Annotated in this window: 58 protein-coding genes, 1 tRNA gene, 2 pseudogenes and 1 riboswitch (2 of these 62 running past the window's edge); of the genes and pseudogenes, 12 read left to right on the plus strand and 49 right to left on the minus strand. The window is 71.5% G+C overall.

The features are described from left to right. From uvrA to ACFFBG_RS04650, 6 genes are all read right to left on the minus strand, one after another. On the minus strand, positions 1-2,458 hold the 5' portion of the coding sequence (uvrA, locus tag ACFFBG_RS04625; protein WP_375476039.1) for an excinuclease ABC subunit UvrA. 446 nt of this gene lie to the left of the window's left edge; the window shows 2,458 of its 2,904 coding nt (coding positions 1-2,458); the start codon lies at positions 2,456-2,458; its stop codon lies beyond the left edge, outside the window. 71 nt (positions 2,459-2,529) lie between these two features. Further along, a complete protein-coding gene (locus tag ACFFBG_RS04630) occupies positions 2,530-2,904 on the minus strand; it encodes a type II toxin-antitoxin system death-on-curing family toxin (protein ID WP_375476041.1) in 375 nt (124 codons plus the stop codon). Positions 2,905-2,917: 13 nt separating this feature from the next. Further along, positions 2,918-3,115, minus strand: coding sequence for a CopG family transcriptional regulator (locus ACFFBG_RS04635; RefSeq protein ID WP_375476269.1), 198 nt, complete (start codon positions 3,113-3,115; stop codon positions 2,918-2,920). A gap of 58 nt (positions 3,116-3,173) precedes the next feature. Next, on the minus strand, positions 3,174-3,851 hold the full coding sequence (locus tag ACFFBG_RS04640) for a uracil-DNA glycosylase (protein ID WP_375476043.1): 678 nt from the start codon (positions 3,849-3,851) through the stop codon (positions 3,174-3,176). Between the two features lie 133 nt (positions 3,852-3,984). Beyond that, entirely contained in the window at positions 3,985-5,742 is a 1,758-nt protein-coding gene (locus tag ACFFBG_RS04645) for a proline--tRNA ligase (RefSeq protein WP_375476045.1), read from the minus strand. Between the two features lie 9 nt (positions 5,743-5,751). Beyond that, a complete protein-coding gene (locus ACFFBG_RS04650) occupies positions 5,752-6,255 on the minus strand; it encodes a GNAT family N-acetyltransferase (RefSeq protein ID WP_375476047.1) in 504 nt (167 codons plus the stop codon). Between the two features lie 117 nt (positions 6,256-6,372). Here ACFFBG_RS04650 and ACFFBG_RS04655 point away from each other — a divergent pair, with 117 nt between their 5' ends. Both ACFFBG_RS04655 and ACFFBG_RS04660 read left to right on the plus strand, forming a co-directional pair. Next, positions 6,373-7,251, plus strand: a complete 879-nt coding sequence (locus tag ACFFBG_RS04655) for a serine protein kinase RIO (RefSeq protein WP_375476049.1) — start codon at positions 6,373-6,375, stop codon at positions 7,249-7,251. An 18-nt stretch (positions 7,252-7,269) separates the two neighbouring features. Continuing rightward, positions 7,270-8,631 carry a mycothione reductase gene (locus tag ACFFBG_RS04660; RefSeq protein ID WP_375476051.1) on the plus strand — a complete coding sequence of 454 codons (1,362 nt, stop codon included), beginning with the start codon at positions 7,270-7,272 and terminating at the stop codon, positions 8,629-8,631. Between the two features lie 43 nt (positions 8,632-8,674). Here ACFFBG_RS04660 and ACFFBG_RS04665 read toward each other — a convergent pair whose 3' ends face one another. Further along, on the minus strand, positions 8,675-10,018 hold the full coding sequence (locus tag ACFFBG_RS04665) for a DUF222 domain-containing protein (RefSeq protein WP_375476271.1): 1,344 nt from the start codon (positions 10,016-10,018) through the stop codon (positions 8,675-8,677). A 102-nt stretch (positions 10,019-10,120) separates the two neighbouring features. Between ACFFBG_RS04665 and ACFFBG_RS04670 the strand changes: the two genes are divergently transcribed. Next, complete coding sequence (locus ACFFBG_RS04670; RefSeq protein WP_375476053.1) at positions 10,121-10,786, plus strand: MBL fold metallo-hydrolase; 666 nt, start codon at positions 10,121-10,123, stop codon at positions 10,784-10,786. 51 nt (positions 10,787-10,837) lie between these two features. On the opposite strand, the pseudogene ACFFBG_RS04675 reads toward ACFFBG_RS04670, so the two are convergent. From ACFFBG_RS04675 to ACFFBG_RS04690, 4 genes and pseudogenes are all read right to left on the minus strand, one after another. Beyond that, a pseudogene (locus tag ACFFBG_RS04675) lies at positions 10,838-11,029 on the minus strand (VOC family protein); the annotation flags it as partial. A gap of 51 nt (positions 11,030-11,080) precedes the next feature. After that, on the minus strand, positions 11,081-13,012 hold the full coding sequence (locus ACFFBG_RS04680; protein WP_375476055.1) for a Na+/H+ antiporter NhaA: 1,932 nt from the start codon (positions 13,010-13,012) through the stop codon (positions 11,081-11,083). Then, positions 13,009-13,500 carry a GNAT family N-acetyltransferase gene (locus ACFFBG_RS04685; protein WP_375476057.1) on the minus strand — a complete coding sequence of 164 codons (492 nt, stop codon included), beginning with the start codon at positions 13,498-13,500 and terminating at the stop codon, positions 13,009-13,011. Before ACFFBG_RS04685 ends, ACFFBG_RS04680 begins: the two co-directional genes overlap by 4 nt. A gap of 63 nt (positions 13,501-13,563) precedes the next feature. Beyond that, a complete protein-coding gene (locus tag ACFFBG_RS04690; RefSeq protein ID WP_375476059.1) occupies positions 13,564-14,370 on the minus strand; it encodes a hypothetical protein in 807 nt (268 codons plus the stop codon). A 237-nt stretch (positions 14,371-14,607) separates the two neighbouring features. Here ACFFBG_RS04690 and ACFFBG_RS04695 point away from each other — a divergent pair, with 237 nt between their 5' ends. Continuing rightward, complete coding sequence (locus tag ACFFBG_RS04695; protein WP_375476061.1) at positions 14,608-14,955, plus strand: RNA polymerase-binding protein RbpA; 348 nt, start codon at positions 14,608-14,610, stop codon at positions 14,953-14,955. 65 nt (positions 14,956-15,020) lie between these two features. Here the strand turns inward: ACFFBG_RS04695 and ACFFBG_RS04700 are convergent, their stop codons facing one another. The 3 genes from ACFFBG_RS04700 to ACFFBG_RS04710 form a co-directional block, all read right to left on the minus strand. Continuing rightward, positions 15,021-15,749: a polyprenol monophosphomannose synthase gene (locus tag ACFFBG_RS04700; RefSeq protein WP_375476273.1), complete on the minus strand. Its 729-nt coding sequence runs from the start codon at positions 15,747-15,749 to the stop codon at positions 15,021-15,023. 26 nt (positions 15,750-15,775) lie between these two features. Continuing rightward, a complete protein-coding gene (gene lnt / locus ACFFBG_RS04705; protein ID WP_375476063.1) occupies positions 15,776-17,410 on the minus strand; it encodes an apolipoprotein N-acyltransferase in 1,635 nt (544 codons plus the stop codon). A gap of 140 nt (positions 17,411-17,550) precedes the next feature. Continuing rightward, the gene (locus tag ACFFBG_RS04710) at positions 17,551-19,140 is read right to left on the minus strand and encodes an amidohydrolase (RefSeq protein ID WP_375476065.1); all 1,590 of its coding nucleotides are present in this window, start codon (positions 19,138-19,140) and stop codon (positions 17,551-17,553) included. 119 nt (positions 19,141-19,259) lie between these two features. Here ACFFBG_RS04710 and ACFFBG_RS04715 point away from each other — a divergent pair, with 119 nt between their 5' ends. Continuing rightward, positions 19,260-20,285 (plus strand): LacI family DNA-binding transcriptional regulator, encoded by a 1,026-nt coding sequence (locus tag ACFFBG_RS04715; protein ID WP_375476067.1) that lies wholly within the window; start codon positions 19,260-19,262, stop codon positions 20,283-20,285. Positions 20,286-20,303: 18 nt separating this feature from the next. Continuing rightward, a complete protein-coding gene (locus tag ACFFBG_RS04720) occupies positions 20,304-21,197 on the plus strand; it encodes a 5'-3' exonuclease H3TH domain-containing protein (RefSeq protein WP_375476275.1) in 894 nt (297 codons plus the stop codon). A 27-nt stretch (positions 21,198-21,224) separates the two neighbouring features. Here the strand turns inward: ACFFBG_RS04720 and ACFFBG_RS04725 are convergent, their stop codons facing one another. From ACFFBG_RS04725 to pafA, 7 genes are all read right to left on the minus strand, one after another. Further along, positions 21,225-22,226, minus strand: coding sequence for a hypothetical protein (locus tag ACFFBG_RS04725; protein WP_375476069.1), 1,002 nt, complete (start codon positions 22,224-22,226; stop codon positions 21,225-21,227). A gap of 142 nt (positions 22,227-22,368) precedes the next feature. Beyond that, positions 22,369-25,098, minus strand: coding sequence for a DEAD/DEAH box helicase (locus tag ACFFBG_RS04730; RefSeq protein ID WP_375476071.1), 2,730 nt, complete (start codon positions 25,096-25,098; stop codon positions 22,369-22,371). A 47-nt stretch (positions 25,099-25,145) separates the two neighbouring features. Then, complete coding sequence (gene tatC / locus ACFFBG_RS04735) at positions 25,146-26,072, minus strand: twin-arginine translocase subunit TatC (RefSeq protein ID WP_375476073.1); 927 nt, start codon at positions 26,070-26,072, stop codon at positions 25,146-25,148. A gap of 6 nt (positions 26,073-26,078) precedes the next feature. Further along, positions 26,079-26,294: a hypothetical protein gene (locus ACFFBG_RS04740; protein ID WP_375476075.1), complete on the minus strand. Its 216-nt coding sequence runs from the start codon at positions 26,292-26,294 to the stop codon at positions 26,079-26,081. Positions 26,295-26,372: 78 nt separating this feature from the next. Next, positions 26,373-27,353, minus strand: coding sequence for a helix-turn-helix transcriptional regulator (locus ACFFBG_RS04745; RefSeq protein ID WP_375476077.1), 981 nt, complete (start codon positions 27,351-27,353; stop codon positions 26,373-26,375). 7 nt (positions 27,354-27,360) lie between these two features. Continuing rightward, positions 27,361-28,401 carry a helix-turn-helix transcriptional regulator gene (locus ACFFBG_RS04750; protein WP_375476079.1) on the minus strand — a complete coding sequence of 347 codons (1,041 nt, stop codon included), beginning with the start codon at positions 28,399-28,401 and terminating at the stop codon, positions 27,361-27,363. Between the two features lie 29 nt (positions 28,402-28,430). After that, entirely contained in the window at positions 28,431-29,810 is a 1,380-nt protein-coding gene (pafA, locus tag ACFFBG_RS04755) for a Pup--protein ligase (RefSeq protein WP_375476081.1), read from the minus strand. A 115-nt stretch (positions 29,811-29,925) separates the two neighbouring features. Here pafA and ACFFBG_RS04760 point away from each other — a divergent pair, with 115 nt between their 5' ends. Then, the gene (locus ACFFBG_RS04760) at positions 29,926-31,182 is read left to right on the plus strand and encodes an alkane 1-monooxygenase (RefSeq protein ID WP_375476083.1); all 1,257 of its coding nucleotides are present in this window, start codon (positions 29,926-29,928) and stop codon (positions 31,180-31,182) included. Positions 31,183-31,194: 12 nt separating this feature from the next. Then, entirely contained in the window at positions 31,195-31,833 is a 639-nt protein-coding gene (locus ACFFBG_RS04765; RefSeq protein ID WP_375476085.1) for a TetR family transcriptional regulator, read from the plus strand. Between the two features lie 22 nt (positions 31,834-31,855). Here the strand turns inward: ACFFBG_RS04765 and ACFFBG_RS04770 are convergent, their stop codons facing one another. Both ACFFBG_RS04770 and ACFFBG_RS04775 read right to left on the minus strand, forming a co-directional pair. Beyond that, entirely contained in the window at positions 31,856-32,539 is a 684-nt protein-coding gene (locus ACFFBG_RS04770; protein WP_375476087.1) for a zf-HC2 domain-containing protein, read from the minus strand. After that, positions 32,536-33,042, minus strand: a complete 507-nt coding sequence (locus ACFFBG_RS04775; RefSeq protein ID WP_375476089.1) for a sigma-70 family RNA polymerase sigma factor — start codon at positions 33,040-33,042, stop codon at positions 32,536-32,538. Before ACFFBG_RS04775 ends, ACFFBG_RS04770 begins: the two co-directional genes overlap by 4 nt. A gap of 122 nt (positions 33,043-33,164) precedes the next feature. Between ACFFBG_RS04775 and ACFFBG_RS04780 the strand changes: the two genes are divergently transcribed. After that, positions 33,165-33,698: a ubiquinol-cytochrome c reductase iron-sulfur subunit gene (locus ACFFBG_RS04780; RefSeq protein ID WP_375476091.1), complete on the plus strand. Its 534-nt coding sequence runs from the start codon at positions 33,165-33,167 to the stop codon at positions 33,696-33,698. Positions 33,699-33,705: 7 nt separating this feature from the next. On the opposite strand, the gene prcA is transcribed toward ACFFBG_RS04780, so the two are convergent. The 5 genes from prcA to ACFFBG_RS04805 all read right to left on the minus strand — a co-directional run bounded on the left by prcA (position 33,706) and on the right by ACFFBG_RS04805 (position 37,947). Continuing rightward, positions 33,706-34,458, minus strand: coding sequence for a proteasome subunit alpha (prcA, locus tag ACFFBG_RS04785; RefSeq protein WP_375476093.1), 753 nt, complete (start codon positions 34,456-34,458; stop codon positions 33,706-33,708). Positions 34,459-34,495: 37 nt separating this feature from the next. Then, on the minus strand, positions 34,496-35,323 hold the full coding sequence (gene prcB / locus ACFFBG_RS04790; RefSeq protein WP_375476095.1) for a proteasome subunit beta: 828 nt from the start codon (positions 35,321-35,323) through the stop codon (positions 34,496-34,498). 78 nt (positions 35,324-35,401) lie between these two features. Continuing rightward, entirely contained in the window at positions 35,402-35,608 is a 207-nt protein-coding gene (locus ACFFBG_RS04795) for a ubiquitin-like protein Pup (protein WP_375476097.1), read from the minus strand. A gap of 78 nt (positions 35,609-35,686) precedes the next feature. After that, entirely contained in the window at positions 35,687-37,093 is a 1,407-nt protein-coding gene (locus tag ACFFBG_RS04800) for a VWA domain-containing protein (RefSeq protein WP_375476099.1), read from the minus strand. Beyond that, complete coding sequence (locus tag ACFFBG_RS04805) at positions 37,090-37,947, minus strand: AAA family ATPase (RefSeq protein WP_375476101.1); 858 nt, start codon at positions 37,945-37,947, stop codon at positions 37,090-37,092. The genes ACFFBG_RS04800 and ACFFBG_RS04805 overlap by 4 nt, the downstream gene beginning before the upstream one ends. A 25-nt stretch (positions 37,948-37,972) precedes the next feature. Between ACFFBG_RS04805 and ACFFBG_RS04810 the strand changes: the two genes are divergently transcribed. Further along, positions 37,973-38,404, plus strand: a complete 432-nt coding sequence (locus ACFFBG_RS04810; RefSeq protein ID WP_375476103.1) for an SRPBCC family protein — start codon at positions 37,973-37,975, stop codon at positions 38,402-38,404. Between the two features lie 70 nt (positions 38,405-38,474). Here ACFFBG_RS04810 and gcvP read toward each other — a convergent pair whose 3' ends face one another. The 11 genes from gcvP to ACFFBG_RS04865 all read right to left on the minus strand — a co-directional run bounded on the left by gcvP (position 38,475) and on the right by ACFFBG_RS04865 (position 47,820). Next, positions 38,475-41,366: an aminomethyl-transferring glycine dehydrogenase gene (gene gcvP, locus ACFFBG_RS04815; protein ID WP_375476105.1), complete on the minus strand. Its 2,892-nt coding sequence runs from the start codon at positions 41,364-41,366 to the stop codon at positions 38,475-38,477. Positions 41,367-41,459: 93 nt separating this feature from the next. Continuing rightward, positions 41,460-41,558, minus strand: a riboswitch (glycine riboswitch). Then, complete coding sequence (locus ACFFBG_RS04820; protein ID WP_375476107.1) at positions 41,556-42,011, minus strand: VOC family protein; 456 nt, start codon at positions 42,009-42,011, stop codon at positions 41,556-41,558. It overlaps the preceding riboswitch by 3 nt. Positions 42,012-42,066: 55 nt before the next feature. Further along, positions 42,067-42,651 carry a MerR family transcriptional regulator gene (locus ACFFBG_RS04825; protein ID WP_375476109.1) on the minus strand — a complete coding sequence of 195 codons (585 nt, stop codon included), beginning with the start codon at positions 42,649-42,651 and terminating at the stop codon, positions 42,067-42,069. A gap of 170 nt (positions 42,652-42,821) precedes the next feature. Next, positions 42,822-43,292, minus strand: a complete 471-nt coding sequence (locus ACFFBG_RS04830) for a bifunctional nuclease family protein (protein WP_375476111.1) — start codon at positions 43,290-43,292, stop codon at positions 42,822-42,824. A 101-nt stretch (positions 43,293-43,393) separates the two neighbouring features. Then, on the minus strand, positions 43,394-44,164 hold the full coding sequence (locus tag ACFFBG_RS04835; protein ID WP_375476113.1) for a MerR family transcriptional regulator: 771 nt from the start codon (positions 44,162-44,164) through the stop codon (positions 43,394-43,396). A gap of 46 nt (positions 44,165-44,210) precedes the next feature. Then, positions 44,211-44,723, minus strand: coding sequence for an FHA domain-containing protein (locus ACFFBG_RS04840; RefSeq protein ID WP_375476277.1), 513 nt, complete (start codon positions 44,721-44,723; stop codon positions 44,211-44,213). A gap of 127 nt (positions 44,724-44,850) precedes the next feature. Then, entirely contained in the window at positions 44,851-45,237 is a 387-nt protein-coding gene (gene gcvH, locus ACFFBG_RS04845; RefSeq protein WP_375476115.1) for a glycine cleavage system protein GcvH, read from the minus strand. 71 nt (positions 45,238-45,308) lie between these two features. Further along, on the minus strand, positions 45,309-46,031 hold the full coding sequence (locus ACFFBG_RS04850) for a DUF881 domain-containing protein (RefSeq protein WP_375476117.1): 723 nt from the start codon (positions 46,029-46,031) through the stop codon (positions 45,309-45,311). After that, positions 46,028-46,360, minus strand: a complete 333-nt coding sequence (locus tag ACFFBG_RS04855; RefSeq protein WP_375476119.1) for a small basic family protein — start codon at positions 46,358-46,360, stop codon at positions 46,028-46,030. The genes ACFFBG_RS04850 and ACFFBG_RS04855 overlap by 4 nt, the downstream gene beginning before the upstream one ends. Next, entirely contained in the window at positions 46,357-47,208 is an 852-nt protein-coding gene (locus ACFFBG_RS04860) for a DUF881 domain-containing protein (RefSeq protein WP_375476121.1), read from the minus strand. Before ACFFBG_RS04860 ends, ACFFBG_RS04855 begins: the two co-directional genes overlap by 4 nt. Positions 47,209-47,229: 21 nt before the next feature. Beyond that, the gene (locus ACFFBG_RS04865) at positions 47,230-47,820 is read right to left on the minus strand and encodes a CDP-alcohol phosphatidyltransferase family protein (protein WP_375476123.1); all 591 of its coding nucleotides are present in this window, start codon (positions 47,818-47,820) and stop codon (positions 47,230-47,232) included. Between the two features lie 82 nt (positions 47,821-47,902). Between ACFFBG_RS04865 and ACFFBG_RS04870 the strand changes: the two genes are divergently transcribed. Together ACFFBG_RS04870 and ACFFBG_RS04875 are read left to right on the plus strand one after the other, a co-directional pair. Then, positions 47,903-47,976 (plus strand) — tRNA-Pro (locus ACFFBG_RS04870). A 38-nt stretch (positions 47,977-48,014) separates the two neighbouring features. Then, positions 48,015-48,767, plus strand: a complete 753-nt coding sequence (locus ACFFBG_RS04875; protein WP_375476125.1) for a group I intron-associated PD-(D/E)XK endonuclease — start codon at positions 48,015-48,017, stop codon at positions 48,765-48,767. Here the strand turns inward: ACFFBG_RS04875 and der are convergent. From der to ACFFBG_RS04925, 10 genes and pseudogenes are all read right to left on the minus strand, one after another. Beyond that, positions 48,764-50,128, minus strand: coding sequence for a ribosome biogenesis GTPase Der (der, locus tag ACFFBG_RS04880; RefSeq protein WP_375476127.1), 1,365 nt, complete (start codon positions 50,126-50,128; stop codon positions 48,764-48,766). The two genes, ACFFBG_RS04875 and der, sit on opposite strands and share 4 nt — an antisense overlap. Next, positions 50,128-50,802 (minus strand): (d)CMP kinase, encoded by a 675-nt coding sequence (cmk, locus tag ACFFBG_RS04885; protein WP_375476129.1) that lies wholly within the window; start codon positions 50,800-50,802, stop codon positions 50,128-50,130. The genes der and cmk overlap by 1 nt, the downstream gene beginning before the upstream one ends. Positions 50,803-50,811: 9 nt before the next feature. Then, complete coding sequence (gene aroH / locus ACFFBG_RS04890; RefSeq protein ID WP_375476131.1) at positions 50,812-51,174, minus strand: chorismate mutase; 363 nt, start codon at positions 51,172-51,174, stop codon at positions 50,812-50,814. A 14-nt stretch (positions 51,175-51,188) separates the two neighbouring features. Further along, positions 51,189-51,950 (minus strand): pseudouridine synthase, encoded by a 762-nt coding sequence (locus tag ACFFBG_RS04895; RefSeq protein WP_375476133.1) that lies wholly within the window; start codon positions 51,948-51,950, stop codon positions 51,189-51,191. 23 nt (positions 51,951-51,973) lie between these two features. Continuing rightward, on the minus strand, positions 51,974-52,621 hold the full coding sequence (gene scpB, locus ACFFBG_RS04900; RefSeq protein ID WP_375476135.1) for an SMC-Scp complex subunit ScpB: 648 nt from the start codon (positions 52,619-52,621) through the stop codon (positions 51,974-51,976). Next, positions 52,618-53,472, minus strand: coding sequence for a segregation and condensation protein A (locus ACFFBG_RS04905; protein WP_375476137.1), 855 nt, complete (start codon positions 53,470-53,472; stop codon positions 52,618-52,620). Before ACFFBG_RS04905 ends, scpB begins: the two co-directional genes overlap by 4 nt. Next, a complete protein-coding gene (locus ACFFBG_RS04910; RefSeq protein WP_375476139.1) occupies positions 53,469-54,386 on the minus strand; it encodes a ParA family protein in 918 nt (305 codons plus the stop codon). The genes ACFFBG_RS04905 and ACFFBG_RS04910 overlap by 4 nt, the downstream gene beginning before the upstream one ends. Positions 54,387-54,540: 154 nt before the next feature. Continuing rightward, positions 54,541-55,491, minus strand: a pseudogene (gene xerD / locus ACFFBG_RS04915) (site-specific tyrosine recombinase XerD); the annotation flags it as partial. A 58-nt stretch (positions 55,492-55,549) separates the two neighbouring features. After that, a complete protein-coding gene (locus ACFFBG_RS04920; RefSeq protein WP_375476141.1) occupies positions 55,550-56,158 on the minus strand; it encodes an NUDIX domain-containing protein in 609 nt (202 codons plus the stop codon). Between the two features lie 31 nt (positions 56,159-56,189). Continuing rightward, positions 56,190-56,419: the end of a CTP synthase gene (locus ACFFBG_RS04925; protein ID WP_375476143.1), read on the minus strand. It continues 1,576 nt past the right edge of the window; the window shows 230 of its 1,806 coding nt (coding positions 1,577-1,806); its start codon lies beyond the right edge, outside the window; the stop codon is at positions 56,190-56,192.

Below are 56,419 nucleotides of genomic sequence, written 5' to 3' on the forward strand. Positions count from 1 at the left end.
CGACCAGGGTGTCCAGGTGCCGCGCGATTCGGGTGATCGGCGCGAAGAACTCCGCGGCCTCCTCGATCGGCATCTCGAGCACTTCGCTGATCGTCTTGCCCTTGTAATGCACCTCGAGGGTCTCGCGGTTGTACCGCGCGCCCTTGCAGACCTCGCACGGGACGTAGACGTCGGGCAGGAAGTTCATCTCGATCTTGATGGTGCCGTCGCCCGCGCAGTTCTCGCAGCGGCCGCCCTTGACGTTGAAGGAGAACCGGCCCTGCTGGTAGCCGCGGATCTTCGCCTCGGTGGTCTCCGAGAAGAGCTTGCGGATGTGATCGAACACGCCGGTGTACGTCGCCGGGTTCGAGCGAGGGGTGCGGCCGATCGGCGACTGGTCGACGCCGACCACCTTGTCGACCTGCTCGACCCCGCGGACCCGCTTGTGCCGGCCCGGCGGCAGCTTCGCGCCGTTGATCTTGTTGGCGAGCGAGGCGTAGAGGATGTCGTTGACCAGGCTGGACTTGCCCGAGCCGCTCACTCCCGTCACCGCGACGAAGCAGCCGAGCGGGAACGCGACGTCGACGTTCTTCAGGTTGTGCTCGCGGGCGCCCTCGACGACGAGCTCGCGGCCGCGCTGCGGGGGGCGGCGCATGGCCGGCACCTCGATCGAGCGGCGGCCGGACAGGTAGGCCCCGGTGATCGACTCCTCGGACGCGCGCAGATCCTCGAGGGTTCCGCTGACGACCACCCGGCCGCCGTGCTCGCCGGCGTGCGGGCCGATGTCGACGATCCAGTCCGCGGTGCGGATGGTGTCCTCGTCGTGCTCGACGACGATCAGCGTGTTGCCCAGCTTCTTGAGCCGGACGAGCGTCTCGATCAGCCGCTGGTTGTCGCGCTGGTGCAGCCCGATGGACGGCTCGTCCAGCACGTACAGCACGCCGACCAGCCCGGAGCCGATCTGGGTGGCGAGCCGGATGCGCTGCGCCTCGCCGCCGGCGAGCGTCGCCGCTGCCCGGTCCAACGAGAGATAGTGCAGGCCGACGTCGACGAGGAAGCCCAACCGGGCGTTGATCTCCTTGAGCACCCGCTCGCCGATCATCGCGTCGCGGTCGTTCAGCACGAGATCGGCCAGCCACCGCGCGGCGTCGCCGATCGACAGCCCGGACACCTCCGCGATCGAGCGGCCTTCGACGGTGACGGCCAGGATCTCCGGCTTCAGCCGGGTGCCGCGGCATGCGGGACACGGGACCTCGCGCATGAAGCCCTCGTACTTCTCCCGCGACCAGTCGCTCTCCGTCTCCGCGTAGCGCCGCTCGATCCACGGCACAACGCCCTCGTAATTGGCGTAGTACGAGCGGTCGCGGCCGTAGCGGTTGCGGTAGCTGACGTGCACCTGCTCGCCGAGCCCGTGCAGCACCGCCTTCTGCGCCCGGGCCGGCAGCTTCTCCCACGGCGTGCGAACGTCGAAGCCGACCGAGTCGGCGACGCCCTCCAGCAGCCGGAGGAAGTACTCGCTGGTCTGCCCGGTCGCCCACGGCGCGACCGCGCCGTCGCGCAGGCTGAGCTCAGGGTCCGGGACGAGCAGCTCGGGGTCGACCTCTTTGCGGGTGCCGAGGCCGGTGCAGTCGGCGCATGCGCCGAACGGCGAGTTGAACGAGAACGAGCGCGGCTCGAGCTCGTCGATCGCGAGCGGGTGGTCGTTCGGGCACGCGAGCCGCTCGGAGTACCGCCGCTCGCGGTGTGGATCGTCGTCTGGCAGATCGACGAAGTCGAGGATCACCACGCCGCCGGCGAGCCCGAGCGCCGTCTCGATGGAGTCGGTGATCCGCTGCTTGCTGGCCGGTTTGACGGCGAGCCGGTCGACGACCGCCTCGATCGTGTGCTTCTCCTGCTTCTTCAGCTTCGGCGGCTCGGTCAGCGGGTGCACGACGCCGTCGATGCGGACGCGGGCGTAGCCCTTGACCTGCAGATCGCCGAGCAGGTCGACGTACTCGCCCTTGCGCTCGCGGATGACCGGCGCCAGCACTTGGAATCGGGTGCCTTCGGCCATCTCGAGGACCCGGTCGACGATCTGCTGCGGGGTCTGCTTGGCGATCAGCTCGCCGCAGACCGGGCAGTGCGGACGGCCGATACGCGCCCAGAGCAGCCGCAGGTAGTCATACACCTCGGTGATCGTGCCGACCGTGGAGCGCGGGTTCTTCGACGTGGACTTCTGGTCGATCGAGACCGCCGGCGACAGGCCCTCGATGAAGTCGACGTCCGGCTTGTCCATCTGGCCGAGGAACTGCCGGGCGTAGGCCGACAGCGACTCGACGTAGCGGCGCTGGCCTTCCGCGAAGATCGTGTCGAAGGCGAGGCTCGACTTGCCCGAGCCGGACAGTCCGGTGAAGACGATCAGCGAGTCCCGAGGAAGGTCCAGGCTGACGTCCTTGAGGTTGTGCTCGCGGGCGCCGCGCACGATCAGACGGTCGTTCACAAGCTCACTCTCGTTTGTCGATCGGTGACCCGTCGACCCTAATGAAGAGCTACGACATGGTGGGCGTGTCGTCAGCGACGCGGGCGGGTCCAGCCCGCCAGTGCCTCAGCGATTTCGCCGACCTCCGCATTCCCGGTCGCGGTGGCGATGACGAGGTCGTAGGCAGGATCGTCAGGCGCGTCGAGTTCTATCCCGTTTGCCCAGTAGAACGCGCCGGCGGCCAGCCACGCCACGCGCTTGTTTCCGTCGATGAACGCGTGGTTGCGGGCGAGCGAATGCAACAGCGCCGCGGCCTTGGTGTGCAGATCCGAATAGGCGTCCTGGCCGAACACTGTCGTCATCGGGCGTGCGACGGCGGACTCGACGAGCCCCATGTCGCGCGGCCGGGGCTCACCGATGCGCGCAGCGAGATACAGAACGTCTTCGAGCCCGAGGTACCGCGTCACTGGGCTACTTGGTTCATTGAGCAAGTCGGTCGAGCAAACTTTCGTACCGCTGCACCGCGTGGTCGGCCCACTGCGCGACGTCGCCAGCCACCGTCACCCGTTCGACCTGGCTCTCGATCGCGCGGACGACGGCCTCCTGCTTGCTGATGCGCTGCGCGTCCGCGAGGCGTTCCAGCATCGCGTCCTGGTCGTCGGTGAGGCGCAAGGTCATAGCCACGTGATCCACGATACCGCGGTGATACCACCATTATTGCTGCCGACACGTGCGGTCAGCCGAGGCGCCAGTCGACCGGCTCGGCGCCCTGCTCGGCCAGCAGCGCGTTCGCCCGGCTGAACGGCCGGGAGCCGAAGAAGCCATTCGCCGCGGACAGCGGGCTCGGATGCGCCGACTTGATCGCTGGCGTGGACCCGAGCATCGGCTGCAGCGTTTGCGCGTCGCGACCCCAGAGGATCACGACGAGTGGCGCCTCACGGGCGACCAGCGCTCGAATCGCCTGCTCGGTCACCGGCTCCCAGCCCTTGCCGCGGTGCGATGCCGACACCCCGGGCGCGACGGTGAGCACCCGGTTCAACAACAGCACCCCGTGCTCGGCCCACGCGGTCAGGTCGCCGTGCTGGGCCGGCGGAATGCCGAGGTCGTCCTGCAGCTCGCGGTAGATATTCGCCAGGCTGCGCGGGATCGGCCGCACGTGCCGCTCGACGGCGAAGGACAGCCCGATCGGATGGCCGGGCGTCGGGTACGGATCCTGGCCGACGATCAGCACCCGGACCTGATCGAACGGCTGGCTGAAGGCCCGCAATACGTGCTCGCCGGCAGGCAGGTAGGACCGGCCGGCCGCGATCTCGCGGCGCAGGAAGTCGCCCATCTCGGTCACCTGCCCGGCGACCGGCGCCAACGCCTCGGCCCAGCCCGGCTCGACGATCTCGGCGAGCGGACGGCCGGGCACCCGCAGAACCTAGCGCGGCGGCCGCCGGAACACGGCGTGGACCTCCTCGAGCACTCGAAGTCGTGGGTCTCGGCGGCGACCTCCGCCGCGAAGATCGGCGAGCGCCAGGATCCTTAAGGCGCGGTCGTCGGCGTCACCGTGCGCCGCGTATCGCGACCAGCGTCTGATCGCGCGCCTCGGCCACCGGGACGTCCCACCGCTCGCCCGAACGCCGGTCGCGCACCTCGATCGTGCCGTCGGCCAGGCCTTTGCCGACGATCACGATCGTCGGGACGCCGAGCAGTTCCGCGTCCTTGAACTTCACCCCGGGTGAGACACCGCGGCGGTCGTCGTAGAGCACGCGCACGCCGCCGCTCTCGAGCTCGGCGGCGAGGGTCTCGGCGGCGTCGAACACCGTGGCGTCCTTGCCGGTCGCGACGATGTGCACGTCCGCCGGCGCGACCGAGCGCGGCCAGCACAGGCCCTTCTCGTCGAGGGTCTGCTCGGCGATCGCGGCGACCGCGCGGGTCACCCCGACGCCATAGGACCCCATCGTCACGGTGACCGGTTTGCCGTCGGGGCCGAGCGCCTGCAGCCCGAACGCCTCGGTGAACTTCCGGCCCAGCTGGAAGACGTGGCCCAGCTCGATGCCGCGCGCGATCTGCAGCGGCGAGCCGCAGCGCGCGCACCGGTCGCCGTCGCGGATCTCGACCGCGCCGATCTCGCCGTCCGGCGTGAAATCCCGGCCGCGGACGACGTACGCGGCGTGCTTGCCGGCCACGTTCGCGCCGGTGACCCAGGCGCTGCCCTCGACCACGAGCGGATCGACGAGGTAACGCACCTTCGCCTTCGCCAGCGCCTGCGGGCCGATGTAACCCTTGATCAGCGCCGGCTGCGTGGCAAGGTCGTCGGGTCCGGCCTGCTCGACCTCCACCGGCTCCAGCTGGCCGCCGATGCGCTTGAGGTCCACGTCGCGGTCGCCGGGGACCCCGACGACCAGCAGCTCCCAGCCGGCCGCGCCGGGCGCGCGGGTGCGCAGCACGACGTTCTTGAGCGTGTCGGCAGCGGTGGCCCCGCTGAGCTCGCCGCCGAGTTCGCGCAGCCGCGCCACGAGCGTGTCGATCGTCGGCGTGTCCGGGGTGTCGAGCACCTGTTGCGCCGGGTGGGTCTGCGGGTCGGACGGCGCCGGCGCGGCGATCTCGACCGCCTCGGTGTTCGCCGCGTAATCGCAGTTGGTGCACTGGACGAAGGTGTCCTCGCCCGACTCGGCCGGCCCGAGGAACTCCTCCGACGCCGAGCCGCCCATCGCGCCGGACACCGCGAAGACGATCTTGTACGTCATCCCCAGCCGGGTGAAGATCCGCTCGTAGGCGTCGCGATGCGCGCGATAGGAGGTCTCCAGGCCGGCGTCGGACAGGTCGAAGGAGTAGGAGTCCTTCATGATGAACTCGCGGCCGCGCAGGATGCCGGCGCGCGGGCGCGCCTCGTCGCGATACTTCGTCTGGATCTGGTACAGCGCGAGCGGATAGTCCTTGTAGGAGGAGTACTCGCCCTTGACCAGCAGCGTGAACAGCTCCTCGTGGGTGGGTCCGAGCAGGTAGCCCGCGCCCTTGCGGTCGGCGACCTTGAACAGCGTGTCGCCGTAGTCGGCCCACCTGCCGCTCGCCTCGAAGATCTCCCGCGGGATCAGCGCCGGGAAATGCACCTCTTGCGAGCCGATCGCGTTCATCTCCTCGCGCACGATCTTCTCGATGTTGGCGAGGACAGCCAGCCCCAACGGCAGCCATGAGTAGATGCCGGGCGCGAGCCGGCGGACGTAGCCGCCGCGGACCAGCAGCTTGTGGCTCGGCACCTCGGCGTCGGCGGGGTCGTCGCGCAGAGTGCGCAGAAACAGGGTCGACAGTCGGAGCACGAGGTCAGGCTAGTGCGCCGTGTCGCCGGTCAAGTCGAGGTGCATGACGTGCAGTCCGACGTAGCCGTGCGCAGAGCTGCGAAACGCCCCCGGCACCGTCCCGACGATCTGGAAGCCGAGCTGCCGCCACAGCCGGACCGCCGCCGTGTTCGTCTCGACGACCGCGTTGAACTGCACGGCGCGAAAGCCGGCCGCCCGCGCCCACGCGATCATGTCCGTGCCAAGCGTGCGGCCGGCGCCGCGGCCGGCGTGGGCCGGGTCGACCATGAAGCTGGCCGTCGCGACGTGCGAGCCGCGGCCCGGACGGTTCTCGCCCATCGTTGCCGACCCGAGCACGACGTCGCCGTCGACGGCCACGACGGTGCGCCCCGGCGGCTCGCGCATCCACACCAGGCGCGCCTCGTCCGAGGTGAGGCCGTCCGGGTACGCGTACGTCTCCCCCGCCGCCACGATCGCGCGGAAGAACGGGTAGACGCGTGGCCAATCGTCGTCTGTCGTAACGCGGATCTGCACGGCACGGCAGTCTGCCGCCCGCGCCGCGGATAATGAGTTGCGGGGTGTGCGAGCGTCGATGTCGATCAGCCGCTGGCCGCGGCCCCGACGCAGGAGGTGCCCGGATGTCCATCGTCGTTGCCCGGGTGCGCCGCTCGTCCACCCGCCGCTTGCGCTGAGCTCCGCCGCGGGGCTCGTGCCCCTCGTCCAGGAGCTCTTCCAGTGCGTCTGTCCGACGACCCGTACGACGAACCACCGTTCTCCACCTGGGACGGCGCCCAGCACGGGCCCGACCCGAGGCCCGACTGGGTCGTGACCGACCTGGCCGCGCTCGACACCGAACTCGGCGTCCTCAAGACCGGCAAGGAAGCCGACGTCCACCTCGTCGAGCGCGGCCTGCCTGGCGGCCCGAGCTGCCTGCTCGCCGCGAAGCGCTACCGCACCAGCGAGCATCGGATGTTCTCCCGAGACGCCGGCTATCAAGAGGGTCGGCGCACCCGCCGCAGCCGGGACAGCCGGGCGATGGCCCGGCGCACCGAGTACGGCCGCGACCTGCTCGCCGGCAAGTGGGCGGGCGCTGAGTTCGCGGCGCTGACGACGCTGTGGCAGGCGGGCGCGCCGGTCCCCTATCCGGTTCAACTACTCGGTCGCGAGCTGATGCTCGAGTTCATCGGCGACCCGGACGGCGCAGCGGCGCCGCGTCTGGCGCAGTGCCGGCCGGGCCCGGCCGAGCTCGCCGACCTGTTCGAGCAGTGCGTCGACGCGATGCGGCTGCTCGCCCGCGCCGGCTACGCCCACGGCGACCTGTCGCCCTACAACGCGCTGGTGCACCACGGCCGGCTGGTGCTGATCGACGTCCCGCAGATCGTCGACCTGGTCGCCAACCCGCAGGGCCCGGCGTTCCTCGAGCGGGACTGCGCCAACATCTGCAAGTGGTTCGCCGCCCGCGGGCTGCGCAGCCTCGAGTACGACGAGCTGTTCGGCGACCTCATGGCGGAGGCGGTCGCGCGCTGGTGACCCGGTTACAGTCGGTCGGTGGCCCACTACGACCTCGTGATCGTCGGCTCCGGGTCCGGAAATTCGCTGGTCACCCCCGATTTCGACGACTGGCGGATCGCGATCGTCGAGCAGGGCGTCTTCGGCGGCACCTGTCTCAATGTCGGCTGCATACCGACGAAGATGCTCGTCTATCCGGCCGACCTCGCCGATCACCCGCGCGAATGGCAACGCCTGGGGCTGCACGGCGGGCCCCCGGTCGCCGACTGGCCCGCGATCCGCGACCGGATCTTCGGCCGCATCGACGCGATCTCGACCGGCGGGCGCGCCTATCGGGAGTCGGGCACCCCGAACGTCACGCTCTACGAGGCCCATGCAGAGTTCGCCGCGCCGCGCACCCTCGAGCTGTCGACGGGCGAGCGGCTCACCGCCGACCACGTCGTACTCGCGACCGGGTCGCGGGCGGTCGTGCCACCGGAGGTGCTGGACAGCGGCGTGCCGTTTCACACCTCCGACACGGTGATGCGCGTGGATCGCCTGCCGGAACGGCCGATCATCCTCGGCGGCGGCTATATCGCGGCGGAGTTCGCGCACGTGTTCGGCGGTCTCGGGGCGACGCCCACGGTGCTCGCCCGCAACGGGTTGCTGCGTCACCTCGACGACGAGATCACCGCCAGGTTCACCAACCTCGTACGCGACCGGTGGAATCTGCGCACGGGCTGCCGGGTGGCCTCGCTTGCGGGCTCCGACGGCGACCTCCAAGTGACCCTCGACGACGGGACGACCGTCGCCGGCGACCTGCTGCTCGTCGCCACCGGCCGGACGCCGAACGGCGACCGGCTCAACCTCAAGGCCGGCGACGTGGACGCCTATCCCGACGGCCGGATCAAGGTCGACGCGCAGCAGCGGACCTCGGCGGAGGGCGTGTGGGCGCTGGGCGACGCGTCGTCTGACTATCAGCTCAAACACGTGGCGAACCACGAGGAGCGCGTGGTCGCGCACAACCTCGCGCACCCGGAGGATCTGACGGCGAGCGACCATCGGTTCGTCCCGGCGGCGGTGTTCACCTCGCCGCAGCTGGCGTCGGTCGGGCTGACCGAGCGGGTTGCGCGCAAGCTGGACAAGCGTTTCGTGACGACGCTCCAGCACTACGGCGGCACCGCCTACGGCTGGGCGATGGAGGACACCTCGAGCGTGTGCAAGCTGATCGCGGACCCCGCGTCCGGCCGGCTGCTCGGCGCGCACTTGATGGGCGAGCAGGCGGCGACGCTGATCCAGCCGCTCATTCAGGCGATGAGCTTCGGGCTCGGCGTGCGCGAGATGGCGCGGGGCCAGTACTGGATCCACCCGGCGTTGACCGAGGTCGTCGAAAACGCGCTGCTCAGTTTGGATCTCGATTAGCCCATCGGTTCTACGCTCTCGGACGTGCGCGGTCCTGTACGCGTCAGGCAGCGGCGAGCAGCTTGGCGAGGGCACGCTCAAGCGGAGATGGCTTGGCTTCGGTCGATCTTCGCTGCCGGGTTGTGCCGGGTGGGTCTGGTGGTCGGCTCTCGTAAAGATGGCCGGTGGGAGTGGTGATGACGACCAGGTCGCCGGCGCCGCCTGGGCTGGTGGCGGCGTGCCACCCGGGAGCTTCTTTCGCATAGTTGCAGGCCGCACAGGCGCCTTGGCCGTTGTGGACGTTGGTCGGTCCGCCTCGGGCTGATGGCTGGATGTGGTCGGTGTGTCGGATCGGCGCGTCGCACCAGGGAGTGCGGCAGTTGCCGTGGTCGCGGAGCCGCACGAACAGTTGCTGGGCTGTGGTGAACAGCCGTCGCCGGGATTCCATCGCGATCAGTTGGCCGCTGTCGGGCGCGGTGTAGAGGCGGCGGATCCAGCGGGGGGCGCCCTCCGGGTCGAGGGCGAGGTCGCGGGCGATCGGGGCGGGGATCGGTCCGTGGCCGATCAGCACGCCCGGCTCGTCCGCCCCGGCCGCCGGGCCGCGCCCGGCGGAGTCGGTGCGCGGGCGTTCGCCTGGGTGTTCGCCGTCGCCGAAGAGGGTTTGGTCGGTGATGATGAGGTTGATCTCGACGGGCACGGTGTCGGCGGTGGTTTGGCCGGTGACGCGTTCGACGAGGGTGTCGGCCATGACCTGTCCGCGGGTGCGGGGATCGCCTTGGCCGATGAGGGTGTCGGCGGCGCGGGTCAGCGAGGCGTAGGCGGCGACCCCTTGTTTGACGGGCAGCAGCGTGGTCAACCGGGTCATCGTGTCCGGGGCGGGGCGCAGGGTGACCCGCCGCTCGTCCGCGACCGTGCGCAGCCGGTCCACGTAGCCGTGTGGGTCGAGCCGGTAGGCGAGCTTCTTCGCCTCGGCCTCGACCCGCCGGTCGCCCAGCCGGGGCAGGTCGGGGGCGAGCTGGGCGTCGAGTTGGGCGCGGTGCTCGCGGGACAGCCAGCCGGTCTCCCGCGCGATGATCATCGCCCGCCACTCGGTGGTCTGCCCGGCCTGCAGCGCGGCGAAGGTGGCGGGCAGCTCGGCGGTGAGGATCCGCGCCCAGCCGAGCTCGCGTTGGGCGCGGTACGGCGAGACCCGCCGGGCCAACGCCACCTGCGCGGCGACCCCCCGCGACGCCCGCTCGGCCGGCACCCCGTCCGCCAGTTGGGCGGCGCGTTGGGAGTCGGCGAACGCCGCGCTCTCCCGGGCCTGCGCCGCGGCGGCCGCCGCCTTCAACTCCTCCAGCAGGCGGATCCGGTCGACCCGCACCCTGTCGTCCACGGACTGATCCAAAGCCGCGAGCGTCGAGACCAGCCCGGACAGCAGCCTGATAGCCGCGTCGCCATCCGTCTGCTCGAACATACGACCGATTATATCCTCGCTCGGCCGCCTGGGCAACCCATTACGTTGTCTGTCATGAGCGACGCCTACTCCGGGCATGTGCAGGTCGGCGGGCCGATGGATGTGCGGCGCCTGCCAGGCCTGACGATTATCAAGATCGCGGTCGGCCCGATGTCCAACAACGCGTACCTGCTGCGCTGCACCGCCTCGGACGAGGGCCTGCTGATCGACGCGGCGAACGAGCCGGACCGGTTGCGCGAGCTGGTGGACTTCGAGGGCCCGTCGGTGTCGGCGATCTTGACGACCCATCGCCACCCTGACCACTGGCAGGCGCTCGCGGCAACCGCCGACTTTGCCGGCGCGGCGATTTACGCGGGCGACGCCGACGCCGACGAGTTGCCGGTCGCCGTGGACGAGCGGCTCGAGCACGGCGACGAGCTCACCCTCGGTGAGCTGTCGCTGTCGGTGATCGGGCTGCGCGGGCACACGCCCGGCTCGGTTGCGGTGCTCTACCGCGACCCGGACGGCGTGCCGCACCTGTTCACCGGCGACTCGCTGTTCCCCGGCGGGGTGGGCAAGACCGGCTCACCGGAAGACTTCAGTTCGCTGCTGGACGACGTCGAGGCGCGGGTGTTCGCCGAGCTGCCCGACGACACCTGGTTCTATCCCGGCCACGGCGACGACTCGACCCTCGGTGCCGAGCGACCACATCTCGCCGAATGGCGCGCCCGCGGCTGGTAGCGGCGCTGCTCGACGTCGCGGAGGCGAGGCGTGGTGACAGCGGCTGACGAGTCAGCGGACCCGCTGCGCCAGGGACACGATGATCCCCTCGGGGCCGTGCACGTAGGCCATCCGCCAGGCGTGCTCGTACTCGCCAATGGCGCCCACCAGCCCGTAGCCGTCCGCGGCCAGCCCGTCGAGCACCGCCTCGAGGTCGTCGACCTCGAAGGCCACGTTCCGCAGCCCCAGCTCGTTGGCCGAAGCGTCGTATGTGTGACACGGGTCCATCCTCCGGACTCCGTCCCTCCAGCGCTATTAGCCGGCGTCGGCGCGGATCGCGACCCGCGCCCGCGCCTGCTTGACCGCCTGCTTGAGGGTGGGCAGGTCGTACGCGCCGTAGTGCCGCTGCCCATTGATGAAGAACGTCGGGGTGCCGGACACGCCGCTGCGATCGGCTGAGGCGACGTCTGCGGCCACGCGGTCGGCGTGCGCGTGCCCGCTGAGCTCGTCATAGAAGCGGTCGGCGTCGAGACCGAGTTGCTTGGCGTACCCGATCAGGTCCGGCACCTTCAGGTGGTCCTGCTTCGTGAGCAGCAAGTCGTGCATCTCCCAGAACCGGCCCTGCGCAGCGGCCGCCTCCGCCGCCTCGGCCGCCAGCTGCGCCTGCGGGTGGACGTCGGCGAGCGGAAGATGTCGCCACACATAGCGCAGGTCGGTGTCGGCGAGCAGGTCGCGAAGCACCGGCTCCGCCTGGCCGCAGTACGGGCACTGCAGATCGCCGTATTCGACCAGGGTGACGGACGCGCGCGCCGGCCCGCGCACATGATCGCGTTCCGGGTCGACGTCGTCGCACAGATCAGTCAGCTGGTCGGCGTCGCCGAGTAGAGCGCGCGCCCGTCGCGTCGCGGGCAGCCGGCGGGTGATCGCGAACACCGCCCAGGTCACCGCCGCGGCGAGCACGCCGGCGGTGAGCACGCCGAGCTTCGCCTCGGCCAGCTCCTGCCCGTGCAGGGTGAGGTCGGCGACGACAAAGGACACGGTGAAGCCGATCCCGGCGATCGTGCCGCTGCCGGCCACTGCGGCCCACCCGACGTCCGCGCGCAGCCGTCCGCCGCTCAGCCGCTCGACCAGCCAGGTGCCGCCGACGACGGCGACCGGCTTGCCGACCACGTAACCGACGACGATGCCGAGCGTGATCGGCGCGGTGTACGCGTGCGCCAGGAACGACCCGCTGAGCACGATGCCGGCGTTGGCGAGCCCGAACAGCGGCACGATGACGTAGCTCGTCCACGGCAGGTAGAGATTCTGCAGGCGCGCGTTCGGCGACAGCGTCGACGTCAGACCGGCGGTGGCGGTGCGCGCGAGCTCGGCGGTCGGTTGCTCGCGGAACAGCCGAAACAACCCGGTCGCCCGTTCGAGGTCCGCGCGCATCGGCGTGTAATCCGAGGTCATCAGGCCGAGCACCAGGCCGAGGACGATCGGGTCGACGCCGCTGCCGAGCAGCGCGCACCACGCAACCACGCCCACGCCGAAGTAGCCGAAGCCGAAGCGGATGTGGAGCGCCATCAACACCGCGACGGCGGCCAACCCCAGCAGCGCCACGAGCAGCGGCCACATCCGCACGTGGCCGCTATAGACGAAGGTGACGACCACCAGCGCGGCGACGTCGTCGACCACGAACACGGTGAGCAGGAAGACGCGCACCCGCTCCGGCAGGGATCGGCCCACCAGCGCGAGCAGGCCGAGCGCGAGCGCGGTGTCGGTGGACATCGCGACGGCCCACCCGCGCGAACCGTCGCCGCCGTGGGTGATCGCCAGGTAAATGCCGGCCGGCAGCGCCATGCCGGCGAGTCCGGCTGTGGCCGGCAGCACGAAGCGGCGACGTTCGCGCAGGTCGCCGAGATCGAACTCGCGCCGCGCCGCCAAACCGACGACGAGGAAGAAGAACGTCATCAAACCGCTGTTCACCCAGGTCTGCGCGTCGCGGACGATCGACCAGTGGCCCAGCCGCAGCGACAGCACGCTGTGCCAGACGGAGTCGTAGGACGTCGCCGAGATGTTGCACCACACCAGCGCTGCGACGATGGCGGCGAGCAGCACGCCCGCGCTGCCGGATTCGGTGCGCAGGAAGCTGCGCAGCGGCGCGCTCACGGCGCGCGTCCACTGCGTTGTCGAGCCACGCAGCGTTGTCGAGCCGCGCAGCGTTGTCGCGCCGCGCAGCGTGTCCGGCGGCAGGTCGCCACTCATGCGCCGAGCCGGCGCAGCGCGTCCCCGTCGAGCCGCCAACCGGTCCAGCCTGGCCGCGGCGCGCCGCCGAGTTGGCGGTAGAAGCCCTGCGGGCCGCGTCGGCCGGGGTGGTCCTCGAGCGCGTCGAGCACTTCCCAGTCGAGGCGGCGGTAATCGCGTTCGACGCAAAGCTGCGCGAGCGAACGCACGAGCTCACGCCCGTGGCCGCCCTGCCGGGCGCCGGCGTCAACCACGAGGTCGACGAGATGGATGCCGGGCCGGCCGGTCCAAGTCGAGAAGGTGAGGTGCCAGACGGCGACGCCGACCACCGCGCCGTCGTCCGGATCCTCGGCGACGTGCCCGAACACCACGGGTTGGTCGGCAAAGAGTGCGCGGCGCAGGTCTTCCTCGGTGCCGAGCATCGCTGCGGGCTCGAACTCGTAGTCGGCGAGGTCGTGCAGCAGTCTGAGGACGACTGGCAAGTCGGCGGGGCGGACGGGGCGGACCACGCCCGAACCGTAGCCGGGCGGCCTACCGAACGGTCACGAGGCGCACTCAGTTCTTTTACCCGGTCAGCGGATTGTCAGCAGCTTGACACGGTGCTTCACGATGCTCTCTCCGCTGCCCTTGCTTGACTGGACTGCCGGAATCGTCAAGACGATGTAGCGGCCCTTCCCACCGGTGAACCGGTAGTAGGCGCTGTCGTGCCCGCTGAGCTCGCCGAACGGGTCGATATCGACGATATCGAGCCCGTCGAGCGCGGCATCCGACGGATTGGCGACGAACTCCGCAAGCTCGGCGTCCGTGGTGTGCGAGCCGATCTTGATGCCGAGCAGCGCCTGCGGCCGGCCGTCGAAGTTGCGAAGCTTGAGCCACGACCGGCGGTGGGCGGTGGCCGGGCCGTGCAGGCGGTTGTGCTTGTCGACGGTGACCAGCTGCGCCGCAGGCAGCTTGGCGTTGCGCGTCGCGCCGGCGACGTGGACGCGCGTCAGGTCCTTCGCCGAATAGTGCTCGCGCTCTGCGTCGGCCAGGAAGTAGGTGCCGCGGCGCAGGCGCACGAAGGTGTCCGCGTGGCCGAGCACCACTTGCAGCTTGAACTGCTTGAGCAGCCGGTCGCTGCCGCCGTTGAGGTCTTTGCGCAGCGCCGCCTGCCCGGCGTGGCCGCGCGCCCGGAAGATCCCGACGACCTCGGAGCCGGTGTTTTTCAGATGAACGAAGCCAGGCGCCAGGCTCGCAGGAGCGACCACTCGGTGCTTGCTCGTCCCGTGCACCCTGACGGTCGGCCGCGCGCCGGTCGCCGCGTCGGCGGCGACAGCAGTGCTGCTGAGCACCGCGGCGCAGACTGCGGCCACGGAGACGAGCTTGATCGAATTGCGCACGGAGGACCCACCCAGGACGTCGCGGAAATTAAGTGAAATCTAGGTTAAACATGACACTCCTGTCCAGCCGAATCGCCGACTGGCCAGCAGACACTCGGCGCGCAAGCGGCACGCTGACACGCCACTGAGCACATCCCACGCCGACGTCGTTACCTCATGCACCATGTGGGAACGCTTGTCAAGTACGAATCGTTGACCAGTTGCCACAGCAAACCTAGAGACCGGGAGGTGCCCACCATGGCAGATCGCACACTGCGGGGCAGTCGGCTCGGCGCGGTCAGTTACGAGACGGAATACGGGGCCGAGCCTGCTCCGCGCAACATCGCGGCATACCGCTGCGACCGCGGGCACGAGTTCAGCGTTCCGTTCGCCGAAGAGGCGGAGATCCCGACCACCTGGGAGTGCCGCCTCGACGGCACGACTGCCCAGTTGGTCGACGGCCCGGCGCCTGAGGCCAAAAAGACCAAGGCGCCGCGCACGCACTGGGACATGCTCATGGAGCGTCGCACGATCGCCGACCTCGAAGAGGTGTTGGCCGAACGGCTCGACGTGTTGCGCGCCCGGCGCGGTCAGAAGTCGGCGTAATCGCGTCCGCGTCACACGAGCGTCTGCGACGGCCGTCCGGGATTCCCGGACGGCCGTCGCCGCGTTCAAGCGCGGCGCGCTCGCACCGCCGAACGCAGCTGCTCGACGCGATGCGCGCCGCCCCACTGGGTGATCCGCCACAGCGCCTCGCGCACGATCGCACCGCTCATCTTCGACTCGCCGTGCTCGCGCTCGACGAAGGTGATCGGCACCTCGATGACCGTGAAACCAGCCGCGCCGGACCGCCGGGCCAGGTCGACCTGGAAGCAATACCCCTCGGACACGACCGCGGCGTAGTCGATCTTCTCGAGCACCTCGCGGCGGAACGCGCGATACCCGCCGGTGGCGTCGCGCAGATGCAGGCCCAGGGCCACGCGGGTGTAGAGATTGCCCCCGCGGGACAGCCACTCGCGCTGCTTGGCCCAGTTGACGACCGCGCCGCCCGGGACGTAGCGCGAGCCGAGCACGAGGTCGGCGCGCTCGAGGCCGTGCAAGAGCCGTGGCAGCTGCTCGGGCAGATGCGAACCGTCGGCGTCCATCTCGACGAACACGCGATAATCGCCGCGTAGCCCCCAGTCGAAGCCGGCGATGTAGGCCGCGCCCAACCCAGCCTTCTCGGTGCGGTGCAGGACGTGGACGCGCTCGTCGGCTTCGGCCATCGCGTCGGCCAGCTCGCCCGTGCCGTCCGGACTGCCGTCGTCGACGACGAGCACGTGCGCGGCCGGGGCCGCCGCGAGGACCCGCGACACGATCGACTCGACGTTGTCGCGCTCCTGATAGGTCGGAATGACCACGAGCACCCCGGCGTCGTCGAGCCCGCTCACTGGTGCACCATCTCCCCGGACATCGCCGTTCCCGCGGTCGACGGCGGGAACGCTGGTTCGCCCTCGCCGCGACGCCGCCGTCGAGCTTGCCACGCGACCGTCGCGATGCCGAGCACCGACAGTCCGGCGAGGACGTACTCCGGCCACGGACCGAGGCGGGTCGCGAGCGTCTGCGCCGTCCGCAGCGGGACCTCCTCGTCGAGGATCGCCGGGGCGAACAGCGGGCCGGACTCGGTGCGGACCCGGCCGTCCGGGCCGATGACCGCGGACTTTCCGGTTGTCGCGACCTGCAGCACCGCGCGCCCCGTCTCGACCGCGCGCAGCTGGCTCATCGCCAGTTGCTGGTAGGTCTCGGCCGTGTGCCCGAAGGTGGCGTTGTTAGTCTGCACGACCAGCAGCTGCGCGCCGGCCGAGACGGATGAGCGGATGAGATCGTCGTAGGCGACCTCGAAACAGATGACGTCGCCGATCGGCGCCACACCCTGGCCAGCGCCGCCGCGCAGCAGCCCGTCGCCGTGTCCGGCGACCATGTCCTGGGTCACCAGTTTGGCGTCCGAGCTGACCGCCTCGGCAATTCCGCGCAGCGGGATGTACTCGGCAAAGGGCACCGGATGCCGCTTGACGTACTCCGCGCCCGGGCCGGTGGTCGGCGACCAGAGGATGCCGACGTTGCGCCGGTGCGTCGGGCCGGGACCGTTCAGGATCGCGCCGACGAGCACCGGCACGCCGACCGACCGTACCGCCCGCTCGATCTTGGCGTAGGCCTCCGGGCTGTCGAAGGGATCCACATCGGAGGCGTTCTCCGGCCACAGCACGAGGCTCGGACGGGCGATCGTGCCGGCTTTGACTTGCGCGGCGAGCTTGAGCGTCTCGGCGACGTGGTTGTCGAGCACCTGCTCGGCGCGGCTTTCGAACTTCAGCGCGAGGTCGGGCAGGCCGCCCTGCACCAGCGCGACGGTCTCGGTCCGGCCGTCCCGGTCCGGCGCCGGCATCAGCGGCCACGCGAGCAGGAGACCCAGCAGCGGCGCCAACGCGAACACCGCGACACCGGGCGCCAGGCGCCGCCGCCGGTCGGCGCCCCGGCCCGGTTCCCACGCGCAGCGCACGGCCGCCGCGAGCCCGCCGCCGGCCACTGCGACGACGAATGACACCAGCGGCGCCCCGCCGACGGCGGCGAACCAGCGCAGCGGCGAGTCGGCCTGGCTGAACGCCAACCGTCCCCAGGGGAACCCGCCGAACGGCAGCCGGTCGCGCAGCGCCTCTTGGAGCACCCACGCCGCGCCGACCCAGAACGGGCCGCCGGGCAACCTCGTGAGCACAGTGAGCACCGCGCCGAGCAAGGCGAAGAAGGTGGCGAAGGCGACGGCGAGAATTAGCCACGGCGCCGGCCCGACATAGATGCCGGTCCAGCTGAGCAACGGGACGAGAAACGCGGCGCCGTAGAGGAAGCCGAGCCACGCCGCGGTTCGCGCGCGCCGGCCGTCGACCGCCAGCGACAAGGCGGCGACGCTGACCGCGGCCATCGGCCACCAGCCGAACCGCGGGAAGGCGAGCACGCCGAACAACCCGCCGCCGATCGCCGCCACCGCCGCCCAGCGCCGGGGAAAGGCGGGCGCGCGGCGCGGATGCATCCGACCAGTATCGCCGAGGGTGCGCTACCCGGGGCCGGACTCTCAGGCCGGGCGGCGGCGGTCCTTGTCAGCCGTCGAGTCAGCCGTCGAGTCAGCCGTCGAGTCAGCCGTCGAGTCAGCCGTCGTTGTCAGCGGTCGAGTCAACCGTCGAGCAGGCCGCGGTCGTGGATCGGCGTCCCGCGCAGCACCGTCGCCAGGCAGGTGGGCAGTTCGACGCCGGGCGCGACGTCCGGGAGGCCGGGCACCGCCGCCCGTGGATCGGTGCTCCACCGCGCGACCCGCTCGTCCGGGGCGTCCACCGCGAGCTCGCCGGCAGCCCACACGGCGAAGGTGGCCGGCGCGCCGGGCGCCAACATGCCCTCGCCGTCGATGCCGGCGGCACGCCAGCCGGCGCGAGTGTGCGCGGCGAACGCGGCCCGCGGGCTGATCGCCGCGGCCGGATCCGAGGGGTGGGCCGCCGAGCGCACCGTGGCCCAGGGCCCGAGTTCGGTGACCGGCGAGTCCGAGCCGAACGCGAGCGGGACGCCGGCCGCGGCCAGCTCGGCGAACCGGTTCAACCCGCCAGCGCGCTCCGCGCCCAGCCGCTGCGCGTACAGGCCGGCCGGCCCGCCCCACAGCGTGTCGAACGCCGGCTGCATCGACGCCATCAGGCCGGCCGCGGCCAGCCGCCCTGGATCGCGGACGAACTCGACGTGCTCGAGCCGCGACCCGGCCCCGGCAGGGCGGCCCAGGCGTTCGGCGGCGAGCTCGAACGCCGCCAGCGCCTGGTCGACCGCGGCGTCGCCGATGGCGTGGAAACCGGCCTGCAGCCCGGCGGCCACGCACGCGGCGATGTGCTCGGCGAGCTCGCCCACCTCGTGGCGCAACGAGCCGCGGGTGTGCGGCGCGTCGGCGTACGGCTCGGACAGCGCGGCGGTGTGCGAGCCGAGCGAGCCGTCGCAGAACAGGTCCCCCGCCGCGCCGACCGCGCCGAGGTCGCGCGCGGCCTGCACCCCGTGCAGCTCGGCCCAGTACCCGATCACCTGGGGCAGCGGCTCGGCGACGGACAGCGCGAGCAGCCCGGCCAGATCGTCGGCGGAGGAGATGACCGGCCCAGCCATCTCGTGCACGCAGGCGATGCCGAGCCCGGCGGCCCGGCGCAACGCGGCGCGCTGCGCATCGGCGCGCTGGCCCGCGCTCAGCCCGGACAGCGCCGCGACGCGCACCGCGTCGTGCGCCGCGCCGCGCTGCCAGCCGTCCGCGCGAAATCCGGTCATGGTCCGCAGCCGCGGCACCGCGGCCATCAGCGCCGACGACGTCACCGCCGAGTGCGCGTCGACGCGGGCGAGGTAGACCAGTCCGCCGTACCCCGCGCGGTCGAGTTCGGCGGCCGTCGGCGCCCGGCGCTCCGGCCAACCCGACTCGTCCCAGCCGCTGCCGAGAATCGGCCGGCCCCGGCTCGCCCGTGTCGCGTGCTCGACCAGCTCCAGCGCGGCGCGCAGCGACGGGGCCGAGCGCAAGTCCAGACCGGTCAACGCGAGTCCGGTCATCGTGGTGTGCACGTGGGCATCGACGAACGCCGGTGTCACGAAAGCACCACCGAGATCCACGACGACGTCGCCGACGCCGCCGTAATGCGCCGCCGCGTCCTCGTCGCCGACCCAGGTGACGGTCGAGGCGTCGACGGCGAATGCGGTCGCGCCCGCGGCGGCCCGCGAGTGAATCCTGCCGTTGCGATATACCGTCGGCACGGCCGCCGAGTCTGCCAGGGTCCGTCACGGTCTGTCGTCGGCCGGGGCGAGCGGTAGCGTGTGCCGTCGCGCCCGGCGCTTCGCGCCCGACGGATGCGCACCGGGTGGGAGGAGCGCGGATGGTCGCCAGCATCGAAGACGTCGCCAAGCGCGCCGGCGTCTCGATCGCGACGGTGTCCCGGGCGTTGCGCGGGCTGCCGGACGTCGCGCCGGCGACGCGTGATCGCGTGCTCGCCGCGGCCACCGAGCTCGACTACGTCGCCTCGCCGTTCGCGGCCCGCCTCGCCAGCGGCCGGACGACGACCGTCGGCCTGGTGGTGCCCTGGGTGAACCGCTGGTTCTTCGCCGAGGTGATCGACACCGTCGAGCAGGCGCTACGCCTCGCCGGCTTCGACCTGCTGCTGTACAACCTGGGCGACAAAGCCGGCCGGACGCGGTTCTTCGAGGTCATGCCGATGCGCAAGCGCGTCGACGGAGTGCTGATCGTCAGCCTCGTCCTGGAGGACGCGGAGTTCTCCGCGCTCACCGACCTGGACCTGCCGGTCGGATTGCTCGGACTCGAGCGCGACGGCTTCCTCTCGGTGTCCATCGACGACGTCGGGTCGGCGCGTACCGCCGTCGACCACCTGGTCGAGCTCGGCCATCGGCGCATCGCGCTGATCGGCGGCGACACCGACGACCCGATGGCGTTCACCCCGCCGATGCACCGCCGCGACGGATACCGGGACGCGTTGCGCGCTGTGGGCGTCGAGTCGGACCCAGAGCTCGAGGTGCTCGGCTATTTCACCGTGGACGGCGGCCGGGCCGCTATGCGCCACCTGCTCGCGTTGCCCGACCGGCCGAGCGCGGTCTTCGCCGAGAGCGACGAGATGGCCTACGGGGCGCTGCGCGAGATCCACCGGCACGGTCTGCGGGTGCCGGAGGACGTCGCGGTGGTCGGCTTCGACGACCAGCCTTTGTCCGACCTGCTCGGCCTCACGACCGTGCGCCAACCCGTCGCCGACGAGGCGCTGGACATCACGAACCGGTTGCTCGCGCTGATCGCCGACGACGCCGAGAACATCGAGCACCTGCCGCGGGACCCCGCAGTGGTGCTGCCTACCGAACTCGTCGTGCGCGGCAGCACGGTCGCCGGCGGCGCGTGAGGTGACCGCGTGACGCTGATGCTGATCGACGCGGCCAGCTTGTACTTCCGCGCGTTCTACGCGGTCCCCGAGACGGTGACGGCGCCGGACGGCCGGCCGGTCAACGCGATCCGCGGGTTTCTGGACATGTCCGCCTCGCTGATCGACCGGCGCCGGCCGAGCCGCTGGGTGGCCTGCCTCGACCTGGATTGGCGCCCGGCGTTCCGCGTCGAGCTGGTCCCGACCTACAAGGCGCACCGGGTCGCGCCGGCGGGCGGCGAGGACGTGCCTGACCTGCTCGCCCCGCAGGTGCCGCTGCTGCTGGAAACGCTGGCCGCGCTCGGGCTGGCGACCGCCGGCGCCGACGGCTTCGAGGCCGACGACGTGCTGGCGACGCTGGCGCACCGCGACACCGACCCGGTGGAAGTGGTCACCGGCGACCGCGACATGCTGGCGCTCGCCACCGAGCGGGTCACCGTCCTCTACACCGGCAAGGGCATCGCCAAGCTCGAGGCGATGGGACCTGCCGAGGTGCGGGCGAAGTACGGCGTGCCCGCCGAGCACTACGCCGATTTCGCTGTGCTGCGCGGCGACCCGAGCGACGGGCTGCCCGGGGTCGCCGGCGTCGGGGAGAAGACGGCCGCCGCGCTCGTCAGCCGCTTCGGCGCGGTGGAGGACATCGTGGCCGCCGCCCGGACCGGCGACACTGGCTTTCCGGCGGGCGCGGCCGCCAAGGTGCGCGCCGCGCTGGACTATCTCGCCGCTGCGCCCGCCGCCGTCCGCGGCCGGCTGGACGTGCCGGTCGGCGCGCTCGACGACCGGATCCCCGCCGAGCCACGAGATCCAGAGCGCTTGGTCGCGCTCGTGGACGAGCTGGGGATCGACGGGCCGGTTGAGCGGATGCTTGCTGCGATGCGAGCCGCGGCCGGCTGAGCCGACCGGCTCGGCGGGAGACGAGAGTCAGCCGCCGGAGACGATGTAGCTGCCGTCGGCCTTGTTGCGGATCGTGACGGTGAACGTTCCCGCCGAACTCGTGCAGGTGAATTTGTCGCCGCGCGCTTTGAGCGTGAAGTCCTTGCCGCCGTTGCAGGAGACGTTCGTCGGCTTGCCGAGCTGGCTGCTGGTCCTGATGTACTGCTCAACGGCGGTGTGGCTGAGCCTTGTGTACAGATGAGGCTTGATGACGTATTGGTAGATCAGAGCCGCCGCACCCAGCACCACGACGAGCGCCGCGACGACGATCGGCACCGTCTTACTCTTGCCCTTGCCCTGCTCAGCCGGCTGCTGCGGATAGCCTGCCTGGCCGTAGGGGGGCTGCGCGTATTGCTGGCCGGGGTAGCTCTGCTGGCCGTAACCCGGCTGCCCGTAACCGTATTGCTGGCCCGCGTAGCTCTGCTGGCCGTAGCCGGGTTGCTCGCCGTAACCCGGCTGGTAGGACTGCGCACCGTACCCGGGGGTCTGGTAGCCGTATCCGGGCGACTGCTCGCCATATCCGGAGGTCTGCTGACCGTACCCGGAGGTCTGCTCGCCGTACCCGGGGGTCTGTTGGCCGTAACCCTGGCCGTAACCAGGTTGCTGGCCGTAGCCCGGCTGCTGGCCATAGCCAGGCTGCTGGCCATAGCCGGACTGCTGGCCGTAGCCCGGCTGCTGGCCGTAACCGGGCTGCTGAGGTTGCTCGGGTGGCTGGGTGTACTCCGCCGGCGGGTAAAAACTCTGCGTCGGCTGGTAGTCGGCGGGCGCCACGCCCTGGCGGGGCTGGCCGTCGGACACCGTCGGCAGCACCTGGGTGCCGAAGTCGCCCGCGGGGCGGACCTCAGGTGACGGACGCCCAGCGCGCTCAGGCTCCGCGCTCTCCTCGGGCCGCGTCCACGCCTGCTGCGGCGCAGCGGGCGGCCATTGCTGGCCGCTCGAGTCCGTCGACGAGCCGTCGCCGGTCGGGCCCTGGTTGCCGCTCTCACTCATGGCCTGCGCACCTCGCTCATTCGACGCCGTCGCCCGTAGCGGGCGGCCGAGTTCGCCGCCCACGCTATCGCCTCGCTTGTTCGCCTCGACAGCGACGAGGCGGCGAGGGCGACGACCGGCAGCGGCGGCCGCTCGCCGCGGTTCAGGGCTGCATGCTCTGGGCCACGACGCCGCGCCGCAGCGAGCTTGCCGCGGCCCGCGCGGTCGCCGCGACCGCGCTGCGCTCCCCCTCGACGCCGGCCGCGTTCGCGAGCTGGTCCAGCAGATCCAGCAGTTGCTTGCACCAGCGGATGAAGTCGCCGGCCGACAGCTCCGTGCCGCGGCTGGCCGACGCCGCCAAGACCTTGTCCAGGCGCTCCCCGCGCGCCCAGCGAAAAGCCGCCCACACGAACCCGAGTTCGGGCTCCCGGGTGCGTGGCAGGCCCGCATCGGCCTCGTCGTCGCTGAGGTCGCCCCACAGCCGCACCGTCGCTGCCAGCGCGTCGCGGACCGAGTCGGACGGCATGCGGTCGACGAGCGGCTCGTCCCGTCGGGCCTCGTAGACAAGCGTCGACACCACTGCGGCCAGCTCCGGCGCGTTGAGCGCGTCCCAGGCGCCGTGCCGCAAGCACTCCGCGGCGAGCAGGTCGGCCTCCGACCAGATGCGGGCCAGCCGTTTGCCAGCCGGCGTAGCCTGGTCGTTCGCCAGGTACTTTCGCTCGGCGAGCAACGCGCAGATCCGGTCGAACGTTCGGCCCAGCGAACCGGTGCGGCCCTCGATCCGCCGGCGCAGGCCGTCGTTCTCGCGCTCCAGCCGGACTCGCCGCTCGGCCCAGCGGGCATGCTGTTCGCGGTCGGCACACTGATGGACCGGGTGGGCGCGCAGCTCGCGACGCAGCCGCAGCAGTTGCTCGTCCTCGTCCGTGCCGGCCGAGGTCCGCCGCGGCGGCCGCTGGTCCGGAAGGTCGAGGGTGCGCAGGCTGGTCAGGATGTCTCGCCGCTCCTGCGGCGAGCGGTGGTTGACGTGCTTGGTCAGCCGCACCGAGCCGAGCACGTCCACCGGGTGCGGGAAGTCGACGAGCGAGAGCCGGCCGGACCAGCGCGTCTCGCTGACCACCAGCGGCCGCGGGTCGTCGTGCGGCTGGACGCCCGGATCGAGCACGACGGCGAGCCCGGAGCGGCGCCCGCGCGGCACCCTGATGACATCGCCGCGGCGCAGCGACTCGAGCGATTTGGCCACGGCGCCCCGCCGCGCGTGGGCACCCTCGCGGGCCAGCAGCGACTCGCGTTCCCCGAGCTGCCGGCGTAGCTCGAAATACTCGCCGAAATCCCCCAGGTGGCACTGCTGCTGCGCGCCGTACTCACCCAGCAGCTGCTCGTTGCGGCGGATCTGCTTAAGCAGCCCGGCGACGCCGCGATCGGCCTGGAACTGCGCGAAGGACGCCTCGAGCAGCGTCCGTGCGGCGTCCTGGCCCATCTGCCCGACGAGGTTCACCGCCATGTTGTACGAGGGCCGAAACGACGAGCGCAGCGGATAAGTCCGGGTGGACGCGAGACCGGCGACCCGCTGCGGGTCCACCTCGGGCGACCACACGACGACGGCATGGCCTTCGATGTCGATGCCACGGCGGCCCGCGCGGCCGGTGAGCTGGGTGTACTCGCCGGGCGTGATGTCGGCGTGCGTCTCGCCGTTGAACTTCGTCAGCCGCTCCAGCACCACCGTGCGGGCGGGCATGTTGATGCCCAGGGCGAGCGTCTCGGTCGCGAACACCGCCCGGACGAGGCCGCGCACGAACAGCTCCTCGACGGTCTGCTTGAACGCCGGGATCAGCCCGGCGTGGTGCGCGGCGACCCCGCGACGCAGCGCGTCACGCCATTCCCAATAGCCGAGAACATCCAGGTCTTCGCGCGGGACATGCGCGGTGAGCTCGTCGACGACGTGGTCGATCTCGGCGCGTTCGTCCTCGGTCGTCAGCCAGATGCCCGCGTAGACGCACTGCTTGGCCGCGGCGTCGCAACCGGCCCGGCTGAAGATGAACGTGATCGCCGGCAGCAGCCCGTCGCGGTCGAGCCGGGCGATGACGTCCGGCCGGTTTGGCGGGCGCCAGCGGGGGGCGCGGCTTCGGCTCGCGCCGGTTCGTCCCACCGGCTCGAGGTAACGGGTGCGGTCGGCGACGTTGCGCAACAACCCGCTGTCGACGGTCGCGCCGGCAGCGTCGCCAGCCCCGAACAGATCGAACATCCGGGTGCCGACGAGCACGTGCTGCCAGAGCGGCACCGGCCGCTGCTCGTGCACGATCACGGTCGTCTCCCCGCGCACCGACTGCAGCCAGTCGCCGAACTCCTCGGCGTTCGACACCGTCGCCGACAGCGAGATCAGCCGCACCGCCGCCGGCAGGTGGATGATCACCTCCTCCCACACCGCGCCCCGGAAGCGGTCGCCGAGGTAGTGCACCTCGTCCATCACGACATAGCCGAGGTCGGCGAGCGACTCGCTGCCGACGTAGAGCATGTTGCGCAGCACCTCGGTGGTCATGACGACGATGCGGGCGTCGGAGTTGATCGCGTTGTCACCGGTGAGCAGGCCGACCTGGCCGGCGCCGTAGCGGTCGACGAGGTCGTTGAACTTCTGATTGCTCAGCGCCTTGATGGGCGTCGTGTAAAAACACTTCTGCCCGGCGGCGAGCGCGAGGTGCACGGCGAACTCGCCGACGACCGTCTTGCCGGCGCCGGTGGGCGCGCAGACCAACACCGAGTAGCCGTTCTCCAGCGCCTCGCAGGCCGAGACCTGGAAGTCGTCGAGGGCGAAGGAGTAGCCGGCGCGGAAGTCGCTCAGCACCGGCTGCGCGGTCCGACGCTGGGCAGCGGCATACCGCTCGCTCGGCGAGGCCATGCCCGCAACAGTAGGGAATGGACGTGTGCCGACGTCCTGTCTGGATATCAGGTCGAGTCAGACCAGGCCGAACCGACCGGCGAGTCGGCGCGCGCTGCGGCGTCCCCGCGCGACTCCAACCGCACGGGCAGCGGGTCGACCTGCGAGGCGACGTCGTCGTCGAGGTGCTCCTCGGCGCGCTCGGCCGCCTGCCGGCGGGCCTTGCGCCGATCGTGCACGACGGCGAACAGCACCGCGGCCTCGAACAGCACCACCATCGGTATCGCCATCGCGCACATGGTGAACGGGTCGGTGCTCGGCGTCGCGACGGCCGCGAACACGAAGATCAGGAAGATCGCGAGGCGCTGGGACTTCTTGAGCACGCGGGCCGACAGGACGCCGGCAAGGTTGGCGAGCGCCACGAGCAGCGGCACCTCGAACGCCGCGCCGAAGACGACGAGCAGCAGCACGACGAAGGAGATGTAGTCGCTGACGGTCAGCTGGGCTTGGGTGCCCGAGCCGGCCGAGCTGAGCAGGAAGCGCAACCCTTTCGACAGCACGACGTAGGCCAAGGCGACGCCGCCGGCGAACAAGAGCGTCGAGGTGACGATGAACATGATCGTGTAGCGCCGCTCATTGCGGCGCAGGCCGGGCGTGATGAACGCCCAGATCTGGTACAGCCACAGCGGTCCGGTGAACACCGCGCCGGAAATCACCGAGACCTTCAAGCGCGTCGTAAATCCGTCCAGCACACCGTGGTAGTAGAGATCGCACTTGCCGCCGATCGCGCTGGTGAATCGGTACTTCGCCGGCACTTCGCAGTACGGATGGCGTAGAAACTCCAACGTGTGCGGGTACAGGTACCAGCCGAGCACCGCGCCCAGCGCGATCAGCACGACGACGATGATGAGCCGGCGACGCAGCTCGCGCAGGTGATCGAGGACGGGCATCCGCCCCTCGGGATCCTTCGCCCGGCGGCGCAGTCGGACGGCCACGCCCGCTCAGCCCTTGCCGGCAGAGGCTGCGGCGGCGAGCCGCTGCTGCACGCGGGCGAGCTGGCCGAGCAGCGCGTCAAGCTCGCCGGTCAGGCCCTGCAGCTGGCGCAGGTCGCCCCGCAGCCGCTTGGTCTTCCAGCCGATCTCGTACACGCCGACGCCGAGGACGACGACGGCCACCACGGCCGCCGCGATCCACGCCCCGATCGCGATCCACGCCACGCCACGCACTCTACTTCCGCGGTTCCGTAGACGCGGCGCGTCAGCGGGCGTCCGCCTCAGCTGCGGCGCCGGCACGGCTCACCCGGCGTAGGCGTCCAGGGCGCGAGCGGCCTCGGCCCGGATGTCCTCGGCGAGCCACTCCGGCGACAGCACTTCGACCTGGCCGGCGGAGCCGAGCACGAGCGAGCGCACCCAGCCCGGATCGGCCACTCGCAGCTCGATCCGCATCCGCTCGCCGTCCGCGGCCGCCCCTTCGGTGGGGTAATAGTCGGCGACCCAGGCGTACGCGGGGCCTAGCCGCAGGCCGACCAGCAGATGCTCGGAGGCCGGTTGGAAAACGCCTTCGGACAGGTCGCGCAGTTCGACGCCCGCGGGCACCGCCGCCGGCTCGTCCAGCACGACGACGTCCTCCATGCGGTCCGCGCGGAAGACCCGCATGCCCTCGGCGTGCCGGCACCAGGCCTCGACGTAGCTGCGGCCGTCGGCGTCGAAGACCCGCACGGGGTCGATCACGCGATCGCTCGTCTCGTCCCGCGACGCGGAGTAGTACCGCAGCCGCAGCGCCCGGCCCGCGTCCACCGCCCGGTGCAGCAGCGGCACGATCCGGTCGGACTGGTCGAGCTCGACGGCCACCGCGGCGCCGTCGACCGAGCCGCCGGCCGCCGCCTCCACCTTGGCCAGCGCCCGCTGGACCGCGTCGGTGTCCGCAAGCCCAGGCGCCTCGGCCAGCGTGCGCAGGGCGACGACCAGGGCGAGCGCCTCTTCGGCGGTCAACCGCAACGGCCGGGACATGCCGGCGTCGAAGATCACCGACACGGTCTCGCCCTCGAAGGACAGGTCGATCAGGTCGCCAGGGCCATGGCCAGGCAGCCCACACATCCAGAGCAGGGTGAGATCGCGGCGCAGCTGTGCCTCGGTGACGCCGAAGTCCGCGGCCGCGACGGCCACCTCGATGTTTGGCCGCGCCTGCAGATACGGGACGAGCGCGAGCAGCCGCGGCAACCGCTCGTCGTTGGCCGGGCGACTCGCCGCCGCCTTCGCCGCCTTGGCCGTCGTCATGCCGGCGTCACGGTCGGCCCGCGACGGCGCGCAGCCTGTCGACGACCGCGTCGACCAGGTCGGGCGGCTCGAGCACCCGCGCGGCGGCGCCCGCGCTGGCGACGGTGCGCGCAAGCCAGCTGGTGTCGGTGAAGCTGATGCTGAGCACGTCCCCGTCGTCGGCACCGTTGCCGCGCTGCCCCTCCACGGCGTTGGCGATGCGGCGCAGCTCGCCGGCGCCCGCGCCGCGCACGGCCACCCGAGCTAGCCGCCCGGCGTCCGGCGCGCGGCCGGCGACGAGCCGCAACAGGTCGACCTCGGGCCGTTCGAACGCGCCCGGGCCGTCGAGGGTCGCCACCGCGCCGACGATGCGCGAGAGCCGGAAGCTGCGCGCTTCGCCGCGGTCGCGGTCGTGCCCGGCGACATACCAGCGCCGGCGCCAGGACAGCACGCCCCACGGCTCGAGCGTGCGCCGTTCCGGGGCAGCGGCGCCAGACTTGAGGTAGTCGAAGGACACCGCGGTCGCCGTGCGGGCGGCGTCCAGCAGCGCGGGCAGGCTCGGGTCGCTGGCATCCAGTTGCGGCACCGCACCGGGCGCGTCGGCGGCGCGGATCTCGGTGCCCGCCGCGCGCAGCTTGATCAGCGCTTGGCGGGCCGGCTCGCCGAGCGTCGCCGACTGCCAGAGCCGGGCTGCGAGGCCGACCGCGGTGGCCTCGGCGGCGTCGAATTCGATCGACGGCAGCTCGTAGTCGCCGCGCCGGATGCGGTAGCCGTCCTCGCTGTCGAAAGAGCTGGTGCGGCCGGTCTCGAGCGGGACGCCGAGGTCGCGCAGCTCGGCCTTGTCCCGTTCGAACATCCGCTTGAACGCCTCGTCGGTGGCCTTCGAGCCGTCGGCCGCCTCGTAGCCGGGCACGGCGTCGCGAATGCGCTCGGCGGTGAGGAACTGCCGGGTCGACAGCAGGCACAGCACGAGGTTCACGAGCCGCTCCGCCCGCCGCGCCGCCATGTCGGCAAAGCTAACGCCCGTGCGCCGTTGCGGGGGCGCCGACACCAGCCGTGGCTCGATCACGCGTCAATCCTCTCGCCACCGAAAGCCGGCTACATCGAGGCGATGAGCTTCTCGACGCGCTCGTCCACGCTGCGGAACGGGTCCTTGCAGAGCACCGTGCGCTGAGCCTGGTCGTTCAACTTGAGGTGCACCCAGTCGACGGTGAAGTCTCGTCGGCGTTCCTGCGCCCGCCGGATGAAGTCGCCGCGCAGCTTCGCGCGGGTGGTCTGCGGCGGAACGCTCTTCGCCTCGAAGATCTGCAGGTCGCTGATGATCCGCTCGACCGCCCCGCGCCGCTGCAGCAGGTAGTAGAGCCCGCGGGTGCGGGAGATGTCGTGATAGGCGAGATCGAGCTGGGCGACTCGGGGCGAGGACAGCGGCAGGCCGTGCTTGCCGCGGTAGCGCTCGATCAGCTGGTACTTCGTCGCCCAGTCGATCTCGCGGTCGATCAGGGAGAGGTCCTGCTTGTCGATCGCGTCGAGGGTCCGGCCCCACAGTTCCAGCACCCGCTTCGCGGACTCGTCGCCGACGGTGGTTCCAGTGTCGCCGGTGCCGCGGGCGACGAAATCGACCGCGCGCGAGTAGTACTCGCGCTGGATCTCCAACGCCGACGCGCTGCGCCCGGCGGCCAGGCGTACCGGCCGGGTGCCGGTCAGGTCGTGGCTGATCTCGCGGATCGCGCGGATGGGATTTTCCAGCGTGAGGTCACGGAAGATCACGCCGTGCTCGATCATCCGCAGCACCAGGTCGGCTGAGCCGACCTTCAGGAAGGTCGTGGCCTCGTTCATGTTCGAGTCGCCGACGATCACGTGCAGCCGGCGGTAGCGCTCGGCGTCGGCGTGCGGCTCGTCGCGGGTGTTGATGATCGGCCGGCTGCGGGTGGTCGCCGACGAGACGCCTTCCCAGATGTGCTCGGCCCGCTGGCTGACGCAGAACACCGCGCCGCGCGGGGTCTGCAGGACCTTGCCGGCGCCGCAGATCAGCTGCCGGGTGACCAGAAACGGGATCAGCACGTCGGCCAGCCGGCTGAACTCGCCATGCCGGCCCACGAGGTAGTTCTCGTGGCAGCCGTAGGAGTTGCCCGCCGAGTCGGTGTTGTTCTTGAACAGGTAGATGTCGCCGGCGATGCCCTCGTCGTGCAGCCGCTTCTCCGCGTCCACCACCAGGCCTTCGAGCACCCGTTCGCCGGCCTTGTCGTGGGCGACCAGGCTCTCCAGCGAATCGCATTCGGGGGTGGCGTATTCGGGGTGGCTGCCGACGTCCAGATACAGCCGTGCGCCGTTCTTCAAGAAGACGTTCGACGACCGGCCCCAGGAGACGACCCGGCGGAACAGATAGCGCGCCACCTCGTCCGGCGAGAGCCGCCGCTGGCCGTGGAATGTGCACGTGACGCCGTACTCGTTCTCCAAGCCGACGATGCGCTTCTGCACTCGATCAGCCTAGTCACCGCGCGCGGCGCAAGCGCGGTGAACTGCTCTCGCGCTCTTGCGGGTTCGCTTTACATATGCCAGCCTGCTGTCAATGTGGCGCACACGGCGTCATTCAATGTCCACCGAGGAGGACCTCGTGCGGGAAGGGTCTCTGTCCGGGCAGCCGGTCGCCACCGCCGACCGGCCGGCCTGGCGTGACGGCAAGCGTTATCTCTGGTTGCTCGGCGCCGTCGTGCCGTTGTTCCTGTTCGCCGGCTGGGGCCTCGTCGCGGCCACCGGGCTGGGGCTGTTCTGGTGGATCGGCCCGATGATCGTCTACGTCGTCATCCCGCTGCTCGACCTCGCGATCGGCGCAGACCCCACGAACCCGCCCGAGGACGCCGTCGCCTGGCTCGAACGCGACCGATACTACCGCTGGATCACCTACCTGTTCCTGCCGTTGCAGTTCGGGACCCTGCTCGCCGGCTGCTGGCTGATCGGCCGGCACGGCGGGCTGTCCGTCGTCGACCGCATCGGCATCGCGACGACGCTGGGCATGCTGAACGGCATCGCGATCAACACCGCTCACGAACTCGGCCACAAGAAAGAGCACCTCGAGCGGTGGTTCGCCCGCATCGCGTTGGCGCCCAGCGGCTACGGACACTTCTTCATCGAGCACAACCGCGGCCACCACGTCCGCGTCGCCACGCCCGAGGACCCGGCCTCGAGCCGGCTCGGGGAGAGCTTCTGGCGGTTCTGGCCGCGGACGGTGTCCGGCAGCCTGCGCAACGGCTGGCGCCTCGAGCAGAGCCGGCTGCGCCGGATGGGCAAGCCCGTGTGGAGCCTGCGCAACGACGCGTTGACCGCGTGGGCGATGACGGTGGTGCTGTGGGCAGCGCTCGTCGCCGCGTTCGGCGTCGGCCTCCTGCCGTACCTGGCGCTGCAGGCGGTGCTCGCGTTCAGCCTGCTGGAGGCCGTGAACTATCTCGAGCACTACGGGCTGCTGCGCGAGACGTTGCCCAACGGGCGGTTCGAGCGGGTGACCCCGCGGCACAGCTGGAACAGCAACCACCTGACGACCAACCTGCTGCTCTACCACCTGCAGCGGCACAGCGACCACCACGCCAATCCGACGCGGCGCTATCAGGCGCTGCGGCACTTCGACGAGTCGCCCCAACTGCCGGCCGGCTACGCCGCGATGATCGTGCTCGCCTATTTCCCCCCGCTGTGGCGGCACGTCATGGACCGGCGGGTGCTCGCCCACTACGGCGGCGACGTCACCCGGGCGAACATCGCGCCCAACCGTCGCGCCGCGGTGCTCGCGCGCCTCGGCGAAACGACGGCGCCGCGGCACGACACGGATGCGCAGGCGACGGGCGTCCCCGTGGCCTGACACGATGGAGCGGTGAGTCAACCGAGCCGCGGCGCGGCGCGCGCAGCGGCCGCCGGTCGCACACCGTTCCAGACCGCCACCCGCACGCTGCTGCGCGACACCGTCCTGACCGCCGTCGACCAGCTCGCCCGCGCCCGCGGCTGGCCGGCCACCACGATGGCCGACGTCGCCGCCACCGCAGGGGTCAGCCGGCAGACGCTCTACAACGAGTTCGGCTCGCGGCCGGCCCTGGTCGAGGCCTATGTCGAACGCGAGATCGAGTCGCTGATCGCGCACGTGTCGGTGGCCGTCCGGGACAACGCCGACGACGCGCACCGGGCGCTGCGCACCGCGTTCGCGCTGTTCCTGCGGTTGGCCAGCGACGAGCCGGTGGTGCAGCTGATCGTCAGCGACGCGGCAGACGCCGAGCTGCACCGGCTGCTGACCACGCTCGGCTCGGCCCTGGCCACCGACCGGATGGCCACGCTCATCCCCGAGGTCTGGCCGCAGGTGGGGCCGGACGACGGACGGCTGCTCGCGCAGTCGCTCGTGCGGCTCGCGATCAGCCACGCCCTCGTGCCGGGCGGCGACCCGGCGCAGACAGCGAGCGACGTGAGCCGGATGCTCGCGCCGTTCGTCGACCAGCTGCTGTCCGCGCCGACCGTCCGGTAGCACCGACGTCACTGGTGAACAGTCAGAGCGTGAGCTGCAGGATCGGCGCGCCGCTCGGCAGCGTGACCTGCACCTTGGCGATCCGCTCGCGGCGCACCTCGGTGCCGCCGATGAATTCCGTGCTTCCCCCGGGCGCCAGCTGCCAAGTGCCCGCCTCGTAGGACTTGCCAGCACGATCGACCACCCGCAACTGGTACGGCTCATAGCCGTGCGCCGACTCCGCGTACTTGCAGCGGACGTCGATCTCGGTGCCCCAGGGCCGGGTCTGCAACACGGCGGTGGCGGTGAGCGCCGACGCGACGCTCGCGGTCACCGGCCGCAGCCGCAGGGCGGCGGACCGGCCGCCGGTCGACGTCGCGGACGGCCACAGCACGACCACCAGCGTGACCACGCAAGCCGCGGTCGCCGCGGCCAACGCGCGGGTGAGGATCCGCGCGCGGCGTCGCTCACGCCGGGCGCGCCGCAGCAAGCCGGGCAGCAACGTCTCCGGGACGGCGCCGGGCGAGTCGCCGGCGATGGCGCCCGCCGGCTCGGCTGCCGACGGACGGCTGACATCCAGCAGCGCGACCGTGTCCGTCGCCCGCGACACGCGCAGCCGGCAGCCGACGCAACCGGCCAGGTGGTGCTCGAACTGCGCGCGCTCGGCCGGGTCGAGCGCGCCGAACGCGTAGGCGGCGTCCCATTCGGCGAAGCGGTCGGAGCTCATCGCCCCGCTCCGAGCTCGTCGAGGGCGAGCCGCAGCGCACGCAGGGCGTAATGGCTGCGGGACTTCACCGTGCCCGTCGGGATGCCGAGCGACTCGGCGGCCTGCGCCACGGACGAACCGCGGAAGAAGCACTCGTGCAGGACGGCGCGGTGTTCGACAGACAACGTGCGCATCGCGGTGAACACCAGCTGCCGGTCGAGCGTGTGGTCGACGCCATCGGCCACTGGCTGTTCAGGCAGCTGCTCGGTGACGCGCTCGCGGCGCGACCGGGAGGTGCGCCATTCGTCGATGACGATCCGCTTGGCGACGGTGAACAGCCAGCCGCGGGCCGAACCTGCCGAGCGCAGCACCTGAGGGTTGCGCCACGCGCGCAGGAACGTCTCCTGCACGACGTCCTGGGCCTGCGCGCGATCGCCGTTGGTCAACCCGACCACGTAGGCCCACAGCGCGCCGGCGTGCTCGTCGTGCAAAGCGCGGAGCAGAGCGTCGGTGTCGGTGCGCACGTCGCTCCTGCCGCGAGTCGCGAGCGAAGGGGCCGGCACAGACGTGGCTACGAAGCCGCGCCCTCCCCGGTTCAATGTCGTTGAGCATTGAACCATCCTTGAACCGAACGGTCCCGGCATCCGTGACCAGAGGCGTGAACTCAAACTGGATTCTCAGCCGTCGCGCTGCTCTTGTCGCCGGGGCCGGCGGCGCCGGGGCGGCCGTGCTTGCCGCCTGCTCCTCAGGCTCGACGAAGTCGCCCGCCGCCGCGTCAGACGCGGCGGCCTCCGCCACCGGCACGGAGACATCGCCGGCGCAAAGCTCGCCCGCCCCGGCCGCCAAAGGTTCCTCGAGCAGCAGCGGCGCCACCAGTGCCGCCGCGGGCAAGGCGCTCGCCACCCTCAGCGACATCCCGGTCGGCCAGGCCGTCTCGGTCACGCTGCCGGACGGCAAGCCCGGCGTCGTGGCGCGCCCCACCGCCACCACCGCGGCCTGCTTCAGCGCGATCTGCACGCACCTGGGCTGCACCGTCAAGCCCAGCGGCAAGCAGCTCGACTGCCCGTGCCACGGGTCGAAGTTCAATGCGACCACCGGCGCGGTGCTCACCGGTCCGGCCACCGCGCCGCTGCCGGCCGTCAAGGTGACCGTCGCGGACGGGAAGGTCGTCGCAGCCTGACTGGCGACTACGGGGTGATGCCCTCGCCCGGCTCGGGCGCCGATTCGGAATCGCCCGCCGACGCCTCGGGCAACAACGCGGTCAGCGCCAGCCCCTCGACCCGTTTGAACTTGCGGGTCGGCCGATTGCGGTCGAGCACGGCGACCTCGAGCTGGCCGGCGGGCAACGCGCGCGGCGAGCCGTTGGCGCCGCCCACCGAGCCGAGCGCACCGACTGCGACGCCAAGCGCCTCGGCCAGCGGCAGCGCCGGGCGGAAAGCGGTCTTCACCTCGCTGCTCAGCGCCTCGGCCTGGCCGCCCATCACGAGGAACTCCGGCTCGTCGACGATCGTGCCGTCGTAGGTCAGCCGGTAGATCTGGTCGGCGTCGGCGGTCTCGCCGACCTCGGCGACGCAGATCTCGACCTCGTACGGCTTCTGCTGCTCGGTGAAGATCGTGCCGAGCGTCTGCGCGTACGCGTTCGCGAGCGCCCGCGCGGTGACGTCACGGCGGTCGTAGGAATAGCCGCGCAGATCGGCCAACCGGATGCCGGCGACGCGCAGGTTCTCGTACTCGTTGTACTTGCCCACGCCGGCGAAGCCGATCCGGTCGTAGATCTCGCTCACCTTGTGCAGCGCCGAGCTCGCGTTCTCCGCGACGAACAGCACGCCGTCCGCATACGTCAGCACGATCACGCCGCGCCCGCGCGAGATGCCCTTGCGCGCGAATTCGGAGCGGTCGCGCATGATTTGCTCGGCCGAGGCGTAAAACGGCATGCTCATGCTGGGATCTCCCTAGCTGCTGAATCAGCGTGCGCGCTCACGCGCCCGGGTGCGCTTCGCGGTCGGCGAGGATCGCCCGCACCGTCGCGCTCAGCTCGTCGTCCCCGACCCGTTGCGCTCCGGCCGTCGTGGCGGTCATGACGACCGGGTAGATGCCCCGAGTGACGTCCGGCCCGCCGGTCGCGGAGTCGTCGTCGGCGGCGTCGTAGAGCGACTCGACCACCACCCGGACGACCTCCGCGCGGCTCAGCTCGGGGCGCCACAGCTTCTTCAGCGCGCCGCGCGCGAACAACGAACCGGAGCCGACGGAGTGGTAGTACCGCTCCGCCGAGCGGTTGCCGGTGACGTCGAAGCTGAAGATGCGGCCGGCCGCAGCCGGGTCGGCCGCGTCCACATCGAAGCCGGCGAACAGCGGGACGACGGCGAGGCCTTGCAGCGCCTCGGCCAGGTTGCCGCGAATCATCGTCGACAGCCGGTTGGCCTTGCCGTCCAGTGTGAGCTGGGTGCCCTCGATCTTCTCGTAGTGCTCGAGCTCCACCTGGTAGAGCCGGACCATCTCGACGGCGAGTCCGGCCACACCGGCTATGCCGACCAACGTGAATTCGTCGGCGGCGAAGACCTTTTCGATGTCGCGCTGGGCGATGAGGTTGCCAGACGTCGCGCGCCGGTCGCCGGCCATCACGACCCCGTCGGCGTAGTTGGCCGCCACGATCGTCGTGCCATGCGTGAGCGAGCCGGTGTCAGGCACGCGCGCCGGCAGCAGATCGGGCGAGGCGGCGGCGAGGAAGTCGGTGAAGGACGACGAGCCCGGCGACGTCGCGTACCGCAAGATGCCATGCACGGTGCCGGACCTGTCGAAAGTCAACGTCGCTCCTCGCTTGCGTGGTGGGCGTGTCAGCGACACTACCTACGCGAGCGGATCCGCCGCAGGGCGGTCAGCGCGTCACTGACCGCCCTTCTGCACAAAGGCCCGGACGAAGTCCTCGGCGTTGGACTCGAGGACGTCGTCGATCTCGTCGAGGATCGCGTCGACGTCCTCCGTCAGCTTCTCGTGCCGTTCGGCGACGTCGCTGCTCGACTCCGCGGTCTCCTCGACCTGCTCTTCCGGCTGGCGCTGCGGGCGCGACTGACCGCTGTCGTGGGTGGGCATGGCGACCCCTCTCTCACTCGTGCTTCACCCTAACCCGACGTCGGCGCCGTCGTCGGCGGATATCCCGAGGGAACCCACTCAGGACGCGAGGTCGCGGACGAACTCGCCCAACTGGGCGAGGTTGCGGCACTCGACCATCGGCAGGATCGCGGCGAATTCGCTGGCCCGCGAGTCGCCGGTGTCCCACATCGAGCGTCGCTCCGGGTTGAGCCAGTACGCGTGCTTCGCGCGGCCGACCAGTTTCGCCAGCGCGGGGAGCGCGAGGCGCCCGTAATTTGACCGCGCGTCGCCGAGCACGAGCAGCGACGTCCGGCCGCCGACGACGTCGGCGAAGCGCTGCTCGAACAAGGAGAACGCCGCGCCGTAGTCGGTGCGGCCGAGCAGTGCCGTTACGTCCGCCTCCGCGGCGAGCCTGGTGACGGTGTCCAGCACGTCGCCGCCCGGCGCGAAGAAGCGGGTCACCTCGTCCAACTCGTCGACGAACGCGAACGCGCGGACGCGGCTGAACTGCTCGCGCAGGGCGTACACGAGCAGCAGCGTGAAGTGCGCGAACGAGGTCACCGAGTCGCTGACGTCGCAGAGCACGACCAGATCCGTCTTCGCCGGCCGGCGCGGTCGCTGCACGGTCGTCAGCGGCACGCCGCCGGAGGACAGCGACGCGCGAATCGTGCGGCGGAAGTCCAGCGACCCGCGCGAGCCGCGCCGCTGGTCCTGCGCCAGCCGCGCGGCGAGCCGGCGCGCGAGCGGCTGGATCTCCCTGCGTAGGGCCGCGAGCTCAGCGCGCGTCGCGCCGAGGAAGGCGACCCGCTCGAGCGTCGGGCGCATCGTGCGGCGGACCGTCGACTCCGCGTCGGTCGCCTCCGCCAGGCGTCGCCGCACGTCGGCCTCGACGCGACGGGCGAAGCGCGCCGCTCGGCCCTCGATCATCGTTCGCGCGCGCCGCTCGGCCAGCCCGCCCCGTTCCTGACCGGCGAGCACCGCGGCGAGCAGGCCGGCCATCAGCGTCTCTGGCGACACCCTGGACAGCGTCGCCTGGCGCGACCAGGACATCGCGCCCGGGCGTCCGCTCGGCACCGAGCCAAACGCCGCGACCGCTTCCCGGGCAAGCTGGTCGAGCCGGGCGTCGTCGCCGCCATCTCGCAGGTAGTCAGCCAAGTCGGCGCGAATACGGTCGCGGACCGGGTCCTCGAGCGGGCCGCGGGGCGCGGCGTCCGGATCGCGCGGCGGCGGCACGGTGGTGCTGGCCGGGACGGCGGACTCGCCGATCACCGCGGGATAGAAGACCTCGAACGCCGCGTCGAACGCCGGGCGATGCAGCTGCCGTTTCACCAGCGAGGCCGCGAGGCCGGCCCGCAGCTGCTCGCGGTCCGTCAAGTCGAGCGCTGTCATCGCCCGAACCGCGTCCAGCCCTTCGGCCACCGACACGGTCAACCCGGCCGCCCGGAGCGCGTTGACGAAGGCCAACTGCCGCTCGAGCAGGCTCACCGCGGCAGCCCGAGATCCTTCGCCGCCCGCGCGAGGTCGGAGTTGTGCTTGAGCACCACGCCGAGCGTGCGGCCGATCGCGGCCTCGTCGAGGTCGTCGATGCCGAGGGCGACGAGCGTGCGCGCCCAGTCGATCGTCTCGGCGACCGACGGCGACTTCTTGAGTTCCAGCGCGCGCAGCGTCGCCACCGTGCGCACCACCTGCTCGACGAGGTCCGTCGCGATCGAGGGCACCTGGGCGAGCACGATGTCGCGTTCGCGCTCCGGGCCCGGGTAGTCGAGGTACAGATAGAGGCAACGGCGCTTCAGCGCCTCGGACAGCTCACGGGTCGCGTTCGACGTGATCACCACGAACGGCTTGCGGGTGGCAATCACCGTGCCGAGTTCGGGGATGGTCACCTGGAACTCGGCGAGCACCTCGAGCAGCAGCGCCTCGACCTCGACGTCGGTCTTGTCCGCCTCGTCGATGAGCAGCACGGTCGGTTCGCTGCGCCGGATGGCGGTGAGCAGCGGACGGGTGAGCAGGAACTCCTCGGTGAAGATGTCGTCGTGCGTCTGCTCCCATGCGGCCTCACCTGCGCTGGCCTGGATGCGCAGCAGCTGCTTCTTGTAGTTCCACTCGTACAGGGCGCGGGCCTCGTCCAGGCCCTCGTAGCACTGCAGCCGGATCAGCTCGGCGCCCGTCGCCTCAGCCACCGCCTTGGCCAGCTGCGTCTTGCCGACGCCGGCGGGCCCCTCGACGAGCAGCGGCTTCTCGAGTGTCGCGGCGAGGTAGACCGTCGTCGCGGTCGCCGGGTCGGTCAGGTAGCGGACGGCCGCGAGCGAGCTCGCGACGTCGTCCGGAGAGTCGAACATCCGTCCATCCTGCCAAGATGGGCAGGTGGTGGAGACGGGCGGACTGACGCAGGCGATCGCCGCGCCGGCCGACAAGATCGTCGCCGCGCTGCTCGACTTCGACAGCTACCCGGAGTGGTCGGACAACATGCTCGCCGTCCGAGTGATGGAACGCGACGACGAAGCGCGCCCGCTGCTGGTGCGTTTCGTGGTGGACGCGAAGGTGCGCAAGGTCCGCTACACCTCCCGCTATCGCTACGACCTGCCGCACGGCTTCTCATGGCACATGGAGCACGGCGACCTGAAGTCGCTCAGCGGCAGCTACCGCTTCGAACCGCACGCCGACGGCCGCACCGACGTCACCATCGACATCGCGTTCGAGGTCGGGTTCTACGTGCCGGGCCCGATCAAGCGCGTGATCCGCGACCAGGCCCTGCGCAACTCCATGCAGGAGCTGCGGGAGCGCGTCGGCGCCTGACCCGCTGCAAGTTGTCCGCGTGTCACGGGGCTGGACGCCGACGAAGCGCAGACAAGTCGGAGGGACAGCGTCAGGCGTATTCGGCGACCGGCGGGCACGCGCAGACCAGGTTGCGGTCGCCGAACGCGCCGTCGATGCGGCGCACCGGCGGCCAGTACTTCGAGCGCCGGTCGACGCCGGCCGGGTAGGCGGCCAGCTCCCGGGAGTACGGGTGCGCCCACTCCGCCGTCAGGCACTCGGCGGTGTGCGGAGCGTTCGCGAGCGGGTTGTCCGCGGCCGGCCACTCCCCCGCCGCGACCTGGTCGACCTCGCCCTTGATCGCGATCATCGCCGCGATGAACCGGTCGATCTCGCGCAGATCCTCCGACTCCGTCGGCTCGACCATCAGCGTGCCGGCCACCGGGAACGACATCGTCGGCGCGTGGAAGCCGTAGTCGACAAGCCGTTTGGCGACGTCGTCCACGGTCACGCCGGTGGCCCTCGTGATCGGCCGCAGGTCGAGGATGCACTCGTGGGCGACCAACCCGCTGCCGCCCGAGTAGAGCACCGGATAGTGCTTCTCGAGCCGTTTCGCCACGTAATTCGCCGCCAGGATCGCCGCGCCGGTCGCCGCGGTCAGCCCGTCCGGCCCCATCAGCCGGATGTAGGCCCAGGTGATCGGCAGGATCGACGCCGACCCCCAGGGCGCCGCCGCGATCGCGCCGGCGCCGCCGGCCGGGCCGGCGAGCGGCTGCAGCGGGTGGTTCGGCAGGTACGGGGCCAGGTGCGAGCGCACCCCGATCGGGCCGACGCCGGGGCCGCCGCCGCCGTGCGGGATGCAGAACGTCTTGTGCAGGTTCAGATGCGAGACGTCGGCGCCGAAGCGACCGGGCCGCGCGACGCCGACCATCGCGTTCAGGTTGGCGCCGTCGATGTACACCTGGCCGCCGGCGTCGTGCACCAGCTCGCAGACCTGGCCGATGTGGTCCTCGAACACGCCGTGCGTGGAGGGGTAGGTCACCATGATCGCCGCGAGCTGGTCCGCGTGCTGAGCAATCTTGGCCTTGAGGTCGGCCAGGTCGATCTCGCCCTGCTCGCCGCCGGTCTTGACCACGACGACGCGCAGGCCAGCCATCACCGCGGACGCGGCGTTGGTGCCGTGCGCGGACGCCGGGATCAGGCAGATGTCGCGGCCGGTGTCGCCGTTCGCGCGGTGGTAGTTGTGGATCGCGAGCAGGCCCGCGAACTCGCCCTGCGATCCGGCGTTGGGCTGCAGCGACACCGCGTCGTAGCCGGTGATCTCGCAGAGCCACCGTTGCAGGTCGTCGAACAGCTGGGCGTAGCCGTCGAACTGGCCCGTCGGGGCGAACGGGTGGACGTTCGCGAAACCGGGATTGGTCACCGGCTCCATCTCGGTCGTGCCGTTGAGCTTCATCGTGCAGGAGCCGAGCGGGATCATGCCGCGGTCGAGGGCGTAGTCGCGGTCGGCCAGGCTGCGCAGATAGCGCAGCATCGAGGTCTCGGACCGGTGCTCGTGGAAGACCGGGTGAGTCAGGTAGTCCATCTCGCGTGTCTGCGCGGGCAGGGCGCCGGCGTCCAGCCGCCGCACGTCCTCGACGCCCAACGCGACGTCGAACGCCGCCCAGACGACAGCCAGATCGGCCCGGGTCGTCACCTCGTCGCAGGAGATCCCGACGGTGTCCGCGTCGACGAGCCGCAGGTTGACCCCGGCGTCGCGGGCCGCGGCGACGACGGCCTCAGCGCGGCCCGGGGTCACCGCGGTGACGGTGTCGAAGAACGGCTTGTCGCCGACCTGGACGCCGCCTTCGCGCAGGCCCGCCGCGAGCGCGGCCGCGAGCCGGTGGACGCGCTCGGCGATCGCCCGCAGCCCGTCCGGACCGTGGTAAACGGCGTACATGGAGGCCATGACGGCGAGCAGCACCTGCGCGGTGCAGATGTTGCTGGTCGCCTTCTCGCGTCGGATGTGCTGCTCGCGGGTCTGCAGCGCCAGCCGGTAGGCGGGCGCGCCGTCGGCGTCGACCGACACGCCGACGAGCCGGCCCGGCAGCTGGCGTTCCAGTCCCGAGCGGACGGCGAGGTAGCCGGCGTGCGGGCCGCCGAAGCCGAGCGGGACGCCGAAGCGCTGGGTGTTGCCGACGGCGATGTCCGCGCCGGCCGCCCCCGGCGAGGTGATCAGCGTGAGCGCCAGCAGGTCGGCGGCGGCGATCAGCAGCGCGCCCCGCTCGTGTGCGGCGTCAGCCAGCGGCGCGAGATCGCGAACAGCCCCGGACGCGCCCGGGTACTGCACGAGCACGCCGAACAGCTCGCCAGCCGGCAGCGGCTCACCGAGGTCGTGCACGACGACGGTCAGCCCGAGCGGCTCGGCGCGCGTGCGCACGACGTCGAGCGTCTGGGGCAGCACGTCGGCGTCGACGACGAGCGTGTCGCCCTTGCGACTCGCGCGGTGGGCGAGCGCCATCGCCTCAGCGGCGGCGGTGCCCTCGTCGAGCACTGACGCGCCGGCGACCGACAGTCCGGTGAGGTCCTCGACGACGGTCTGGAAGTTGAGCAGCGCCTCGAGCCGGCCCTGGCTGATCTCCGGCTGATAAGGCGTGTAGGCGGTGTACCAGGCCGGGTTCTCCAGCACGTTGCGGCGGATCACCGGCGGGGTGACGGTGCCGGAGTAGCCGAGGCCGATCATGGTGGTCAGCGGCCGGTTGCGCGCCGCCAGCTCGCGCAGCTCGGCGGCGACCTGGGCCTCGGTCGCGGCCGGCGGCAGCGCGAGCGCCAGCTTCTCCCGGATCGATGCCGGCACCGCGTCGGCGAGCAGATCGTCCAGCGCGGCGTAACCGAGGGCGTCCAGCATCTGCTGCTGGGTTTCGGTGGTCGTGCCGATGTGCCGCGCGGCAAACGGCACGCCGTGCTCGAGGCTGGCGAGGTCGAGGCGGGCGGGTCCAGGGCTGGCGGGGTCGGGCTGGCTCACGAGGCGCTCCGGTGGACGGGCCGACGTCGCGCTGCGCGAAGAACGCGCGGCACCGACGTCCCCGTCTGTCGGGCGGCGGCCCTCCAGAGCGGCCTCGGTCGCGCGGTCCGGGTGCCTGAGAGGTTCCGGGGTGGTTGCCCCTTCGGCGCCGGGCATCTGCGTCGATGCGATCGGCTCTCCCGCGCGGCGTCAACAGCCAGACGTCACGCTACCAGCCGCCATGCCCTGCCTTGGTGCGGGCAGCGGCGGCCGGGTGTCGCGGCGCAGCGGATGGTCGGCGGGCACTTCGACGAGCACGATCCTGGTTCCGTCCGGGTCGGCGAGCCACATCTCGACCAGTCCCCACGGCTCGGTCTGCGGCGCTCGCAGGATCTCCCCGCCGAGCTCGCCGAGCAGGCCCAGCCCGCGCAGCCGCTGGTGCTCGGCGTGCACGTCGCGGACCTGCAGCCACAGGCAGGCGTCACCGGCGCCCGTCCCTGCGCCGGACACCTCGATCAAGCTGTTGCCGGCGTGGAAGACGACACCCGGGTCGGCCCGATCGCCGAACTCGCGGGCCACCGCCAGGCCGAGCACGTCGCGGTAGAACCGTTGGGTGGCTGCCCGGTCACGCGGACGAAGCAGCACCCGGCCGCTGAGCACTTCCATCAGACGGGCACTTCCATCAGCGCCGCGTGCCTAAGACCGACGTCTGCGCGCAGCCTCAGCCGGCGACCGAACGCTGCTGGCGGCGCTGGGCCAGCTCGTCGGCCGGATTCGCCGTCACCTCGTCCTCGATGCCGTCGGCGCGCTCGGCTGGCAGCGAGGCCAGCGACCCGCGAAGCTCGCGCAAGGCGCCGCTGACAGCGATGCCGAACACGCCCTGGCCGCCGCGCAGCAGGTCGACGACCTCTTCCGAGGACGTGCACTCATACACCGAGGTGCCGTCGGAGAGCAGCGTCAGCTGGGCGAGGTCGTCCACGCCGCGCAGCCGAAGCGCGTCGACCGCGATCCGGATGTTCTGCAGCGAGACGCCGGCGTCGAGCAGCCGCTTGACGACCTTGAGGACCAGGATGTCTTTGAAGGAGTAGAGCCGCTGGCTGCCGGATCCGGACGCGGAGCGGATGGTCGGCACGACGAGGTCGGTGCGCGCCCAGTAGTCGAGCTGGCGGTAGGTGATGGCTGCCGCGGCGCAGGCGGTCGGGCCGCGATAGCCGACGACGTGCCCCTCGGCAGGCGCGCCGGGATCGGCGAACAACGCGCCCTGCTCGGGAAAGCTGGCACTGTGCGGCCCTTCAATGCTGGGCAACTGTCTCCCTCTCGCCGGTCCTGCGCTGAAACGCCTTCAGCCATCGTAATTCCACGATGGTGATTCACCGGTGCTGACGGTAGTCCGCCCTGCGCCACGGTCAATCCGACGCGCCGCGGATCGTAACCCTCGACCTGAGATTTATCCGAAAGGGGACCTTGGAAGCGGCGTCACGCGCCGGACGCGAAGTCCTCCGGCGAGATGGTGTCGAGGAACTCGCGGAACTTCTCAACCTCGTCCTCCTGCTCGTCGGGGATCTCGATCCCCGCGGCGTCGAGGACGGCGTCCGAGCCGAGAATCTCGACCTCGGCGCGCAATGCGAGAGCGATCGCGTCCGACGGCCGGGCGCTGACGGTGACGCCGCCGGCGAAGCGCAGTTCGGCGTAGTAGACGTCGTCGCGCAACTCGGTGATGTGCACCGCCTCCAGCCGGATGCCCAGCGCGGTGATCACGTCGCGCAGCAGGTCGTGGGTCAGCGGCCGGACCGTCTGGACGCCCTGCTGCTGGAAGGCGATCGCGGACGCCTCGACGGCGCCGATCCAGATCGGCAGGTAACGCACGCCGTCCTCTTCGCGCAGCAACACGACGGGCTGGTTGGCCGGCAGCTCGACCCGAACGCCGACGACCCGCATCGGATGCACGATGGGGACCTCCTCCACCTACCTACGCGCGGCGCCGCGTTGCGGCTGCACCACGACGCTACACGCCCGACCAGCCCGCCGGAGCGGCGTTCGCGAGGTGCTCAGCCGCCCCCGACGACCTCGCGCAGGCCGATCTGGACGAGCGCGGCATGCAGTCGAACGGAGAGCGCGGCGAGCTCGCGCACCGTTTCCCCGGCGCGCGCTTTCGCCTCGCTCCCGCGCTGGCGCGACATCGGCCCGACGACCTGGGAGAACAGCCCGACCTCGCGCTCGGCAGCGGTGCGGAAGGCCCGCAGGTGGCGCCCTTCGAGGCCGAAGCGGGCGAGGTCGACGACGATCTTGGCGACGGCCAGCGCGTCGTCGTCGTAGTGGCCGCCGGGCTTGGGGTTGATCAGGCCGAACTGCTCGAGCTCGCTCAGCTGGTCGGCGCGCAGGCCGGTGGCGTTCAGCAACTCTTCGCGGGACAGTCGCATCGCGGCGGGCGCGGGCCGGAAGTGCTCGGCGGTCGGCGCGTTGTCCTCGATCGAGGCGACGGCCACGTGCGCTGCCCGCGGGCTGTCCGTCGACGTGCCGGGCGGCACGAGGCCACGGTCGATCGCGTCGAGCTGCTCCTTGATCACCCGCAACGGCAGGTAGTGGTCGCGCTGCTGGGACAGCACGTATCGCAGTCGGGCGACGTCGCCGGCGGCGAACTTCCGGTAGCCCGACGGCGTGCGTTCAGGCTGCACGAGGCCCTGGTCCTCCAGGAACCGGATCTTGCTGATCGTGAGGTCGGGGAAATCGACCTTCAGGTGGGCGAGCACGTCGCCGATCGTGAGCGTGGCAGCGGCGTTGCCGCGCGGCGCCGGCATCGAGCCGAGCGACGCGCTCATCGGCGCTGCCCGCCGGGCTGCCCCGCCGGCCCTCCCGCAGGCCGGCTCACGCCTTGGCTCCCACGCCGGTGCGCACCGCCGCTGTCAGGTAGACGAGGCGGAACTTGCCGATCTGGACCTCGTCGCCGCCGGACAGCGGCGCGGCGTCGATGCGTTCGCGGTTGACGTAGGTGCCGTTGAGCGATCCCACGTCGTGCACGGTGTAGCCGCTGCCTTCGCGGCGGAATTCGGCATGCCGTCTGGACACGGTGACATCGTCCAAGAAGATGTCGCTGTCCGGGTGGCGACCCGCCGAAGTGACGTCCTGATCGAGCAGAAATCGACTGCCCGCGTTCGGTCCGCGCTTGACGACCAGCAGCGCCGAGCCCGGCGTCAGGGCGTCGATGGCCCCCTGGTGGGCCTCGGCGGAGAACTCGCTGTCGGTGTCGGGGACAGGGCCGCCGGTGTTGATCGTGGTGGTGACGTCCGGGCCGGAGGCGGCCACGGGCAGGGCTGCGCCGCAATTCGCGCAGAAGTGACTGCCTGGTGGGTTCTCAGTGCCACATGCGGTGCAGAACACGCGCGCCATCCTTCGGGGTCAGGAGTCGGCCGATCGCGGTGACGCCGGCGAACGCTTCAACCGGTCTCGGTCGGTGCGCAGAGCCTAGGACGGCGCCGACACGTAGGGCAATCGAGGCAAACAGAGCTCAACCCGCCAGCGCGCCGTAGGACGCGGCGTCCAGCAGGCCGTCGATCTCGGCGGCGTCGGACACCTCCAGCTCGAGCAGCCAGCCCTCGCCGTACGGGTCGGAGTTGATCAGCTCTGGAGTGCCGTCCAGCGCCTCGTTGCGCGCGCTGACCGTGCCGGCGAGCGGCGCGAAGATGTCCGACACGCTCTTGGTCGACTCGACCTCGCCGACCGCCGCGCCCTTTTCCACGCCGTCGCCGAGCGCTGGCAGGGACACGTAGACCACGTCGCCGAGCGCTTCCTGGGCGTAGTCGGTGATGCCGATCCGGACCGTCGTCGACCCCTGCGTCGCGCGCACCCATTCGTGCTCGGCGGTGTATCTGAGGTCGTCCGGGACGTCGGACATGACGCGGCCCTCCTGCTCGTCGTGCGTGCTCGGGCGAACACTACCGAGTGGTGGCGGACGGCCGCGCTCGGTCACTTGCCGGGCTTGGCGTACCGCGTCTTCGGCAACGTCCGGGTCACCTCGATGTCGACCTTCCGGTGCTCGACGACGGTCAGCTCGCCGCCGACCGTGCGGACCGACGAGGCGACGCCGCCGGGGATGTTCAGCGCGGTGTCGAGGGTCGTGGCGTCGCCGATGGCGACGAATCGGTAGGGCGCGGTCAGCGGCACGCCGTCGACCTGCACGGCGCCGGGGTCGCCGACGAACGCGGTGTCGACGCCGACCCGCACCGACCCTGCCGAGATCGCCTCGGCGCCGGCGCCGCGCAGCTCTTCGACGACGTCGAGGAGGTCCTCGCCGTCGAGCTTGCGCTGCGGGTCGGTGACAGTCAGGGTGACGCCCGGCCCGGTCGCGGGCACGGTGCCGAGCAGGACGCCGAGCGCCTGCTGCTGCGCCAGCGCCTGCTTGCGGGCGGCGGCCGAGCGGTTGCCGCTGTCCTGCAGCTGCAGCAGCAAGGTCTGCAGCTGGGTCTGCTGCTGACGCAGCCGGTCGGCGCGGTTGTCCTGGTTGTCGAGGATGCCGATGAGATCGTCGTCGCGCAGCGCGGCCAGCGAGTCGGTCGAGGAGTTCGCATGGACCTGGACAGCGATCGCGAACCCGAGCAGCAGCGTGAGCACCCCGATGACCGCGGCGGAGGTGTGCCGCCCGGCCAGCAGCCGGCGCGGACGCTGATCGCCGCTCCCGGAGCCCGTCATGCTCGGAACAAGTGGCGACGGATCGCCGCCGCGTTGCCGAAGATGCGGATTCCGAGCACGACGACGACGGCGGTCGACAGCTGGCTGCCGACGCCGAGCTTGTCGCCGAGGAAGACGATCAGCGCCGCGACCAGGACGTTCGACACAAAGGACACCACGAAGACCTTCGCGTCGAAGATCCCGTCGAGCCGGGCGCGCAGCCCGCCGAACACCGCGTCGAGCGCGGCGACCACGGCGATCGGCAGGTACGGCTCGAGCCAGTTGGGGACGGTCGGGCGCAGCACGAGGCCGAGGACGATGCCGGCGACCAGCGCCAGGCCGGCAATCATCGCGCGACCGCGCGGGCGTAAGTGGGGGTGCCGGATCCGGCGGCCGGCAGCGACAACCTGTCCGACTCGGCGACCGAGAAGCCGATGTGGTCGACGCCGGTCAGCGTCTGATATCTGCTGGCGACCGAGCTCTGCGCGAACGCCGTGGACACGTCGTCGGCGTCGCCGATCGCGGCGATCCGGTACGGCGAGGTGATCGGCTGGAAGTCGACGAGCACCACCTCGCCGGCGAATCGGATGGCGGTCACGGCGCTCAGTCGGATGCCGTTCACCGCGATCGCCTCGGCGCCGTCGTGCCACAGCTCGTTGACCACGCTGCGGACGTCACGGTCGGTGAGGATATTCGTGGCGTCGATCGGGGACGTGCCGCCACGCGCGGGGCTCGGCGTCGCGGTCGGCGTCGGCGGCTCGCGCAGCGTGACGGTGATGCCCGGGCCGTGCGTCGGGTTCTGGCCGATCGCGGCCTGCTCCGCGCGCAGTTCGGCGGCGAGCGCCCCGGACTGCGGCAGCTCCCGGTCCCGCAACGCGGCGAGTTGCTGGCCGAGCAGGTCGACGCGGGTGGCGAGGCGGTCGGTGGACCGCTCGGCATCGCGGACCCGGGACACCAGCCGGTCGTGCACCTTCGCCGCCTGCGGGGCCCCGCGATTGGTGTGGATGTAGGCGAGCACGGCGACGAAGCCGATGAGCAGGCAGCCGGCGACGACGAGCGGCCGGTCGTACCACCGTCGGTCGCGGTCGGGCCCGCGGCGTTCTGCCGCTGCTCGGTACCCAGGGTCGAGCGGGTTCTGGACGAGGTCGAGCAGCAGCTGCGCGGACTCCGGCCGTCGGCCGCCGTCAGCCGAGGTCACCAGGTCCTCACGTGGGGTTTCTCATGCGGCGACCGGCCGGCGCAGCAATCCGACGGCCTGGATCAAGTAGACGGCGCCGGCCCACACGTACAGCGCGGTGCCCCAGATTGTGAACGCCCAGGCCAGCGGGCGCGCGATGTCCGCGGCGACGCCGTGATACCTGCCGAGCAGCAGCAGCGGAAAGGCGTAGAGCAGGCAGAACGTGGCCGCCTTGCCGAGGTAGTGGACCGTCGGCGGCCCGTAGCCGGCGCGGCGCAGCAGGAGCAGCATGGCGCTGAGCAGCAGGTCCCGCCCGACGATCACGATCGCCAGCCAGAGCGGGATGACGTGCCGCAGCACCAACCCGACGAGCGTCGCCAGGATGTACAGCCGGTCGGCGAACGGGTCCAGCAGCGCGCCGAACGCGCTCGTCTGGTTCAAGGCGCGAGCGAGCACGCCGTCCAGCCAGTCGGTGAAGCCGGAGGACGCGAGCACGACCAGCGCCCACGCGTCAGCGTGCGGGCCGAGCAACAGGTACAGGAACAGCGGCACGCCGAGCAGCCGCAGCACGCTCAGCGCGTTCGGCACCGTCCACAGCCGGTCGGTCGCGTCGCGGGTAGTCGTCGTGTCCACCGATCCCCTTCGACCGTCTCGCCTACTGGGTCGCCGGCACCCGTCGCTGGACGGTACGCTCGCAGCACCGGACATCCGGTCGCGGGACGTGGCGCAGCTTGGTAGCGCACCTCACTGGGGGTGAGGGGGCCGCAGGTTCAAATCCTGTCGTCCCGACAGCCGAATTGTCAGTGCCACACCATACCGTCGACCACATGTACGAACGCACCTACAGCGACGACGACCTGGCTCGAGCTGTGCTATCCGCGCACTCCTGGCGCGGTGTTTTGCGAGCCCTCGGCTTGCGTGCCACCTCTGCTGGTTCGGCGCGGTCTGTGCGTCGGCACACCGAACGTCTCGGCCTGTCCTATGCGCATTTCACCGGCCAACGACGGTGGTCGGACGGCGCTCTGCGCGCCGCGGTCGCCACCGCGGGGAGTTGGTCACAGGTCGCCACCGCGCTCGGCCTTGTCGCCGACGGGGGAACACTGACAGCGCTGCGCGCGCACGCCCACAGGCTGGGCCTGCCTACCGACCATCTGAACAAGCGGCCATTGCCGGTGCCGGCCGAGCCGCTCATCGACGAACACTTCCGGACCGAGCGGTTGCGCGATGCGGGATCGCTGTTCGCGGCCACCTGGTTCGCTCTGCGCGGCGCGAAGATCGCGTGGCCGTTGGAACCATGTCGGTATGACTTGGTCGTCGACGGGCAGGGCGGATGGCAACGCATCCAGGTGAAGACGACCGAGCGGTGCGGCTCAAAGGCCGTCCTCTTGCTGTCGAACAGCCGCAAGAGCGGGCGCAGCGTGTACGCGCCGGGCGAGATCGACTCTTTCTTCGCCATCGACGGCGAGTTGAGCGCCTACCTGGTTCCGTACGACCTCATCGCCGGCTACACCGCGATCCAGTTAGGCAGGTATGCGAACTACCGCATCGTGGATCGAGGGCGCATGATGCCGGGCAGCTAGCGCTTGCGCTTCTCGCGGACCTTGATCGAGATCTCGATAGGCGTGCCGGCGAAGTCGAAGTCCTCGCGCAGTTTGCGCTCGAGGAAGCGCCGATATCCCGCCTCGAGGAACCCGGTGGTGAACAGGACGAAGCGCGGCGGCCGGGTGTCGGCCTGGGTGCCGAACAGCACGCGCGGGGCCTTGCCGCCACGTGGCGGCGGCGGCGTCGCCGCGACGACGTCGGTGAGCCAGGAGTTCAGCCGACCGGTCGAGATGCGCCGGTCCCAGGAGGCGAGCGAGGTGCGCAGCGCGGCGGCGAGCTTGTCCACGGCCCGGCCGGTCTTCGCGGACACGTTGACCCGTGGCGCCCAGGCGATGCGGGCGAGGTCGCGGTCGATCTCGCGGGTCAGCTGGTCGCGGCGGTCCTCGTCGACGAGGTCCCACTTGTTGAACGCGACGACCAGGGCACGGCCGGTGTCGACGACCTCGGCAATGACCCGTTGGTCCTGCTCGCTGAGCCGGTCGGCCGCGTCGAGCAGCACGATCGCGACCTCCGCGCTCTCGATGGCGGCAGCGGTGCGCAGGCTGGCGTAGTACTCCATACCGCTCGCCTGATTCACCCGCCGGCGCAGGCCCGCGGTGTCGACGAAGCGCCAGATCTCGCCGCCGAGGCTCACCAGGCTGTCCACCGGGTCGATGGTCGTGCCGGCCACCGAGTCGACGACCGATCGGTCCTCGCCGGTGAGCCGGTTCAACAGGCTCGACTTGCCGACGTTCGGGCGGCCGACGAGCGCCACCCGGCGCGGTCCGCCCTCCTCGTCCGCGTCCGGTGGAGCATCGGGCAGCTTGGCGAGCACGACGTCCAGCAGGTCGCCGCTGCCGCGCCCGTGCAGGCCGCTGACCGGATAGGGCTCGCCGAGGCCCAGCGACCACAGCGCGGCGGTGTCCGCCTCGAACCGCTCGTCGTCGACCTTGGTCGCCGCGAGCACGACCGGCGTGTCGCCACGGCGCAACGTCCGCGCCACCACCAGATCGGTCTCGGTCGCGCCGGTCCGGCCGTCCACGACGAACACCACGAGGTCGGCAGTGGTCACGGCGCGTTCGGCCTGCGCCGACACCATCGCCTGCAGTCCGCGGGCGTCGGGCTCCCAGCCGCCAGTGTCGACCAGGGTGAACCGGCGTCCGTTCCAGAGCGCGTCGTAGGCGACGCGATCGCGGGTGACTCCGGGGACGTCCTGCACCACCGCCTCACGACGGCCCAGGATGCGGTTGACGAGCGTCGACTTGCCGACGTTCGGACGCCCGACGACCGCGACCACGGGCACCGTCGCGGGCGCCGAGTCCAACCCAGCGCTGCCGACGCCGTCCCCGACGTCGCTCATCAGCCGCCGGACAGCTCGAGCAGGCGCTGCACGACCTGGTCGATGTCCAGGTCGGTGGTGTCGAGCACGGTCGCGTCGGCGGCTTGGGTGAGCGGGCTGGCTGCCCGAGTGCTGTCCAGATTGTCGCGCCGGGCGATGTCGGTCGCGACGGCGTCCACGTCGCCGCCGAATTCGCCGGCGCGGCGCCTCGCCCGGGCCGCCGCGCTCGCCGTCAAGTACACCTTCGGCCGCGCGGTGGGCCAGACGACGGAGCCGATGTCGCGGCCTTCGACGACGATCCCGCCGCCGTCATCGATCAGCTCGCGCTGGGCCGCAACCAGCAGGGCCCGCACGGCGGGCACGGCGGACACCGCGCTCACCGCGGCCGTCGTCTCCGGCGCGCGGATCTCGGTGTCGGCCGGCACACCGTCGAGGGTGATCGACACCTGCTCGGGATCGGTCGAAATCTCGATCTTGGCCCCCTCGACGGCGTGGGTGATCGCGACGGGGTCGGCGAGGTCGACGCCGTCGCGCAGCACCGCGACGGTCGCCGCGCGATACATCGCGCCGGTGTCGAGGTAGCGCACGCCGAGCGCGGACGCGAGCCGGCGGGCGACCGTGGACTTGCCGGTTCCGGCCGGTCCGTCGAGGGCGACGACGCCTGAGAACGGCGTGCCGGAGAACTGCGAACTCACGCCACGAGGCTACTGGGGCAGGTCGGTCCGCAGCGCGGCGGCGCCGCGGAGATAGACGTGCCGGATGTCGGCGCGCGGGCGAGTCGTCTCGACGTGCGCCATCAGCCGGAGCACCCGCGGCATCGCCCCAGGCACTGCGATCTCGGTGGTGCACAGCAGCGGGACGTCGGTGAGACCGAGCTGCCGCGCCGCGTAAGCAGGGAAGTCCGCGGTGAGGTCGGGCGTGGCGGTGAAGACGATGCTGATGAGGTCGACCGGGTCGATCTCATTGCGGCGCAGCACCTCGGTGACCAGCTCGGAGGTCCCCTGCAGGATCAGCTCGCGGTCGTTGGCCTCGACCTGGATCGCGCCACGCACCGCCCGGACCGCCATGACAGCCAGCCTATTCACCGCGCGTCGGCGGGCGCGGACTCTGCCAGCCGGTGCAGTTCGGCGAGCTCGCCGCGGCTCAGCGGGCGCAGCGTGCCGGGCCGCTGGCCGCCGAGCCGCACCGGGCCGATCGTGGTGCGGACCAGCCGGGCGACCGGGTGCCCGACCTCGGCCAGCAGCCGCCGGACGATGTGCTTGCGCCCTTCGTGCAGCGTGATCTCGACGATCGCGTGCTCGCCCTGAGTTTGGACGACGCGGAACCCGTCCGCCCGCGCCGGGCCGTCCGCCAATTCGACGCCGGCCCGCAAGCGGCGCGCGACGTCCTTGCCGACCGGCGCCGGCACGGTCGCGAGGTATGTTTTCAGCACCCCGAACGACGGGTGTGTCAGCCGATGCGCGAGCTCGCCGTCGTTGGTGAGGAGCAGCAGCCCCTCGGTGTCGACGTCGAGGCGGCCGACATGGAACAGCCGCTGGTCGAGGTCCGGCAGCTGCTCGGCGACGAGATCGGTGATCGTGCGCCGGCCGCGATCGTCGCTCATCGCGCTGAGCACGCCGCTCGGCTTGTTCAACGCGAGGTACACAAGGTCGTTGCGCACGATGACGCGGTCGCCGTCGACGTGGATGACCGCGGTCGCGATGTCGACGCGCGCGCCCAAGACGGCGACCGTGCCGTCGACGCGGACCCGGCCGCCGGCGATCAGCTCCTCGCACGCGCGGCGGGAACCGAGTCCGGCGGCCGCCAGCACCTTCTGCAGCCGAACGCCGTCGGGCTCAGTCACGCCGACTCATCCGTCATGCCGGCTCAGAGGTCATCGGCGGTGAACGCGTCGAGGCCTTCGATCTCCGGCAACAACGGCGCGAGCGACGGCAGCTCGTCCAGCGAACGCAGGCCCATCTTCTCCAGGAACGCCTCAGTGGTGCGGAACAGCCCGCCGCCGGTGTCCGCGTCGGTGCCGACCTCGACGATGAGTCCGCGGGTCAGCAGCGTGCGCACCACGCCGTCGACATTCACGCCGCGGATCGCCGACACCCGCGCGCGGGTGACCGGCTGTCGGTAGGCGATCACTGCCAGAGTCTCCAGCGCGGCCTGGCTGAGCTTCGCGCGCTGGCCGTCCTGCAGGAAGTGCTCGATGACCGGCGCCTGCGCCGGCCGAGTGTAGACGCGGACTCCCCCGGCCACCTCGCGCAGTTCGATGCCGGCGTGCCGCTCGTCGTAGCCGCGGCCGAGACCGTCGAGGGCGGCGCGCACCGCGTCCACCGGCTGCTGCACCGCGACGGCCAGCGTCGCGACCGTGACCGGCGCCTCGACGACGAACAGGATCGCCTCGAGCGCCGCGGACAGCTCGACCAGATCCATCAGCAGCAGCGGCTGGCCGCCCTCGTCGAGGGCGCCCTCGCCGAGGCCGCCCTCGTGTAGCCCGTCCTCGTGCACATCATCTGGGCTGGTCACTCGTAGTCCTCCGGGTCTGCGCCGTCCAGGTCTGCACCGTCCGGGTCTGCACCATCGGAATGGCGGTCGGCGTCGTCGACCGCGTCGCCGCCGGTCCAGCGCACCCGGAGCTCGGCCAACGCCGCGGCCTGGTCGAACGCGACGGCGCCCTCGCGGTACAGCTCGAGCAGGCCGAGGAACCGCGCGACCACTTCCAGCGTGGACCCGCAATCGCTGACGAGCGAGCGGAAGGTCGCCGCGCCGAGCCGGCGCAGCCGATCTCGGATGATCGCGGTGTGCTCACGCACGCTGACCCGGGCCGCGTGCACGTGGTCGGTCATGATCACGGGCACCGGCTTCGGCGTCATCGCCGACACCGCGATGGCGGCGAACCGGCGCGGGTCGACACCGATCAACAACTCCGGCATGAGCGAGGCGAAGCGCGGCTCCAGCTCGACGCTGCGGGCGAATCGCTGGCCCTGCGTGCGGTCCAGTTCGGCCAGGTACGCCGCGGCGAGCTTGTACGCGCGGTACTGCAGCAGCCGGGCGAAGAGCAGGTCCCGAGCCTCCAGCAGCGCGAGGTCCTCCTCGTCCTCGACCTCGGCGGCCGGCAGCAGCCGCGCGGTCTTCAGGTCGAGCAGGGTGGCGGCGACGACCAGGAACTCCGTCGCCTTGTCGAGATCCCAGGCCGGCATGCCGTCGAGATAGCTGATGAACTCGTCGGTCACCTGCGAGAGCGCGACCTCGGTGACGTCCAGCTGTCGGTGGCTGATCAGGCTGAGCAACAGGTCGAACGGGCCTTCGAAGTTGTCCAGGCGCACCCGAAAGCCGCCCGGGTCGGCTGCCGGCCGCGCGATCGCCAGCTCGCTCATGCCCGCGCGATGACCTCGCGGGCGAGATCGCGGTAGGCCCTGGCGCCCGTCGACGACGACGCCCAGGACGTGATCGGCTCGCCGGCGACCGTCGTCTCCGGAAATCGCACGGTGCGGGCGATGACGGTGCTGAACACCTTGTCGCCGAACGCCTCGACGACGCGGGAGAAGACCTCGCGGCTGTGCAGAGTCCGACCGTCGTACATCGTGGCGAGGATGCCCTCGAGCACCAGATCGGGGTTGAGCCGCTGCTGCACCTTCTCGATCGTGTCGACCAACAGGGCGACGCCGCGCAGGCTGAAGTACTCGCACTCCAGCGGGATGATCACGCCGTGCGCCGCGGTCAGCGCGTTCACCGTCAGCAACCCGAGCGACGGCTGGCAGTCGATCAACACGAAGTCGTACTCGGCGCGCACCGGCGCCAACGCCCGCGCGAGCGCCTGCTCGCGGGCGACCTCGGTGACGAGCTGAATCTCTGCGGCGGACAGGTCGATGTTGCTCGGCAGCAGGTCGACGCCTGGCACATTGGTCTTCAACCGGACATCGTCGAGCGTGACGCCGCGTTCCATCAGCAGGTTGTAGGTCGTGCGGTCCAGCTGGTGCGGCTGGATGCCCAGCCCGGCGGACAGCGCGCCTTGCGGGTCGAAGTCGACGAGCAGCACCCGCCGGCCGAACTCGGCGAGCGCGGCGCCCAGGTTGATCGCCGTCGTCGTCTTGCCGACGCCGCCCTTCTGGTTGCACAGCGCGATCACCCGGGCCGGGCCGTGCCGCTTGAGCGCCTTCGGCTCGGGCAGTTCCCTCCTGCGCCGAGCGACCGCGGGATCGACGGACTTGGGCCGCTGGACCGGGTCGGCGGGGAACAAGGCGTCCGGGCCCCCGCGGGGCCGGCCGGACGAGCCTGTCGAGGTCGTCATGAGACCGCCTCGTCCTCCCTGCTCCGCGCCCGCCTGCCGGCAGCCGAGATTACCCCAGCCGGGCTCGTTGACCGGCCGGTCAACGGCCGCCCGCCGCCGCGCCGGCAGCGCCGGCGACAACGCCGGCAACAGGCCTCGATCGCGTCGCCCGACCCGCCCGCGGGTGCGCGCTCGCGTAGACCTCGCGCAGCGCCTCGACCGTGACGAGGGTGTAGATCTGCGTCGTCGTCACCGAAGCGTGGCCAAGCAGTTCCTGCACCACGCGGACGTCCGCGCCGCCCTCCATCAGGTGCGTCGCGAAGGAGTGCCGCAGCGTGTGCGGCGAGATGCCGCTGACCAGGCCCGCGCGCTCGGCGGAATCGCGAAGCACCGCCCAGGCCGATTGCCGCGACAGCGGGCCGCCGCGGGCGTTCAGGAACAGCCGCGGCGTCCCGGTCCCGGCCCGGGCAAGGTCCGGCCGCCCGCGCACGAGGTACGACTCGAGCGCCGTCGCCGCGTACGACCCGACCGGCACTCGCCGCTGCTTGCCGCCCTTGCCGAACAGCAGCACCGTGCGATCGGCCAGATCGAGGTCGTCCACGGCCAGGCCGACGGCCTCTGAGATCCGGGCGCCGGTGCCATAGAGCAGCTCGAGCAGCGCGCGGTCGCGCAGCGCCAAAGACGTCCCCGGGTAGCCTGCGGCGTCCAGCAGCCGCTCGACCTCCTCGAGGGTGATCGCCTTGGGCAGCCGTCGCGGCGGGGCGGCCGGCCGCACATCCGCAGCCACGTTGACCTCGACCAGCCCGTCCCGCAGCGCAAAGCGGTGCAGCCCGCGCACCGCCACCACGGCGCGCGCGGCCGACGACGCGGACAGCGGCGGATGACCCTCGTCGCCCTCGCGCAGGTGGGCGAGGAACGCCCCGATGACGCCTGCGTCGACAGCCGCGACCGACTCGATGCCGGCCCCCGCCAGGTAGTCCAAATACCGGTCCAGATCGCGCCGGTAGGAACTCAACGTGTTGGCCGCGGCGCCGCGCTCGACGGCGAGGTGATCCAGGAACGCGCGAACGACCGAGGCCGGCGCGAGCCGGCTCGTCGAGCGACTCGTCGTCGCTGCCGAACTCATCGGGCGGCTGTCATCGACCGGGCCGTGCCGGCTGTCATCGACCGGGCCGTGCCGGCTGTCATCGACCGGGCCGTGCCGGCCACGCGGCGTCGGCTGGGCGCAGCTCCCGCCAGCCCGTCGCCCGGCCGTGCACCGCGGCGAGAATCCCGGCGACCGCGGACGCGTTGGTGATCGCCCCGGTCAACACGCGGCGGGTCGCCTCGGCCAGCGGTTCGCGCGAGACCGTCATGTCGATCTCCTCGTTCTCCGCGGCGAAGTCGCCGCCGGCCGCGGTCAGCCCGCGGGCGAGGAAGATCCGCACCGCCTCGTCGGTCATGCCGGGCGAGCTGAACAGGTCGACGAGCACATGCCACTGATCGGCGGCCAGCTTCGCCTCTTCGGCGAGCTCGCGCTTCGCCGCCGCCAGGGCCGGCTCGCCGTCGACGTCCAGCAGGCCGGCGGGCAGCTCGTCGAGGCGCGCGCGCACCGCCGGACGATATTGGTTCACGAGCACGATCGCGCCGTTGTCATCGAGCGCGACGATCGCCACGGCGCCGGGATGGGCGACGAGCTCGCGCTCGGCCACCGAACCGTCGCTCATCCGGACGTCGTCCACCCGGACCTCGATCACCCGCCCGCGGAACCGCGTCTGGCTGGCGAGCACCTCGTAGGAGTCCTGATCGCTCATCGGCCGCTCATCGGCCGGTCGGCACATCGCCTCATGCGCTGACCGCGCGGATCTGCGTCTCGCTCAGCAGGCCGTCGGCCGGCGGCTGATCGCCGGGCAGCTCGTCCGGAATCTGCACCGGCAGCCGCTCCGCGGCGTTGTATTCCAGCGCCGCCGCGACGAACGCGCGGAACAGCGGGTGCGCGCGGGTGGGCCGGGATTTCAGCTCCGGGTGCGCCTGGGTGCCGGCGTAGAACGGGTGGACGTCGCGGGGCAGTTCAA

The sequence above is a fragment of the uncultured Jatrophihabitans sp. genome (assembly GCF_964251945.1).
Taxonomy (GTDB): domain Bacteria; phylum Actinomycetota; class Actinomycetes; order Mycobacteriales; family Jatrophihabitantaceae; genus Jatrophihabitans.

Coding starts and splice junctions, on each gene's coding strand:
- ACFFBG_RS04680 (WP_375476055.1), bottom strand. CDS start 13,012: ATGAGTGGCGACCTGCCGCCGGACACGCTGCGCGGCGCGACAACGCTG.
- ACFFBG_RS04905 (WP_375476137.1), bottom strand. CDS start 53,472: ATGAGCGAGCTGGCGATCGCGCGGCCGGCAGCCGACCCGGGCGGCTTT.
- ACFFBG_RS04820 (WP_375476107.1), bottom strand. CDS start 42,011: ATGGAAGTGCTCAGCGGCCGGGTGCTGCTTCGTCCGCGTGACCGGGCA.
- aroH (WP_375476131.1), bottom strand. CDS start 51,174: ATGGCGGTCCGGGCGGTGCGTGGCGCGATCCAGGTCGAGGCCAACGAC.
- ACFFBG_RS04835 (WP_375476113.1), bottom strand. CDS start 44,164: ATGAGCGCGTCGCTCGGCTCGATGCCGGCGCCGCGCGGCAACGCCGCT.
- prcA (WP_375476093.1), bottom strand. CDS start 34,458: ATGAGCATGCCGTTTTACGCCTCGGCCGAGCAAATCATGCGCGACCGC.
- ACFFBG_RS04760 (WP_375476083.1), top strand. CDS start 29,926: ATGTCCACCGAGGAGGACCTCGTGCGGGAAGGGTCTCTGTCCGGGCAG.
- ACFFBG_RS04920 (WP_375476141.1), bottom strand. CDS start 56,158: ATGAGCGATCAGGACTCCTACGAGGTGCTCGCCAGCCAGACGCGGTTC.
- ACFFBG_RS04795 (WP_375476097.1), bottom strand. CDS start 35,608: ATGCCCACCCACGACAGCGGTCAGTCGCGCCCGCAGCGCCAGCCGGAA.
- der (WP_375476127.1), bottom strand. CDS start 50,128: ATGAGCGACGTCGGGGACGGCGTCGGCAGCGCTGGGTTGGACTCGGCG.
- ACFFBG_RS04855 (WP_375476119.1), bottom strand. CDS start 46,360: ATGATTGCCGGCCTGGCGCTGGTCGCCGGCATCGTCCTCGGCCTCGTG.
- ACFFBG_RS04875 (WP_375476125.1), top strand. CDS start 48,015: ATGTACGAACGCACCTACAGCGACGACGACCTGGCTCGAGCTGTGCTA.
- ACFFBG_RS04770 (WP_375476087.1), bottom strand. CDS start 32,539: ATGAGCTCCGACCGCTTCGCCGAATGGGACGCCGCCTACGCGTTCGGC.
- ACFFBG_RS04910 (WP_375476139.1), bottom strand. CDS start 54,386: ATGACGACCTCGACAGGCTCGTCCGGCCGGCCCCGCGGGGGCCCGGAC.
- ACFFBG_RS04695 (WP_375476061.1), top strand. CDS start 14,608: ATGGCAGATCGCACACTGCGGGGCAGTCGGCTCGGCGCGGTCAGTTAC.
- ACFFBG_RS04720 (WP_375476275.1), top strand. CDS start 20,304: ATGCTGATCGACGCGGCCAGCTTGTACTTCCGCGCGTTCTACGCGGTC.
- ACFFBG_RS04745 (WP_375476077.1), bottom strand. CDS start 27,353: ATGACGACGGCCAAGGCGGCGAAGGCGGCGGCGAGTCGCCCGGCCAAC.
- lnt (WP_375476063.1), bottom strand. CDS start 17,410: ATGCATCCGCGCCGCGCGCCCGCCTTTCCCCGGCGCTGGGCGGCGGTG.
- ACFFBG_RS04715 (WP_375476067.1), top strand. CDS start 19,260: ATGGTCGCCAGCATCGAAGACGTCGCCAAGCGCGCCGGCGTCTCGATC.
- ACFFBG_RS04850 (WP_375476117.1), bottom strand. CDS start 46,031: ATGACGGGCTCCGGGAGCGGCGATCAGCGTCCGCGCCGGCTGCTGGCC.
- ACFFBG_RS04730 (WP_375476071.1), bottom strand. CDS start 25,098: ATGGCCTCGCCGAGCGAGCGGTATGCCGCTGCCCAGCGTCGGACCGCG.
- ACFFBG_RS04670 (WP_375476053.1), top strand. CDS start 10,121: ATGAGCGACGCCTACTCCGGGCATGTGCAGGTCGGCGGGCCGATGGAT.
- ACFFBG_RS04725 (WP_375476069.1), bottom strand. CDS start 22,226: ATGAGTGAGAGCGGCAACCAGGGCCCGACCGGCGACGGCTCGTCGACG.
- ACFFBG_RS04635 (WP_375476269.1), bottom strand. CDS start 3,115: ATGACCTTGCGCCTCACCGACGACCAGGACGCGATGCTGGAACGCCTC.
- gcvH (WP_375476115.1), bottom strand. CDS start 45,237: ATGTCCGACGTCCCGGACGACCTCAGATACACCGCCGAGCACGAATGG.
- ACFFBG_RS04805 (WP_375476101.1), bottom strand. CDS start 37,947: ATGTTCGACTCTCCGGACGACGTCGCGAGCTCGCTCGCGGCCGTCCGC.